This window comes from Cobetia sp. 10Alg 146 (genome assembly GCF_029846385.1).
GTDB lineage: Bacteria > Pseudomonadota > Gammaproteobacteria > Pseudomonadales > Halomonadaceae > Cobetia > Cobetia marina.
In genome coordinates this window covers 403701-461371 of record NZ_JARWKT010000001.1, presented here as the reverse complement: position 1 = coordinate 461371, position 57671 = coordinate 403701, and the positions used below count along the sequence as shown (strand labels likewise).

Below are 57671 nucleotides of genomic sequence, written 5' to 3'. Positions count from 1 at the left end.
GCGAACACGCCTTCGTAGGGGACGTCCGTCTTGTCGAGGACTCGCCAGGCCATGTCCAGGATCGGGGCGAATTCCGTCACACGGCCAATGAAACCCAGCTCGCCTTCCTCCAGGGCATCGACCGCCTGGGAGAATTCCTTGGCCTGTGACGCGCCCAGGGCCAGATAGGCGAGGGTGACGTTGTCGTGCGAGCGGGGGTTCTCCCAGTCGAACTGGGGCAGGGTCAGGAGCGGGGGGACATCCCGATCCAGGTTCAGCCAGGTGTGGCCGGTGCGGGACGCCAGCAGGGCCAGGTCGATCAGGAACGGGACCTTGTCCTGGGGCAGGTGGGGGACCTGCTCATCGACGATCAGCAGGGTGGCGGTATCGCGCACGATGCCGTTGGCGGCGCGGTGCCGGATGGCATCATTGAGCACGGACAGTTCGGCCTGGGGCACATGGCAGGTGCTCAGGGACAGCAGTTGCTCGGTATGGGAATTCGGGAACATGGTAGGGGCCTTGTTGGTAAGCGGTGCTTATACAGAAGCCATGGCGAGAAATGTCAGGCGTTCCGGTGCCGGCTCCTGGTCATGGAGCGGGGTGCGTTCAACGACGTGGCGCTGATGGAGCCCGTCCACGGTGCCCAGACAGGTGGCCCGGGTGCGTTGCCCACCGGGGAGGCGGGCTTCGACCACCCAGGGGTGAATCGGGGCGTGCGTCATGCGGATCAGCCGGGCAGCGGCCTTGAACGTGCAGCGGCGGCCACGGTTCGAGGGGCTGTCACCGGCCAGTGGGGCGCGCTCCTCGTAGGTCGGGGCGATGCCCAGACAGTCCCACTCGTCGTCGGGGATGTCGTTGAAGTGATAGTCCATGCTCGACAGGATGCGCTCGCGGCCGATCACGTCCTCGACCTTGTCCATTTCCTCGGGACCCACGAACTGGACGTAATAGTCGTGGTGGCTGGTGCGTTGGTTCACGTAACTTTCACGCGAGTACATGGCGGTTCTCCTTGAGGCTACGCAGTAACGGTAAGCAGTGCTTATTTTGGTGTCAAGCCGAGGAAAAAGCACCCCCTGTTTGGTAAGCTAGACAAAATAGGAATTAGGAAACGAGCATGGAAGCATTAATCATTACTGCCATTTTGGGTATCGCGATTCTCTGGCATTTTTATAATAAGAATGCAATGCAACAAGAGGCCAATGATGAGTATGTCAAGAGACTGATGAAGGTATCAACGAAGGAAGGGTATGATATTTGGGATGATCGTCTCGAAGGTCATGTTGAAGATGACGAAAAGAGGAGGCGTAAAGCTAATACGAAAATGTTGGAAGATGCAGAAAATAATCGTTATTTAGAGAGTGTTAAGTCTAGCTGTAAAGTTGATGATATTGATGTTTGGGACGTTAGACTCGAAGGATTGGTTGGAATAGAGGAAAAAAACCGTCGTCAGTCGAATGCGAAAATGTTAGAAGATGCAAAAAATAATTCTTTTGTAAGGAAAGCTATACCTGAATTTAAAGTTGGTGATGTAGAGGTTTGGGATAATAGGCTCGAAGGTTCGGTAAGTATAGAGGAAAAGAAGCGTCGCAAGGCGAATTCGAAAATGTTAAAAGATGCGGAGTCTCATACTTGGTTAAATGAGTTACGAGCTACTACAAAAGTTAAAGGTATGGATATTTGGGACAGTAGACTCGAAGGTTTGATAAGCGTGGAAGAAAAGCAGCGTCGTCAGGCGAACTCGAGGATGCTAGAAGAGGCTAATAATAATCATTTGTTAGAGAAGCTTAAGTCTGAGTGCAAAAGTGGCGATATAGATATTTGGGACCATAGACTCGAAGGCCTGCTAGATATAGAAGAAAAGAAGACTCGGCAGCAAAATACGAAAATACTCGAAGCAGCTGAGATCCGTGATCGCTTAGAGAGTTTAGAAACAGAAGCCGTGTTCATGGATAAAGAGTATGAAAGTTATCACCAGGCTGCTATCGCTCTTGATGTAAAAATATCAGATTATGAAGCTCTGAGGCATTGTGAGATAGATGAAGACGGTGTGAAATTAAATAATAGATTTTTGCGCGAAGTTACGGGAATATTATTGCTTGAAGAATCATCATTTTGTCAAAACCATGAATTGACGATTAAGGTTATTAAGTTCTTTAAGGGCTATCCTGAGCAGCTCAAAGATTTCGTCAATGCAATTGATTTGGCTTTAACTAACAAGAAAATTACTAAGTTCGGCAATATGGGGAATTATTTATTGTCAGGGGGAGGCTCTTCACCTAAAGAAAACTTAATAGTCTACTTTTTCGATCAAGTTGTGGTAGATATGGGAGAGTTTAGGGAGTCTTATTACAAGATTGATTGTAAAAATAATTACAGCGCCTTGTATTTGCCTAGAAATTATGATGATGCTTTGGCATATTTTGTTTCTCAGTGTATTGTTATTGGTATTGGAGAGAAATGTGCTTTAAAATACTTTCGTAAAAAAATCAAAAGGTTTGTCTCTAGTCGAAAGAACAGTAAGGAAATTGATGGAACGCTTTGGGATATTATTAATGATGAATATCTTGATATTGAACTTAAAACTATTAGGCAAATAATAATTTACATTGCGAAAAGCAACGACCCTTGCTTGAGATTCTCCCGTTACAATGATGACTCTAAGGTTATGGTTAGAAACTTTCAAGATGACCTGTTTTTAAATTTTTCATTGGAAGGTGGTGAGAGATATCTCAGTCGCGTTGTTAGAAAGGCGCGAAAAAAAATCGAGGAAGAAATCCTCGATCTTGATATTGAGGTAGAGCCAGAAGCCGAATCTGAGCCGCTAGATAATGCTAAATTGTTTACAGGCACCGGGTTAGAATACGAGGCATATATGCATGCACGTATTGAACGAGAAACACCGTTCGATGTGGAGCTGACAAAGTCTTCGGGTGACCATGGTGCAGATCTTGTTATACGTAAACTTGGGTACTCAGCAGTCGTCCAGCTAAAGCTTTATTCCACTCCTGTTGGAAATAAAGCAGTACAAGAAGCATATACAGCTAAGCAGCATTACCATGTTGGTCATGCATTTGTTGTGACGAATTCTTCATACACCCGTGCTGCTTATGAGGTAGCTGAGACGACTGGAGTTATGCTGTTCCAAGATGAAGAATTTATCAAATATCTAAAGTCAGATTTTTTCTATTAAGTTGAGGCCCGCTATGTGGAAATTTACTCTCGGAGTTATATGCGGGTTGTTATTGGGTTATTTGGGCGATTTGAAGTTTTTTTCGGAGGCAAAGTTAACGGATTGGTTGTTAGTAGCGGTAGGTTTCACAACCGTGTGTGTGTATTTTATGCATGAAAAGGGGCTAAAGCGAGACCGGATATGGAATACCAATAAAGATAGTTTGATGAAGCTGCGGAAAACTTTGGCAGATACTATCTATGCGCTTGAGTATCTTGTTGAAGAGTATAGGTATGGTGAGTTGGCTATGGACTTTAATGAGGACTTTCCTTGCTATCCAGATTTGAAAATTTTTCGGCAACTACAGGAACAGATCGAAGAAATTTTAGTAGTAAATTCTACTATGCTAGACTCTTTGTTCGTCAATAGGCTGCTAGCTACAAAAGAGAGCCTTAAAATCATTCGCAATGATGTGAATGTAACCGGTGCGCTTGATAATGAAGAAGGTTATGAAAGTGAGCTGGAACTACTAAGGTCAGTGGAGCCAAAATTAAATCAGTTAATTATTGAAATGTCTGGTGTCGAAAGATCGTTGTTTCAAAGTCTGGTGTCGAGAGATCGTGGATGATAGCCCACAGGAAGATGGCCTAGCAGCACGACATTCTCGACAGTCATGACAAAGGCCCCCCGCCAATGGCGAGGGGCCGAGGGCCGTTACAGGTTGGCGATGACGCTGGCGCGACGGCGGCGCGTCTGCTGAGTCAGCGACTCGCTGCCAGCGGCGTTGAAGCCACGGTTCTGCGCATCCTGATCACGCGCCAGCTTGGTCAGCCATGCGGCGTGTGCGCGCTGATACTCGTGGTTGAGGGCCGACGGCGCTTTCGTCAGCTTCTCGTAGCGCCCCTGCTCGGTGCGGCGGGTGCTGAAGGCGATCTCGTCGCCGCAGATCGCGCGGAAGACGTCTGCCAGCTCGCTGACCATCTCCAGGGCGGCGACCTCGTCGTCACGCAGGGAATTGAGCAGCTCGAACTGCTTCTCGGACAGACGACGCGGCTCGACGCCAGCGGTGTCGGGCTCGGGGCGGATGTCGAGATCGACCGGCGACTTCACGAAACCGGCCTCGTCCAGCTCCAGCGGCTCGCCGCAGGCGTGCATGGCATCGTCGCCGAACTCGATGCGGTCAGCGAAGTGGGCCGCGCGGGCCGACTCGCTGACGAGCGTCTGAATCAGGCGCTCGAGCACGTTCTGGCGCGGGTAGGTCCCCAGCTGGGAGAAGAATGCATCGAGAGTGTCGGTGGTGGCAGCGGCGGTGGTCTGGGTGGTCATGGCAGTGTCCTCGGATTGGGCAGAAGTGGTGGCGGCGGCGACAGGGGCATCCTCCCAAGGGGCGGTGTCCTCGTAGTCGGCCATCTGGTCACTCATCTGGTCGCGCAGATCGTTCTGGTTGTATCGGCTCATGGGTAAGGCTCCGGTTGGGTGTCACGACATGTGACACGGGCCTCACGCACTGGCCCTGACGAAGTCAGGGCCTCGACTGCCACGACAAAGGGCCCCCGCAGGGGCCCTCGGTTCACTTCAGCAGGAACGCTGTCCGCTGCCGGATGTACTCTGTCCGACCCACGCGGGCGAAGTCGGGACGGTCGCGGCTGTCGTCCCAGTCCTCCAGCGCCTGTTCCTCTGCCTGCAACAGCAGTTCCAGCGGGTCCTGCGGCTCCGGCAGGCTGTGCAGGTAATCCGATCCATGATCGATGGCGTGTGGCATGTCGTGTTCTCCTCAGATGGGTTCACGACTGCCACGCAATGGCCCCGCCGAAGGCGGGGCCTGGGGTTCACGCTGACAGCGGGGGGTAATAGAACGGGCGCGCGCCGGCCGTGTCCGGGATGGCCACGCTACGCCCCGCCTGATCATAGATGTCAGGCGTGGCATGGCCGTTCTCGATCAGGCCCAAGGCGAAGTTGATGGCCGCTTGCCGGGTGATGAAGCGCTGATCGTGCATGTCGCCATTGAAGTCACAGAACAGGACGGTGTGGGTGATGATCATGGTCGTGATCCTCTGGATGGGTTCACGACCGGCACGCAATGGCCCCGCCGAAGGCGGGGCCTGGGGGACACGGAAAAAGGCCCCTGCCAGAGGGCAAGGGCCTGGGAGCTAGATCAGGATGTCGAGCAGGTTGTGCAGGTGCTCGACATCTGGGCAATGGTGTTGGCGCTGTTTCTGAGTGTAGTCGCCGAAGTTCTCGTAGACCACGAAGGTTTCGCCTACGTCCTCCTTCTTGATGCGACGGACCGAGACAGTCTGCTTCTCGCCATGGATCAGGTAGTAGGGCCAGTTGTGGGTACTGGCATACGGGCCCTGGGCGGCATAGGGCAGCAGGGCGGTGTCGAGGCGTGACAGGCACTGGCGTTGGCCAATATTCGCAGTGCTTATATCAAACATGGCGGTCATTGTTGGGGAACTCCATTTCTTATGTGTGTTGCGATGCTGCTAATGCAGATATTACGTTAAACCAACGGGGCCTCAAGGGAAGCCCCGTTAGACGATGGTGGGGGTTACTGGCGCCAGGCCGGTGGGTAATAGCGCCAACGCAGCTGCAATCCGACGCGTTCAAGACGCTCGTAGCCGACCAGCTTCTTGGCGATCAACAGCATGATCGACAGCAGGCAGCCGGCGAACACGGCAGCGGCCATGCCGGTGATGGTGCCGGAGAACATGCCGACCAACATCGTGGTCGAGATGAAGTCCACGGCCGCGTCATAGCCCAGCACGCGGCGGATGTTGAGCTTGATCATCAGCACGAACAGGGCTGAGGCAGCGGCGATCGAGATCATCAGGAAAGGTCCCATGGTCAGCCTCCTCAGAATTGGGCCAGGGCGCGGCGCTGGACGGCGTTCTCGCGCGGGGTGATGTCACGGGCCTGCTCGAAGCGGCGCTCCTCCTCGGCCTTCTGGCGGGCTTTCTCGTCGGCACGCTTGCGGAAGAAGGTCAGGGTGACGCGGGTGAGGTAGGCGAACAGATAGGCATTGCCGACGGACGCCAGGGCGATGACCAGCAGCGTCAGGGGGTGGGCCACGGTCAGGCAGGCAGCGATCAGGCCAGCGAGGGCGATCAGGCGCAGGGCGAAGGCCAGCAGGCTGCGGCCGGTGAGGATGTCGAGGATCAGGTTGATCATGGTCAAGGCTCCGGTTGAGTCACGGGATGTGACATGGGCCTCACGCACTGGCCCTGACGGAGTCAGGGCCTTCACGTTTGTTACTCGACATTTTTCCGCTGTCCCGGATTGAAAAAAACTGGGACAGCTGAGGGCCATTTGGCGCGAGGCCAGCAGTGGCGCGGGCTACAGGGCGATGGCGGGTTTTGCTGTCCCAGTTGTGGGTTCAATGTGCGAAAACTGGGACAGAGGCCACGGGCCGCTCAACCATGCGGGTTCCAGACCTTTCTGTCCCAGTTGTCCCAGTTTTACTTAAACTATTTAAGTTAGTGATTGCATAAAAAGGGCAATAATAGGCCCTCTATAGCGTATAAAAAGCACTGTATAGAGGTGCGGAAATAGGGAGAAATTGGACCAACTGGGCCACGATTTTGTAAGCCATTGAAACGCCTGCCGAAAACGCTGTCCCGGATTGAGGGCCAGTTTTTGCGTTGACTGGCCATCCGGGACAGAAGGTCCTTTTAACGCTGACCTGCTCAGTTGCTCCATGTCCGTCAATAGGCAATCCGCTATCGATGTTCTCGATCCCATTACTTCGCTCTATTCCTGCTACCTTTGTCGGAGTCTGTTAGCCGCGACAGGTAAGAAAAAACTAATATGCTCGGATTTTCGTGCGTCGCATTCAGGGCATTCACGGAGCTTACCGATGAAGGAATGGGCACGGATCAGCACCCTTTGCCCTGGTCCTCGGTCCTGAGTCGTGTCCCAGCGGTCACGTTGCGGGGATCAGCGGCCGATTGGCCACGGTCCTTGGTCCTTGGTCGCGGGGCGGCTGCCCCGGTTTTCGCAAAAACTGGGACAGGCTGTAGGGTGCATGGTTGACGGTCTTGTTGGGGTGTCCCGGTTGTTGGGCCACGGTTGGGCACGCGATTGCGGGGGCTCGCGGGCGCTGAATCAAACGCTCGTTTCGGTGCTGTCCATGCACGAAGCACGCTTCTCGAATCGGGAACGCTTTTCAGGGGAGTGAGGGCCGCGGCCGTAGGCCGCTGACCTCGCTCCCGGGTCCGCTGTCCTCGGTCCTCGGACGGGGGGTGGGGGGCCTCGAAAGTAGGTTCATCGGCGAGGGGCCGGGGTGGGGGGTCGCGGAACTCGGAAAAGGGGGAAGGGTCCCCCGTTGACGGGCAACGGGGGGGCCCATGGACCCGGTACTTACAATATTTTTGCTAAGTGCTCCATTGGCAAATAACCACGAACCAATTTTTTTAGTTTTTCATCAAGATGTCTTCTAATAATTTTTTGTTCGGATGGGTTGTGGTGGATGATATAGAACCCTGCTAGCTGACTTAAATCTAAGTCTCCCTTTATTCTCCATTCGCGTTCATGAGTCCAATCTATACCATGATCGTAAGAGAGCTGTACGAGTCTCCACTTTTCCTGTTCTGGTATCCATTGAGATTCATTGTCCGGTAGGTATATTACCGGTCTTGCACCTGCTTTAAATCCCGATTTTTTACTAAAAGCAATTCCATAGCATTCATAGCGAGACTTGCTATCTTCAGTTGGCAAGTATTCAATCAAGGATGAAAGAGGGCTTTCGGTAAAGCAAGATGCCTCAACTTTGCCTTTCACATATCCTAAATTACCACTACCTTTAATCTTTTTAGTTCCAAGTATTTCACATAGAACTTGCAAGCCTGTTTTAGGATTCTTACCAGTCCGAGCACGAGTTAGATGAAATAGAGATCCGCTTATATCAGATCTGGTTTTGATTTGCGGCATGATCTCGATCCTCCCAAGTTTCTAATATAAATAAAGCCAAGCTGTGCGCAGAGTTAACGACTAACCTTGCATGTCTTGGCAGTACCTTATATCTCTTAGGGCTTTCGCCATGTGCTACGCTAGCATGTGTCCTGAAAGAACCAGTATTACTGACAATACTATTAATGCCTTGAAGTATTCCTTTTAAATCTTTGTCTTGAGTAATACTTTGATCTAAACCCAGATCATTTTTAACTACCTTCCACAATCCCTGTATATCCTGTTTAGCTGGGATATCTAGTTTTTTGTCATGTATATACTGTTTGAACAAGGACTCAAGAATGTTGCATGCAGCTGAAACAGCTTGCCTAGGTTCCGTGCTGGCTGTTTTTATAGCACGGTAGAATTCCTCTTCTATTGCTGGAACACTTTTAATCTTTAAGTGTTCTTCTAGTGTAGCGGAAGATGGTGAAATTCCGTTCGTTATAGTGCCGTCTTTATGGTAACATAGTCCCCATTTGTCTAACGTTTCTTTCAGATGGCGTTTAAGTTTTTCATCATTGCTAGGTTTGACCTCTTCATCATCCCACGGGCACCCTACTTCTTCTTCTTTGTGGTCCATTATTGGCTTTATGAATATTCCAAGTTTTGATAATGGATCTAGCTCTTTAAAATTGGCTTCTTCAAGCGTTTGCTTAACCATTTGAGCTTTTGGTTCGATTGGATTTATTTCTATTCCTGCATACATAAACATGCTTTCAAGTTTGTTTCTGGATTTAAGGGGAGTTAATTCATCCATTAAGATTGATATTATTGGGGAGGGGATTGAGCGCTTTTGATTTTTGGGCATGATATATAACCTCGACTTTGATAGATGGCTAGTATGTTATTCAAATGACAATAAAGAATCACTAATGTATCATATACGATAATGCACGTTCACACCTAGACTCGTCATAGGCTCAATGTACTAGGACTTTTGCCATGAAACGCTTGCTCCTCACCGCCGCCACGGCCCTGTGCCTCGCACCCACGGCCCACGCCCAGCAACCTGTGGACTCGGACACCGCCTATGATTATTTCCTGGAATACAAAGCCTGTATCGACTTCGCGTCCCTGAGCATGAAACCGAAGCTGAAACGCTTCCGGGATCGTACTCACGATTACGCTGACATGACTCAGCACCTGATGAAGCGCGCAGACTACTACGAGCGCTATCTGACCGTGGCGCAACACCGCGCCTGGAGTAAAAAGATCAGTCCCCTCGATTTCTCCGAAAAGATGGAGCAGGAACAGCTCGAACGAGCCTTGGAGGACACGACCGAGGGCACTGACACCTTGGCCCTCGCCTTACGCGGGAACCCGCAAGCTACCACCGAAATGCGCAAGGCAATGACTCAACGGGCCTATGAGTGTCATTACCTGGCCTATGAGGTCGAACACCCCGAGTAAAAAATCTGCCTGCTTCACAAGCGTTAATCTTTTGGCCCATACTATAAGCATTGCTTATTACCGTAGGGCCACCCTCCATGGACATTGATCAGATTCGCCATACGGCAGGCGTCCTCGGCCTGGCGTCCCTTGACCCCCAGGAAGCGACCTTCGTGCAACACCTCCTGCGTGGGGTCCCCCTCATGCCGGCGGCCAAGGCCAGCGGCATCAAACCCGCGAAAATCCCCGAAGTGCAGGCACGCCCCCACGTCGCCGGCACCTTGTCCTACCTGCGCGACCTCTACATGGCGTCTCACGTCGAGGTGAACCGCGACATGCTCAACATGATGCTGATGGAGTCCCACGCCAAGGCGGCCACGGCCACCGAGGAAATCATGGCCATCCGCGAGCTGGGCAAGATGAACGGCTGCTACGAGCCCGAGAAGCGCGAAGTCAGCATCAATGCCGAGGTCACCTACGAGAAGGTCTGCGAGATGGACACCGACGAGCTGGTGCGTCTGGCCGGCTCCGATGACCTGGAGCCCGACGCCGAGGACGCCGAGTTCGAGGAGGTCCAATGAATTGCACCGGCTGCGCGATGGACCTGCCCAAGTACATGATGGACGAGAAGGGCCGCTGTCCGAGCTGCACCACGACCTACGACCTGATCAAACGCAGCATCGAACGGGGGGAGCCTGCCAATGGCCCGAAACAGCTTGTCGATGAAGCCTGGAAGGAAGTCACTGCCGAACGGGAAGCGAAACGGCCGGCGGAAGCGGCAGCCACGGCAGAAGCCATTGGCCGTCTCCGCGAGCACCATGAGATGGAATCGGCCCGAAAGGAGCGAGTGAAGGCCGCTGCCCCCGCCCTGGAAGCCCGGTATGAGGAAGTGGTCGAGGAAACCCGTGCCAAGGAGCAGGAAGCCACCGAAGCCCGCCTGCTGGCCCGCCAGGAGCTGGCCCGCCGAGCCCTGGCCCGCAAGCACCTGTTGCCTTATGTCCGCTACCAGAATCCGGCGTACCAGGCCGGATGGGTCCATAAGGATATCTGCCGCCGGCTGGAGCGGTTTTCGCGTCAGGTGGCCGAGCAGAAGTCCCCACGCCTGATGCTGTTCATGCCACCGCGTCACGGGAAGTCGTTGCTGGCCTCACAGAACTTCCCTGCCTGGCACCTGGGCAACTACCCCAAGCACGACATCATCACCGCGTCCTACTCCGCGTCGCTGGCCACGGACTTCTCCAAGAAGATTCGCGCCCAGCTCCAGGACAAGCGCTACGGGCAGATTTTCCCCAAGCAGGGGCTCGATGCCGAGAACCGCAACGCGGAAGGCTGGATGACCCGTGGCGGGGGCATGTTCGTGCCGGCCGGTGTCGGCGGCCCCATCACGGGCCGGGGTGCCCATATCCTGACCATCGATGACCCGGTGAAGAACCGCGAGGAGGCCGAGTCGGCCACCACCCGGACCTCGATCAAGGACTGGTACACCTCGACCGCCTACACCCGCCTGGCGCCCGGTGGCGGCATCCTGATCATCCTGACCCGCTGGCACGATGACGACCTCGCCGGCTGGTTGCTGGAGCAGGAGGCCAACGGGCAGGGCGACAGCTGGGAGGTCATCCGCTATCCGGCCATCGCCACCGAGGATGAAGCCTTCCGCAAGGAGGGGGAGCCCCTGCACCCTGACCGTTACCCGATCGAGGCCCTGACGCGCATCAAGAACGCCGTGGGTGTCCGTGACTGGCAGGCGCTCTACCAGCAGGACCCGGTGGCCGAGGACGGTGACTACTTCAAGCTGCCCGATTTCCGCTACTACACGCCCACCGAGCGGCCCGACCTCGACGACCTCACGGTCTACGCGGCCTGGGACTTCGCCATCGGCACCAAGGAACATAACGACTACACCGTCGGCATCGTGGTGGGCATCGATCGGGCGCTCAACGTGTGGGTACTGGACATGTACCGGGGGCACTGGGGCTCGCTTGAGATCGTCGATCAGATGTTCGCCTGCTATGACCGCTGGCGACCGGCCATCATGGGCGCGGAGCGTGGGCAGATCGAACTGGCCCTGGGGCCGCTGATCAACGAGCAGAAGCGTCAGCGCCGCAAGATGGGCATGCGCATCGAGCCCCTGAAGCCGGGCAAGCGCGACAAGCAGGTGCGTGCCAGTCCGGTGCGCGGCCTGATCGAGATGCACCGGGTCTTCTTCCCGCGCTCCGCGCCCTGGCTCGATGACCTGGTGACCGAGCTGTTGCGCTTCCCCAACGGCAAGCACGATGACCAGGTGGATGCGCTGGCGTGGATCGGGCAGATGATCGAGCAGTTCAACCCGCGCCCGGTGATCACGCCCAAACCGAAGAAGTCCTGGCGCGACAAGCTCGAACAGTATGTGGTCAGCGGCACCAAGGGCAGTGCCATGTCGTCTTGATACGATAATAAGCACTGCTTATACTCAACCAAGCCTATTCCGCACCACTACTGAGCCGACGCCTTATGTCCATGGACGATTCCCAGATTACCCGCACGCAATGGCACCGTTACGTCCGCGCCCGAGATGCGGGGCATAAGGAGTACGTCGAGGAGGCGCGGAAATTCGACGCCTTCTACTACGGCGAGCAGTGGTCCGAGGCCGATCGCCGCGTGCTCGAGGAGGCCGGTCGCCCGGCGCTGACCATCAATCACATCCTGCCGGCGGTCAACACGGTGCTGGGCGAGCAGGCGGCCAACCGGGCCGATATCCGCTTCAAGCCGCGCCGCAAGGCCGACGCCGACCGCGCGATGATGCTCCAGAAGCTGGTGCAGTACATCCTCGACGACCAGAAATACGACTGGAAGGAATCCGAGGTCTTTGCTGACGGCCTGATCAACGATCGCGGCTACTTCGACGTGCGCATCGACTTCGACCACAACGCCTTCGGGGAAGTGAAGCTCGATGTCGAGGACCCGGCCGATATCATCCCGGACCCCGACGCCAAGTCCTACGACCCCGAGGACTGGAAGGAGTTCTTCAAGACCCGCTGGACCTCGATCGACGACATCGAGGTCGAGTACGGGAAGGAGAAGGCCGACGCCATCCGCGCACACGCCGAGCTGGCCGACCACGACGACACCCTCGATTGCTATCGCTTCCAGACCACGTTCGGGGATACCCGCAGCGTGGTAGGGCAGCACGGCAATGAGGACCGCACCATCCGGTCGGTGCGTATCGTCGAACGCCAGTGGCGTAGACCACACAAGGCGAAGGTATTCGTCGGCGCGCGCGGGGATATCCGCCCGGTGCCCGATGCGTGGACGGATGACCGCGCGGCCGCGTTCGCCCGCGACAATCAGTTGCAGATCATCGACAAGACGATCATGAAGATTCGTTGGACGGTGACAGCGGGCAATCAGGTGCTGCACGACGACTGGTCCCCGTATACGCGGTTCACCATCGTGCCGTTCTTCCCGTATTACCGTCGCGGCCGGCCATTCGGCATGGTGCGCAACCTGATCAGCCCCCAGGAGCAGCACAACAAGCTGTCCTCCCAGGAGCTGCATATCGTCAACACCACGGCCAACTCGGGCTGGATGATCGAGGAGGGGTCACTGGCCGATGGCATGTCGGTCAACGACCTGGAGCGTGAGGGCGCGAAAACCGGCCTGGTGCTGCGCTACAACCCCGGCACCACCGCACCGAGCAAGATTCAGCCCAACCAGATTCCCACCGGCATCGACCGCCTGTCGATGAAGTCCCAGGCATCCATCCGCGACATCTCGGGCATCCACGACGCCATGCAGGGCAACGCCAGCGCCGAGATGTCCGGTCGCGCGTTGCAGTCGCAGATTTCCCGGGGCCAGGTCCAGGTACAGAAGCCGCTCGACAACCTCGCTCGCACCCGCCACATGATCGCCCAGGTGATCCTTTCGCTGGTGCAGGAGTATTACACCGAGGAACGGGTCCTGTTCATCTCCAACGATCTGGACCCGAATGCCGAGGACGAGGAGCTGGTGATCAACCAGAAGACCGCCGAGGGCATCCATAACGACATCACCCTGGGGGAGTACGGCATCGTGGTCACCCAGCAGCCGGCCACCGACACCTTCCGGGATAGCCAGTTCAACGAGGCCATGCAGCTGGCCTCTGCCGGCGTGCCGATTCCGCCGCACGTCCTGGTCGAATACAGCCACCTGGCCAAGCGCACCGAGATCGCCGACATGCTCAAGCGTCAGCAGGGCATGGCCGAGCCGACCGAGCAGGAAATGCAGATGGCGCAGTTCCAGCAGCAGGCGCAAATCCAGGACATCAAGCTCGAGCTTGGCAAGAAGCAGGCCGCGCTCCAGAAGCTCATGGCCGAAACCGGCCACATCGAGGCGAAGACCGCGTCCGAGGCCGATCCTGCCGCCATCCAGAACCAGATTCGCATCATGGAGCTGCAAGCCGACGTGCAGAAGCACCTGCAGCAGCTCGAGGCCCGTATCCAGCTGTCCGAGCAGTCCCACAAGGCCCAGCAGAAGCGCCAGGAGCAGACCAGCCTGACGCAGATGCGCGGTCAGAACCTCCAGCAGGAAACCCAGATTTCCACCGCCTGGATCAACGCCAACCGCAAGGATGGCGAACAACGCCCCGCGAGGAACGACGATGTCCAGACCGACGAGTAATACCCAGGAACCGGATTACAACCTCGATGCCATGTTCGCCGGGGGTGACCCCCTCGACGATGACGATTTCGGTGACGCCCCGCTCGATCGCGGTGATGACGCCGAGCCGGCGCCGGCCCCGGAGCCCGCGCCGGCCCCTGAACCTGCCCCGGAACCTGCCCCGGAACCTGCGCCCAAGCCGGAGCCCCAGCAGCAAGCCGAGCCGGAGCCCCAGCAGCAGGCCGAGCCGGAGCCCCAAGTAGACGACAACGGCCTGCGCGTGCCGAAGTACCGCCTGGATCAGGAAGTGGCCAAGCGCCACCGCCTGGAGTCCGAGAAGACCGAGCTTGAACGCCGCCTGCAGGAAATCCAGCGCCAGCAGCAGCCGCAGCCCGATCAGCCGCCGCAGCAGCAGGCACAGCAGGAACAGGAGCCGCAGCAGCCGCCGCAGGGCCCGGATTTCGAGGCCCTGGATGCTCAGTACCACGAAGCGATCCTCGATGGCGACGCGGAGAAGGCCCGCCAGCTGCGCGCCGAGATTCGCCAGGCCGAGCGCGATCAGTGGCTCAACGAGGCCCGCGAGTCCTCCCGCCAGGAAGCGCAGCAGACCACTCAGCAGCAGCGCGTCCACCAGGAGCTTCAGGCCGAGGCCGAGAAGGTGATCCAGGACTACCCGGTCATGGACCAGACCAAGGAAGGCCACGACCTAGATGTCCTGCGCGAGACGACCGCACTGCGCGACTTCTACATGCAGCAGGGCTATGAGCCCCGCCACGCACTGCGCGAAGCCGCTGATACCGTGGCGCTGCGCTACGGCATCCAGAAGGCCGGCCAGCCAGCCCCGGCACCGGCACAGGAACCGGCAGCCCAGGCTCAGGCCGAGCCCCAGCCGAACAGCGACCTGGAGCGCAAGAGCGAGATGGCCAACCGCCAGCCACCGAAAACGCCCGGTACCCGCAACGATGGGCAGTCGGACGTCAACACACTGCCGGAATCCGAGTTCGACAAGCTGTCGGACGAGGACCTGGCCCGTGCCCGTGGGGACTACCTGTAATGGACAAGCAAACGAAGGTCACCGTCGAGCGCATCGATGCGCTGCGCGATCAGCTTGAGCCGCATTACTTCGTGCTCAATACCACCACCTACTGCGTGCTGATGCTGCCCAATGGCTTCACCGTGGCGGAAGGCATGAGTGCCTGCGTGGACCCGGCCAATTTCAACGCCGAGCTGGGCGAGGTCTACGCGCTTCAGAACGCCATGACCAAGGCCGTCAACGAGCTGTGGCGCATGGAGGGGTACCGTCTGGCACAAGAGCTGAACCCGGTATGATGGCCGCGCTCCCGGATGACCTCAAACGCTTCTCGGTCCTGGGCCACCCCCCTGGGGAGGCCCGGATCGAGTTCATCGAGATCGACAAGGACGACGCTCGCCATTTCTCCTACCTGGGGCCCTACGGCATCCTCCGGTTTCTCAAACTCACCTTGCTCCCGCGCATGGCAGCGGAAGACCAGGCCGAGTTTGCGATCGAGGCGCTGACCAGCGAGGGCTGGATCGAGGTCATCCCGGGGTGTGGCGCCCCGCACGAGACGATTAGCCTGCGGCTACACCCGGCAGGTATCGCGCATTTCGTCGAGATGGCCGAGATGATGGGCGCACAGCCCATGGCAGAAGTCCTCAAGGCGGATTACCTGGACAAATTGGTTTGCCCATTAGATAAGCACTGCTTATAATCACAGTATCAACCGCGAGATCGTCCCTCGCGTGGCCCACCCGCCGCAAACGGATGTGTTTCGTACAGACCACGACACGGTCTGGGAACCGGCTTAACGACAGCCGTCCGGCTTCCCTACCAAGGCTGTCGATCAGCTTCCAAAGGAGGTGCCCCAATGGCACTGACGAACTTTGCCGCGCTGACCGACGAGCAGAAGACAGTCTGGTCACGCGATCTGTGGCGGGTAGCCCGCAATAACTCCTTCCTGATGCGCTTTGCAGGCAAGGGTGCCAACTCGATGATCACTCGCATCACCGAGCTGACCAAGTCCGAGAAGGGCACCCGCGCGGTCTTCCAGCTGCTCGCCGACCTTGAAGGTGACGGTGTGACCGGGGACAACATGCTCGAAGGCAACGAAGAAGCAATGCGTGCCTTCGATCAGGTCATCGGCCTGGATCAACTGCGTCACGCCAACCGCCTGGCCGGCCGTCTCGCCGACCAGAAGACGGTCATCAACTTCCGCGAGAACTCCCGCGACGTCCTGGCCTACTGGCTCGGCGATCGTATGGATCAGCTCGGCTTCCAGACGCTGGCAGGCTGGGACTACGCGCTGCGCCCGAACGGTGCTGCCCGTCCGGTCAAGTCCACCGGCCAGAACCTGGCTGACCTGGAATTCGCGGATCACGTCACCGCGCCGACTCAGGGTCGCCACCTGCGCGTCTCCAACGGCGGTGCTGACATCACCGAGGACGGTGATACCAGCGCGATCGCAGCCGGCGACCGCCTGTCCTATGCCTCTCTCGTGCTGGCGCAGGCGTATGCCCGCGACAACATGATTCGCGGCATCAAGACCGGCAACAACGACGAGATTTTCCACGTCTTTGTCAGCCCGACCACCATGGCGCAGCTCAAGCTCGACCCGGACTTCATCGCCAACGTCCGCCATGCGGGTGTGCGCGGTGACAAGAACACCCTGTTCGCGGGCGCCAACAGCGTGATGGTCGATGGCATGGTCATCCACCAGTTCCGCCACTCGCCGAACACCAAGGGCATGGCTGCTTCCTCCAAGTGGGGTTCCGCCGGCAACGTCGATGGCAACCGCGTCCTGATCTGCGGTGCCCAGGCCATGGGGATGGCGGATATCGGCGCACCGTACTGGGTGGAAGAAGGCTTCGACTACGAGAACCAGCACGGTATCTCGATCGGCAAGATGTTCGGCCTGAAGAAGCCGGTCTTCCACTCCGACGTGACTGGCCGCAAGGAAGACTTCGGCACCCTGGTGCTGGACGTCGCCAACTCGTAAACGGTTTACCACGGGGCATTGGGGGTCTTTCGGGGCCCCCCTTTTTCAACGAGGACATCCCATGCCTACGAATCTCGTATCCGATATCGACCGGCACGTCTCCACGAAGCAGGGCCATTCGCTCAACTTCAAGGCCGAGGAACCGCGACCCGTCCCAGACATCGCGGTTCAAGCGTGTTTGACCGCTGGCTGCCGCGAAGCGGGTCAGGCGAAGCCGGCGACACCCAAGGCCGATGCCAAGACCGACACCAAGGCCGATGCCAAGAAGGGCGGCAAGGGCCCGACGGTCGGTGAAATCGCCGCTGCCATGCGCAAGATCATCGATGAAGACAACGCCGACAAGTTGACCTCCGACGGCGCTGTCCGCGTGGATGCCATCGAAGCCGAGCTTGGTCAGGACATCCCGGCGCATCTGCGCGATGCCGCTGCCAAGCAGATCGAAAAAGGCGAGGTGTAAGCCATGCCCATCACCGCCCGCGATGTCATCACCCGCGTTCGTGACACCACCCTGGATAACACCGAGGGCGGTGTCCGGTGGCTGGATGACGAGCTGATCCGCTATATCAACGATGCCTCTCAGGCCATCGTCCAGCTCAAGCCCAGCGCCCACCCGGTCAACACCACGATGCTGATGTCCCCCGGGACGCTCCAGCAGGCCCCGCAGGGGGCGATCGTGGTGATCGACGTGGTGCGCAACGTCAACGGGTCCTCGATCCGACGCATCGACCGTGATGTCCTCGACATCGGCCACCCGGACTGGCACCTCATGAACCAGCAGCCGAGTGTCCGCCACTACATGCTCGAGGCGCACGATCCGACGCGCTTCTACGTGTACCCGCCTTCCGACGGCAGTGGATCGATCAACCTGATCTATTCGGCCGAGCCGCCGATGGTCAACAGCCTCGATTCCACACTGCCGCTGGCTGCCACCTACCTGAATGCCTACACGGATTACGTGCTGTACCGCGCCTATTCCAAGGACGCGGAATTCGCCGCCAACCGTGAGCAGGCAGGCTGGTACTACCAGGCATTCACCCAGGGCCTGGGCGTGCGTATGCAGACCGAGCGTAATGCCCAAGGGGAAGACCCGACACCTGGAGCACCATAATGGACATCGCAGCCCTCACACAGGATACCGCCATCCATGTGGTGGGCTGCCCTGAGCCGACCATCTGGGTCGAACTGCGCAGGGCCGCACGCCAATTCTGTCAGGACACAGGCATCTGGAAGGTTCCCTTCCAGGTGTTTGCCGTTCCGGGGTTAGACCGTTACCCCATCGAGCCGGAAGGGTCGGCCACGGTGTCCTCCCTGGAGTGGATCGGCCTGGACGGCAAACGGCTCGAGGGCCGGGACAGCGAGGTCATGATGCGCAATCAGGACCCGAATGCCGAGCGCGGTCGCCCGACGCATTACTACTGGAGCCGTGCGGATGACATGGTCCTGGCTCCGGTGCCCGATTCTCAGTACCGCCTCGAGGGCGTCATGACGCTGATCCCTCGCCGGTCGGCCATGGATATCCCGGACTGGCTGGGCGAGCGGTGGGGCGAGGCCCTGGTGGCGTTGGCCGCTGCCTGGCTGCTCACCATCCCCGGCCAGCGCTGGACCGATGCCAACTTCGCCCGCGCCCAGATGGCCCGCTACCAGCAGTATGTGGCCCAGGCCAAGCGCCAGGCCGAAGGGCTGGATCAGCCTGCCACCCGCGTCGTGCGCTACGGGGGCTACTGATGCTGAATACCGTGACCTCAGTTCGTGAGCTTCGCACCCTGTACCCGTTCCTCGAGGAGGGGGTTGAGGCCATCCGGGCCAAAAGCCCCCAGGTGACCGAGATCGCGGCCGATGTCTATGCCGCAATCGCCTCGAACATGGCCGACATGGTGGTCCTCACCGACGGCGATCGCCCGTGGGGCTGGTCGGTCTACCACATCGAGACGGAAGCCACCGGGGACCGCGTGCTGCGGTCGTGGATGTCCTACATCCGGGTCGGGGCTCCCGCCGCCATGCTGCGCGACCTGTTGGATGGCATGGATGCGATTGCGGTCAATGCCCGCGCGGACAGGATCAGTTTCACCACGACGCGCCCGGCATGGGGCCGCAAGCTGGCCCCGGACGGTTACAAGGTCATGTCATTGGTATTCGAAAAGGAGGTGGACCATGGGTAAAGGCAGCTCGCCCAAGAAGCCGGAAGCCACGGCGGAAGAAAAGGAACTCGCCAAGCAGGGTGTCGAGAAGTGGAACCGCTACGCGACCATGTATGCGCCATTGGAAGACGACATGCTGGCCAACGTGGACCGTTCCACGACCAACCTGCGGCAGGGGCGGGGTAACGCCGACCTCATGCGCGAGGCGTCGAATGATTTCCAGCAGTCGTTCGGCAACGCCAACGTGGCCACCAGCCTGTCCAACCTCAACGCCATCAACTCGGCGCTCAAGGCGGCCGGCGCTTCCAACGCCTCACAGTCCGTGCTGGGGGATCGGCAGCAGCGGGACGGCAATACTCTCGCCGCGATCAACACGGGGCTGGGGATCGCGGGTCAGCAGCAGCAGAGCCTCACCCAGCTGGGCCAGCAGAACAACGCCGCGATGCTCGACACCTACCGGCGCGAGTCGGAAGCGGATATCGCCAAGAGCAATGCCCAGTTCGGCGCCCTCAACTCGCTGGCCACCATGGGCATGGGGAAATACCAGCAGTACACGAACAACAAGGCGCTCCGGCAGAGTCTGTTTGAGACGACCAACCCCAACGGCTTCACTGACCAGCTCGCAATTCCGGGCGGGTACAACCGCCAGTAAGGAGGCGCCATGAGCACTGTCCCGACAATCTCGCAGAGCGTGAGCCCCAACGACAACGCGGCCAAGGTCCTCAAGGCCCAGTGGGAGCGCTATCGCAACGCCTACACCCCGGTCGAGAACCAGCTGGCCGGGTCGATTGGCGAGGACTTGACGCGACCGGCCATGGCCCAGACGCAGGCGGCTAACGAGCGCAGCAACGCGGCCAATGCTCGCATGAAATCCCGCTACGGCCTGGCCGATATCAGCGGTGCTCCGGTGGCGGCCAACCAACAGCGCGCCAGTGCCCTGGCGACGTCCGATGCCTACAACACGGCCAATCTGGCGCAGATCGATCGCAACCAGAACATCCGCACCTCGCTGACGGATGTCGGACAACAGCTGGTCGGTCAGGCCACCGGGGGGCTGGTCAATTCCGCCGGCATGGCGTCGTCACGCAACCAGGCATACGAGGCGCAGAAGGCCAGCGCCGATCAGGCGCAGGATGCACAGCAGACGCAGATGCTCGCCACGGCTGCCATGGCCGCCATGATGTTTATGTGAGGAACGAAACATGGATTTGACCGCGATCGAGGCATTGGTGCGTGGTGGCCTGAAGGGCTACAACCTGGGCCAGCAGAATCAGATCGACCCGTACAAGGAAGCCCAGCTCGACATCGCCTCCCGGCAGTGGCAGGAGGGCGCACCCAAGCGCCAGGCGGACCTCGAGTACATGCAGAACGCAGCGGAAACGCAGCGGATGCAGCTCGACGAGAAGAAGCGCCAGCTGGCCACCGAACAATTCTACCGCTTCGATCAGCTCCAGACCGAGGCGGGTGGCGTCCTGCCCGCGCTCAAGACCGAGCCCGGTCGCCGGATGTTCCTGGATGCCTACAACAACAACCCCGTGCGCGAACGCATGGGGCTCCAACAGGTCGATGACCTGGACTACGTGGACGAGTCCAATTTCGCCGAATTCGGCATGGATGAACCTACCTTCCGCCAGCTCCAACAGGAGCACGGCAGCACCGGCATGCTGATCCCGCTGGCCCGCGACGCGGATGGCAACCTTACCCCGCTGCCGGATGCGGATGGTGATGGGGTGGAGGTCTATGGCGCCGAGTGGGCCCGCGACAATCTGCGCACGTTGTTCGACAGCTCCGGTAGCCTCGCCACTCAGTTCCAGAATCTGCAGGGCCCGACGCCGGGCATGGGCGCGTCTACCACGGTCACCCGCAACGGTGGCGCCAACCCGCTGGCCGTACCTCCACAGGCTGGTCGTCAGCCGCAGGGTGAGCCGCAGGGCCAACCGTCCATCGGCCGTCTCGGGATTCCAGCCGAGCCGGAAGCGCCCGCGAAACCCGTGCCGCCGATCTGGGAACGCTGGGGCGGTGATGAGTCCGAGGAGGAATCCACGGGCGGATTCCGTCGCAATGGCCTCGATATCGAGTACACCGGGGATGACAACGTCATTCAGAATGCCTACAACTCGGTCACCGATACTGTGGGCAAGGCGCGAGACAAGCTGGCGTCCTTCGCCGAGAAGGGGGTCGAGCAGATCGTCGGCACCGAGAACCTGAATGCCGGCAACGAACGCCTGGCCAACCTCGGCGCCGAGATCGATCGCACCTGGAACCGCATGATCGGGGCTGAAAGCAACGGCGAGCAGTTCGATAGTCAGGGCAAACCGCTGCGCTCCCCGAAGGGGGCGACAGGCATCGCCCAGGTGATGCCGGCCACCGCCAAGGAAGTCGCCGAAAAGAACGGCATTCCCTGGGACCGCGAGCGTTACGAAAACGACGCGGACTACAACATGCGGCTGGGGCGCGCCTACTACGACGAGCAGGTCGAAACGTATGGCGACCCGATCATGGCGGCAGCGGCCTATAACGCCGGCCCCGGAATGGTGAACGACTGGGTCAATGGCACCAACCACACCGGCCGCAACCGCTCCAAGCTCAAGCTCGGTGACCCGCGCAGCGCCGACGTCGATGTTGCGGAGTGGATCAACAAGATTCCGTTCAAGGAAACCCGCAACTACGTGGCCAAGACCACGGATGCCGGGCTTCGGGCCACGGCCAAGGGCGACCCGATTGCCCGCCGCGTGGTGGACGGCAAGGGCATCGGCCCCGGACAGGCCAAGCGAGTCATCACCCGCACCGCCACGATGGATGCCCTGGCAGATTCCTCCTCGGACCAGGAAATGACCGCTGCGATGAGCGGGATGGTGAACTCCCTGACCCCGAATGGTGCCTCGGCGACCTACTCGGTCAACTCCGGCACAGGGCGCCCGACGCATGCCCAGATCGCTCAGGCGGTACGCCTGCGCGCCGCTGGCTGGTTGGATGATGCCCAGTTCAAGCGCTATGTGGACACCGGGGTCGTTTCGGCCGATGCGGTCCAGCTGATTGGTGCCGCCATGCAGCAGTCCACGGCACTGGCGTCTAACGATATCGCCCAGCAGCAGCAGACAGCACGCACCTTGATCACCGAGCAGGGTAAGACACTCCGTGAGGGCATCAAGGCCAAGGGCGATGCGCGGGATGATTTCCAGAACGTCGCCGATACCATCGACACCATCACCAATACAGCCACCGACCGTTATCAGGCGATGGGACTGGATGAAGAGACGCTGGAGCGCGTGCTGCCCCGGATGCGTACCGATATCCGCGATGCGTATGACCTGTTCCCGAGTGGCCTGCAGGGCACCGACTGGAACAACCAGGCCGTGGCCAACGGCTACGTGCGTCTGCAACAGCTCAGTCAGCAGTTGCAGACCAACAATGACTGGATTCCTGACTCACTGGAGCGTGCGTTCAAGGATAACGAGCACCTGGAGAAAGACCCGGCAGCCCTGTTCCTGGCGGCACAGAACCCGGAAATCTTCAAGACGGTCGAAGGTGCAGAACAATACGACGACGCCCGGAAACGCTACAAAGAAGCCATGAACGGGCAAAACCTTTATCAGTTCGCGGATGACCCGAGGGCCCGCACCGAGGTGCTGTTGCAGGTAGACAAACGCCTGCGAGCCGAAGGCAGCGATTTCAGTGATAAGGTCCGCCGCGACTATATCCTTGGGGATGAGATCGGCAAGCTCAAAGCTGCGCTAGGCCAGGGCGGCGCAGGTCGTTAAGATAAGCACAGCTTATAAACAGAGAGGCGCCCAATGGCCTATGAAAACCTGATCCGCGACGAGCTGGCCCGCCGCAATGCACAACCCCAATACTCGCTCGAGACTCAGCGCCCGGACGCCCAGTTCGGGGGCACTCAGAACGCGCCCTTGTCTTTCGGCCGCAGTTTCTCGGGAGGTGTGCAGGAGTTCAAGGGCGGGATCAAGTTTGCCGGCGCGATGCTCCAGGACATGTTCGGCGAGGCAGATCAGGCGCTGATCGATTCGGCCCTGCGCGACATGCGAGAGGGGCAGGACATCGCGGCAGGGGCTCCGACGTTCCATGACGTGCTGGATTCCGGCACGCCCGGCGTACTGCGCGATTGGGCGGTCACGACCTTGGGCCGTCTCGGCCCGGATATCATCGAGGGGATGGCATCCGCCACGATCGGCGCAGCCCTTGGCGCGGCTGCCGCAGGTCCGGTGGGCGCTGCCGGCGGTGCAGCGGAAGGTCTGGCCATGCGCACCACCATGAAGACCATGCTGACCAAGGAGCTGCGCGACTCCCTGGAGCGCGTGGCCAAAGGCCGTGGCACCGGACTCGATCAGAACATCCTCGACAACACGCTGCGCGCCACCATGGCACAGCGCGGCGCGCTGTACGCGGCCACCGCCGGGGGCTACCCGCGTTCGGCCGGCGAAGCCTACCGCGAGTCCCATGAAGCAGGTGATCCATCCCCCTGGGGTGCAGCCGCCATCGGCGGCGGCATGGCAGCCCTCGATGCCGTCGCGGCCAATCAGGCGTTTGAAGTGGTCGGCGGGCTGTTCAAGCAGTCCGGCCGCTTGGGGACTGATCTTGCCCGGCAAGCCCCTTCATTGCTGGCGCAGACCGGCCGCAAGGTCGGGAAAGCCACCGTGGCGGAAGGCGGTACCGAGGCAGCGCAGGAGGAGCTGTTGATTCAGTTCCGTGACTACCTGCAACCAGGCTATGCCAGCACCGAGGAAGCCCGTCACCGTCGTATCGAGTCCGCCGCTGCAGGCGCCCTTGCGGGTGCCGCGCGTGGTGCCGCGATCGATGCCCCGATCGGCATGCTCCAGGGCGCTGGCCGCAATGTGGTGGAAGGACGCTCACCGCTGGATGACGGCACCACACCACCCGCTGATGGCACCCCGGGAGCCCCGACACCGGATGCCGGCCCGTCGCTGCGTGAGCGCGCCGACGCTTTCGCCTCCCGCTTCGACCCCGTCGTGGACGACCGTGGTTATGTGGTCAACACCCGCCGCCCGCAGCCGGAGCCCCAGGCGCAGCCCCAGGCACAGCCGCAGGCAGCCCCGGATGATGCCGGTGTCGTCATGCCGGAAGGCCAGGCCGATGTGGATGCCCAGTTCCGAGCGGCCATGGACCCGAATAACCCCAAGCGGGGCGTCGAGGTCAACAGTGCGTCACCGGCCCCGACCGGACTGGCTGATGCCGCAGACGTGTACTCCGCACGTACACGCAACGGCACCTTCTATACCCGCGATGCCGAGCTGGCCCAGCGGGTCGAGCAAGAGGGTGGCAGCGACGCCATGATGGCCGAGGCCCTGGGCTATGGCCGGTCCAAGCAGGACATCGCCCCTGACCGCGCGATGGCCGCTGCCGTGCGTGACGAGAACAACGCTGTCATCCATTCCGAAGTCATCGACCGCGATGACCAACCGGCCGCTGCCGAGCGCCTGAAGAACTACGGGGGCCGCGTCGAGTTCACGAGCCTCGAGCAGCACCTGGCGGATCGGGAAGCGCGGGCCAACGCCAAGCCGGCGGCGAAGCCTGCCCGCACGCACGACAAGCATGGCAATCCGTTGCTGATCTCGGATGAAGAAGCCGCTGAAATCCAGGCCGCAGACCGGGAAGGCAGACCCGCCCCGGCTCGCAAGTTCGACCTGCGCAATGGGCCCGCTCGCCAGCAGGCGCAACCGGCCCCGCGTCAGGACTTCACCCCGGAGCCTGCCCAGCCGCAGGCGCAACCGGCACCGCGTCAGGACTTCACCCCGGAGCCCGCCCAGCCGCAGGTTCAGCCGGCACCGCGTCAGGACTTCACCCCGGAGCCCGAGCAACAGGCCGCTCAACCAGCCCCGCGCCAGGACTTCACCCCGGAGCCCGCCCAGCCGCAGGCCCAGCCGGCTCCAGGGCGCAAGTTCGACCTGCGCAATGGCCCCGCTCGCCAGCAGGCCCAACCGGCACCGCGTCAGGACTTCACGCCCGAGCCGGCGCAATCGCAGGCCCAGCCGGCCCCGCGTCAGGACTTCACCCCAGCGCCAGAACAACCGGCTGCGCAACCGGCCCCGGCTCGCAAGTTCGACCTGCGCAACGGGCCCGCCCGCCAGCAGGCGCAACCGGCACCGCGTCAGGACTTTACCCCGGAGCCCGCCCAGCCGCAGGCCCAGCCGGCCCCGCGTCAGGACTTCGACCCGGCGGTTGGTTCCGAGCCCCGCGACATGAAGCTCACCGGCCGCGAGCGTCCCGCCAGCCGCGAGGACTTCGAGGACCCGGACCTGGCACAGGATGCCTCGGACGCCCGACTCGATCAGGCGATCAACGACATCTTCCTCGATCGCCAGGGAGTGGACCGCGATGCGGATGGCCGCGCGCTGGTGTACGACGTCTTCACCCCGGAGCCCCAGGGCACCCGCCCGGTTACCGCGATGGCCGAAGGGGCCATGATCGACGAGGTCAACCCAGGGGCAGGCCGCAGCGCCGGTATCCAGACCCGGCCGCAACAGCTCGACCCGACTGCCCTGACGCGCCGCGACAAGGGCTATGACATGCGTGCCCGCAGTGCGCCAGTCCAGAACCTCGGCTGGCGCCCCGTGACCGAGAACATGGCCACCACCCTGATCACTACGCCGCAAGGGGACCAGCACCTGGTGCCGACCGCGATGGTGAAGCAGGCTCAGGAACTTCAGCAGCGCTTCCCCAACGATGAATTTACGTTCGCCAACAAGCGCGAGAACGGTGCGGAGCACTACGCCCTGGTCCGCCGCCGCGATCCGACCGAGGCCGAGCGGGATTCCGCGTTCCATGCCCAGGATGGCACGGTGCAGGGCACCACCGAACGGGTGATGAATGCCCTCGATCGTGGCCGCTGGACCGGGCGTGAGGAGCCGCGCAACGACAATGCCAAGCGCTACACACTGCGCATGACCGGCCCGAATGGACAGTCGATCTGGGTCAACCCCAAGGTACTGGCTGCCGCCGGCATGGACGTCTCGCAAGGGCTCGGGGGCAACACCACGGCACAGCGCTCACGCACTGGCCTGGCCACCGCACTGGCCGTGCTGGATGACAGCGGTTACCGCATCGCGGCCTGGGCACCGAACACCGAGGCATCGCCAGCCCTGCAGCAGGCGACCAGCTTCGTGCAGTTCAAGAATATCTATGGCCTGCCATTCTCGGTCATGGGGCCACGTATTGCGGAAATCCGGCTGCGTGATTCGGACGCGATCACCGAGCAGCAGCGCGTGCTGTTGCTGTCGCACCTGTCCGCGATTCCGACGCGCCGCAACAAGGAAGGCAACCTGGCCTGGACTCAGGACACGCTCAAGCGATTCCGTCGCTCCCGCAAGATGCTGCACGACCAGGGCATCACCATGCCGTCTGAGTATGAGCAGAACGAAGCGGGGGACATCCTGTTGGCTCCGGGCCTGCACGGCGCCATCGAGATCGTGACCGATACCGACATCGCCTGGCCGTCGGATCAGGCGCGAGCCCTGTGGGAGGACATGAACGCCGATCAGCGTACCGCCCTGATCCATGAGTACGGTGACGCGGTCAGCCTGGTGCAGCTCGACACCGTGATCGATGGTCCGATCGACCATGTCCCCAACGATGTGATCGCCGCGCTCAACGAGCAGGCCAAGCACGAATGGTTCCTGACCGAGCAGGAAGGCGGGGTGGATACCCGCGAGCGCAAGATCGAAAGCCGGGGCTCCACCGCGACGCCGCGAGAAACGCGCCGTCTCAAGGAAACCAGCCACGACACCTTCGTGGACGAGAGCCTGCCGACCTGGGTCGCGGATGTGACCCACCTGGCCCGTCGGGTGACCAACCTGCGCCAGCGCGTACTGGTGGCCACCGACACCACCTCGATGGAAGACCTCAACGAGGCCATGAGCGAGAACGGGCACCTCCACATGGAGCGCACCCCGGCGATCCGGCAGAGCCTCGAGGATACGCTGGCAGGCAAGCGTAGCGCCGCCGGCACGACCATTCATGTCGGGGATACCTCGGTCATCTTCCTGCGCAGCCTCACCGACGCCAACGGCCGTCCCCGCACGGACGCCATGGCGATGGTGATGACGCATGAGCTGGGCCATGTGGCCTACCGCGATCACCTCAACACGCTGATCAAGGACAAGCGCCGGTTCAACACCCTGTACCGCGCCTATGAGAAGGACCGCCGGGAAGGACTGGTGCATCAATACGAGGACCCGAAAACCGGCTTCGAGGAGTGGGTCGCCGACCGTTATTCCAGCTGGATGCACCGCCGCGTGCGCAGCAACCAGGCCATGGTGGCCAAGGCCGGCGCATTCGCCGAGCTTCGCACCAAGCTGCGCGGCCTGTTCGACGGCGTGAAGCGCCAGATGACGGCACTGGTGAAGAAGGGCGAGATGGCGCTGCCGACGCGGATGAAGGGCAACAAGACCGCCGACAGCTTCTTCGACACCCTGGCACAGACTTCCGAGCTGCAGGAGCGGGTCATGCGTCTGGAGCGGGAGACGACGACCGGCCGGAACCGCTTCAATGCAGACGCGCACGCCGAGCTGCGGGAGGCCCGCCGCGAGCTTCATTCCCTCCGCAAGCAGGCATGGGATGGTGCCGGTGTCGAGGCGAGCCGTGAACAGTTCGAGCAGGCCGTCGAGACAGCACAGAAGGCACGCGCTCGCCGTGATGCCCAGCAGGCTGCGCGGGATGCCCAGAAGACGGCACGCGAGCGCAATGCCCAGGCCCGCGAAGCCATGCTGCGTGCCGACCAACAGCAGGACTGGCTGGCAGGACTGGTCGATGACGGCCAGCGCCCGCCGCGAACCGATGGCATCCCCCAAGGCGACCTGGACGGCTTGCAGATCGTGCGTCAGATGGCACAACGCGCCCGTGAACGCGGACAGCAGGCCCGCCGCATGCCGGTGGTCCCCAACCAGCCAGGGCTCCCGGTCGCTGATCCGCTGACCGAGAGCGTGGCCGACATCGTGGCGGATAACGCGGGCAGCAGCTGGTTCACCCGCAGCCAGCAGTGGGTCAATGACCGCTCGCCGCGTTTCCTCAAGACCGGGGCCCGTGCCCTGCGTGACATCGTCTACACCGATGACAGTCGCCTGCGCCAGATGGGACCGCGCGGTGCCCGGATCGCTGGTATGTTCTGGAGTGCCCCAGGCACTCGCCGCGACGCCACCACCGCCGGCTACATGAACCGCCGCGAATCGGAAACCGCCGATTGGTTGCGCAAGTTTGACCAGGCCATCCCGGACAACGAGCGCCGCGCCGAGCAGGTCATGACCCTGGTGCAGCGTGAAGTCCCCCGCGATCAGCTGCCACAGGACGCCTTGCCGCTGTTCGACTTGATGACCGAGCTGGGTCAGCACCTGGAAACCCATGTGAACGGCTTCAACAGCAAGAGCGTCTACGGGACGCGCGTCTATAACGTCTCCGAGATGATGGCGCGGCCCGAGGAGTTCAAAGCGTTGATCATGAAGGCCGACAGCAGCATCGACACGGCGTCGGCTGACAGCATCTTCATGGCCATCACCCAGCAGGGCGGCCAGGTCGAATTGCAGACAGCGGATCAGGCCGGCGCCGGGCCAGGGCTCAATGCCAAGGCCGCGCGCGTCCTGACCAACGTCAGCAACGCCGACCTTCAGGCGGGCAAGTTCCTGGAGACACCGAAGTCCTCCTTCGTGATGCACATCCGCTCGGCCATCCACCGTGCCGAGTTCGAGCGTGCCTTCGGGGCGGAGCGCGATGGCAAGGCCGTCGTCGAGGACCTGGAATACCGTCGCTCACAGGGGCAACCGATCGACGAGGATTACCTGGCCAAGCTCAAGCACCGCGTCGAAACCAGCCAGGACCCGGTCATGGTCTACGACCCGGCGGCCAAGGTGAAAAACGAGATCGACCAGCTGGAAGGACAGGACCAGGTACTGGCCCGCGAGATCGTCGAGAACTACATGGGGCGCAGCAACCGCCTGTTCGGCAAGCAGCTGCCGCCCAAGGTCGGCCGTGGACTGTCCGCCGTCGGGGCCTACGTCTACATGACCACCCTCGGTCTGGCGTCCATCTCGCAGGTGACTGATCTGGCGACTACCGCGATGCGCATGCACAGCACGTCGGCATTCAAGGACCTGTACCAAACGCTGACCCAGTTCACCCGCGAGGAGCGCGCCGAGCTGGCCCGCCGTGTTGGCACCGTGCAGTCGCAGATGACCATGGATGCGCTGCACAACAGCTACGGTAACGACTTCATGACACCGGAAGTCCGCTGGGCTACGGACGTGTTCTTCAAGATCACGGGCCTCCAGGCCATCACGGATCATAACCGGGCGCTTGCCACCCAGATGGGGCTGGGCTTCATCACCCGTGCCACACGCAAGGCCAATGAAGGGGACGCCACGGCGATCCGCCAGCTGCAGGACCTGGGGCTGACGCCGCAGGATGTCAGCGCGTTCTACAGCGAGGGGCAGAATTTCGACACGCCGGCCGGCGAGAAATTGCGCCAGGGACTGTATGCCTTCGTGGACGAGTCCATTTTGCGTCCGAATGCGGCCATGCGCCCCGGCTGGGCCTCCAATCCGTGGTTCTCGCTGTTCTGGCAGCTCAAGTCCTTCGCCTGGGGTGGCAAGAAAATCTTCATCGACGGTGTGGCCAGGGAATATACCCAGCGGCGTCGGGAAGGGCAGAGCATCCTGGCTTCGACGGCCAGTGCCCAGGTCGGGATTGCCATGGGGCTCCCGCTGGCCTTCGCCGCCGTCATGCTGCGCGACATGGCCAAGGAAGGGTTGAACAGTACCTTCGACGACGACGAATACGATTGGCGCGCCTTCGACACCGACTGGGCGTCCGGTGGCGGTATCACCGAGCTGGTCGATAGGGCAGGGCTTCTCGGGCCCTTGTCCCTGGCCGTGGGTGCATACAGCGGCATGGATTACGGGCGCCCCGTCGGCGTCTCGCTTGCAGGGCCGGCGGCCGAACGGGCCTACAGCCTTGTCCAGGGGGAGTATGGTCGAGTCGGCCGGGATTCCATCCCGTTGCTTGGCCTGGTCCTATAACACCGGCTACAATATAAGCACTGCTTATTGCAGCCAACTTTTACGAGGAATGACTAATGGCAGCTTTTTCCGACTACCTGGAATCCGGCATCTTGAATGCCACTCTGCGCGGGCAATCGCTGTCCACGCCGTCTTCCATCTATATCGCCCTGTTCACCTCCGACCCGACCGATGAAGCGAGCGGCAACGAGCTGACCGATTCCGCGTACCTGCGTCAGGATGCGGCCAAGGGCGAGACGATCAGCAACGGCTGGACCGCACCGACCGTGTCGGGCGACGGCATGATGTCCTCCAACGCCAAGGTCATCCAGTTCCCGCCGATCGCCGATGGCTCCGTCACCATCAGCCACTACGGCATCTTCGACGCCCAGACCGGCGGTAACCTGCTGTACCACGGTGCTTTCACTGTCTCCAAGACCCTCGAGGTCAATGACGTGCTGTCCGTCGATATCGGCGGCGTGCAAATCATTCTCCGCTAAGGGGTAACTGCCCATGTTCGCGCCGCTGAATGGTGCGCCGCTCAACGGCGGCGCGACAGGACTCTGGGCAGAAGGGACTGCCTCCGCCGAGGCGCAGTCAACGGCAGACAATTCCCGTCGCACTCGGGCCAAGGCCAAGTCGGCCGCGACGGCGTTCATGGCAGCCGATGGCTTGCGCCCCGTGTTCGCGGAAATCGACCTTTACGCCGATGCGGATACCACAGCGGATATCCGTGTTACGAAAACCGCTGACTCCACGGTGGTCAGCGTTTCTGAGCAGACAGCTGCTGCCGTCCGGCAGGTGGTCCCGGATGCCATCCTCGACGCTGTCAGTGATACCGAGGGCGAGTATTGGCGCCACGCTTATATGGGCGGCGAGGCCATCAGCGAATCGGATGTGGTCGCGGCAGAACCCTCGAGCCGGGAAGTCGCACTGGTTTACATGGGGGGCAGTATCGAGGCCCGGAGCTTCGCCCCCGATGTCCCACCTGACCGCACCGCCTGGGCCAAACTGGTCCGTGCCCGTACCCAGACCATCAGCTGGCTGGATGAATCCGACGTCGATGTCCTGCGGGTCCGTCAGCGGTATGCCGTGGGGACAGCGGTCGCCAGGTCGTCTACCCGTGCCGTACCCAACACGATCCTGGGTTACAGCCAGGTCTATGTGCAGTCCGAGTCGGTCACCGATCCCGACAAACTCTGGCTGGTGCGCGGCGTGGAAGGGCAGAGTACCGGCGAGGTGGACGCCACGACGCGGACCTCTCGCATTACGGTTATCGAGGGCAACCCGATCGGGGAAGCCTTCACGCATATCGCGCCGACCATCACCCGCGACGGCGTGGCCTACTCCTACGCCACGGGTCAGAGCGAGGCCGAGGCCGAGCAGTGGTTCAACGCGCTCAACTACACCTGGGCCCCGGCGGGGGTGTCTCCCGCGCAGAGCGACGCGATCCTGACGCCCTACATGGATCGGGATGGACGCGGCGATGTAGTGGCCACCGCCGGCACCGCGATCGTGACCCGTATCAATCCCTGGGTCTTTGCCAAAGGGCGCGCGACCGTGACGGCGCAGACCGAGGCCGAGCCAATCCATTACCGCTCGATCTATGGCGAATCCGTCATGGAGCCGACGGCCGAGACACAGGCCGAGCCGATCCATTACCGCTCGATCTATGCCGATGCCGTACTCGATGCCACGGCGGACTCCGAGGCCGAGCCGACGCACTACCGCTCGATCTATGCCGAGGCGGACCTGGTCGCCATCGCAGACCCGGTGGTGAAGGCCAATCGCCTGCGTTGGGTCGGGATGGATGGCAGCACGACCGCCCGATCGGATCAGCTGGCCGAGGCCATCCGCTACCGCTGGGTCGGTATGCGGGCCAAGGGGGTGGCAGTCAGCGCTCCGGTGGCCGAGGCCGTGCGCTTGCGCTGGGTCGGCATGGAGGCCCTGGCGATTTCGGTCAGCGACCAGCTGGCCGAGAACGGGGTCACCTATCGTGCCAGTGCCAACGACGCCTATGCCAATGTGATCTCGATCGCGGATAACCGCCGTTGGACCTCGGGCCAGGGCACCAGCCACAGCTACGCGCGCGGTGGTACCACTCAGGTCACCATCTTCCACGTCTGGTATGCCAAGTCGCTCATGCGGCCCACGGCGGACCAACGGGCCGTGGCTTTCCGCATCACCTCAGCACCCCCAGGCCAATGCACTGCGCGGGCCAGTGTCGGGCGCGGGTCCTTCATCATCAATCCCGGCGCCGCTGCCCCTGATCGCCGCACCATCGTGGTCCCGGCAACTGATCGCAGCATGACGGTCGCGGCGACCAACAGGGAGTACCAAGTCGCATGAAGACATTCCGCAAGCAGCCCAGGGACCACCTGGATTACGACATCGTCATGTCCGAGTGGCTATCGCCCGGCGACGAGGTCGAGAACCTGGAAATCGTGGACCCGCCCAGTGGCATCGAGGTGACACAGACCTCGGTGTCTCCTGACCGGGTCAAGTTATGGATTACCGGCGGTGAAGACGGGCAGAGCTACAAGTTCACGGTCCTGATTTACACCGAATCGCGCACCAAGGAAGTGGATTTCCTGATCGTCGTCACGGAGCTTTGATATGGCCCAGCTATTCCTGAACAACTGCTATGGCGTCCTGGACACCCCAGCCGCTGCCAGCGACACCACGCTGGTGCTGACGCAGATGCATGGATTCCCTGACACGATGGGTGAGGGTGACTGGTTCACGCTGACCGTGTTTGCCGATTCCTCGCGCTACGGGGTCAACATCGAGGTCGTGAAGGTCACGGCGATCGATGACACCCTGCTGACCGTCGAGCGTGGCTACGAGGGCGATGCCGTGGCCCACGGGGCAGGGGAGCGAGTCGAGGCCCGGCTGACCGCTGATGCCATGCAGCGTCTACGCGACCTGGCGTCCTTGCCGTCCTGGGAGGTTGGCGACGTGCGTACCGTGGCAGTGAACACCAAACTGCCAGATGACTGGGCCCCGCTGGATGGGCGTACTATCGCCCGTGAGAGCGCAGCTGGCCTGGCAAGCACACAGTTCGGCGCCGTTTTTGAGGCAGTGACTGCTCCAGCTTCCCAGGGGCTCAAGGACGCCATCGAAGCTGTGCGCCCCCGCCCGACCCTGACGGCCGGCGGCAAGGTCTACACGACCTTCTTTGGTGGTATCAAAATCTTCGACGCCACCAACGATTACGCTGTGCTGTTGGATCAGGCCCCTCTGGGGACACCGACGTTCTATGCGGGCTTCTTCCTGGATGATGCGGGCGTCGTTTATCACGCGCCTGCTGCGGCGGGTATCGCCCTCCAGCGATCTGAGGACGGCGTATCATTTACCGATGGCATCTTGCCCCCGGAAGGCTATTCATGGTTCGGCTCTCTACATGCAACGAAAGATAACGGCCGCCACATCATCGGGGCTATTGATAGCGAAAATTCCTGTTTCCTTACGGAAGTCACAGCGCTGTCATCTTCCGGCACTGTTATCAACATGGTTCAGATGGGTATGGAGGGGATCATCTATGGCTTCTTGAGACCGCCCTGTGCCGGCCGTTATATCGAAGAAGTGGCGATCGATTACAACTCAGGAAACGTCACGGTTACTGGGTATGACATCTTCAACCAACAGCCTGTCTATACGATCGGAGGCGGCAATTACCAGCTTGGTTTTTCTACTAGTCTCGCGGCGGACGCCCATAAAAATGATGGCGCTTGGCGCTTGGATATACAAGCAAATGGCGGGACGTACACATTCCAGCGACTGGACCTGAGTAGTGGGAGTCCGGGCGCCTTGACAAAGTTGGCGAGTTTCGACACCAAGGGTGAGGTCACTTATTCAGGACCCGTTCTTGGTTCTCACTTCGCACTTTTCAAAGATGAAACCGGAGCAGCGCTGCTGCTTAATGTTTATACCGGCGAGGAATCCTACATCCTTCCTGAAGGCACTCTGATCGGATATGAGGATGCCGCCCCCATCCCAGACAACGGCAACGTGTTGTTGTATTCACCAGAAGCAGGTGAGTCCCTCGACATACTTAATTCGTTCAAACCAATTACACCAGGCGATGTTGTTACCGCAAATGTTGTGCAACTCAACGATGCCATAGTCCAGTTAGTACAAAAAGAAGCTATCGGTGAGAATGCAGATCAAGCCCCGATCGGCTTGGCGATAGAGGAGGGAGGTTATTGGGCGTGGACCAAAGATCGTGTCAATAACACCGATGGTTATTCGGTTGTCACCTCCGCTGATGGCCAGACTTGGGCCCGCGCTTTCTCATCTTCCAAAGGCTTCATTGCGAAGCCACACGGGTACTCGCCAGGTGCAGGCGTGTATGAGAACGGGAAACTGATGTATCTGGGGCCGAGACGCGACAGAGATGGTTCCATCATTGCTGGAGAGGTCGGCGCGCTCTATATCGCCACCGACGACGGGCTGGTAAGTCCTGGGTATATCTATTCGTCTGACCCAGTGGTTGATGATGTTACTTACGTGATACCGCCTTCCGAGGGGACGCCGCCAACCGTGTTTCATACAACGGGGGAGATATCCGGTGCCCTCTTGAACTCGGCTACCAAGTTGACTCGAACCAGCGGTTCCTACAATGGCTACTACCAGGACACTTCCCCGATACTTTCCGGGCGCACGCCATTCCCTTGGCCAGACGGGTGGGATGCTATGGATATCATCCATGCGTCATGCAGGGCGATGTACAGCACGTCTGGGAGTAAGGTTGCCCTCCGCATCGCAGTCACAACCCTCCATGGTTTCATCGTGGTTACCATGTACGACGATGGCGCTTATGCGATCGAGTTGAAGTTGTCGAAAGCTGAGTTTCTATCGCGATATATGCGGGACGGGTTCGAGTCAGTGTCTATAAATAGCCGCTTTACTGGGGTCCAAATACTCGCTGCCGGGACAAAATTATTCGTCGGGTATGGAGATCGTGCAGCCTTGATGACCCTGGACGGCAAAATATTGGAAGACCACCATGACCTGGACTCCAATGCTATGGCTCCACGGCAAGCGATCGGTAACTATTTTCTTCTGTATGTAGGGAGCAGTCGTTTCCGTTTGCTAGATGATCAGGGAGAACTTGGTAAAGCGCAATTCAAGTTCTCTGGGTCTACCTCGGCAAGGAAACCCGAGGTTATTGAAGCCGGTGGAGGCAAGTTCATCTTGGATTGGGGTTCACCGTCAATCATAAGGGACGGGGGGCCGCACGTAGGTGAACTGACTGAGACAACGATCAGCCTATTTGATCCCGCTACCCAGTTCTACCTCCCGGATGTCCCCACCGGGTCCGACCACACGCTGAACTACGTGAAAATCCGCTAACCCACATCGCCCCCGCCAAGCGGGGGCCCTGGAGTCTGCAATGCCTGCGATCGTCCTGAAAATCCTCACCAGTATGGCCACCACGCTGCTTACCGAGCGGTTCCTGCTCAACCTGCTGATCGTCCTGGCGGAACGCCTGGCAAAAAGCACCAGCAACACGCTGGATGACCAGATCGTCCGCGAGCTGAAACGCGCCGTTGAAGGCAGCAAGCCCACTCTGTATAGCGAAGTGAAAAAGTAGCCCCGCATAATAAGCAATGCTTATAATGGCTACTCCGGCGCAGTGCAATTCATGGGCGTCAAGCGATAGGAGGGATGGCAATTGTCGGATGAATTGAAGCGCATTGCCGCCGAAAATACCGCCCAATGGGTTGTACCAGCGCTGATCATATTCGGGGCCGTTCTGGTCAAATGGCTCTATTCAAAAACAAGACGGTCATGGTTCGACTGGCTACGGTATCTGACCGTATCAGTCTTCGTAGGCGGGGTAATGAATTTGTACTTGGCGGACATTCCCGACCAGGACATGGGTCCAGGGGCAAAAGGCGCGATTCTCGCATTGGTGGTGCTGGTCGCTGATCACATCCTGACGGGAATCTTCAAGGTGGGCGCGGAATTCGCCCGTGATCCGCACGAGTTCATGGTGAATTGGTCCACCACATTGCGGGACATCTGGAGGGGAAGGAAATGATCACTGCTGTCTCCTGGCTCAACGTCATTGCATCCGTCGTCGTGATATTCGGCGCGGTTCTCACTGCCCGAATCGTGCCGAAAGGCCGACGAACGGACCTGCTGATCATGGAAGCCATGATCGCCGTGACCTACCTGATCCTGATCAATTCGCGGGGGATTTATGCCTTCGCGTTCACGACCAGCTCCGTGGCATGGCACCTGTTCGATAGTGCTGTGCTGTTCTACATCGTCTTCCAACAACGGCGGGCCTGGTATATCCGCCGGAGGCTCCCGCGATGATGACATTTGGTGTGGCATTCGAGCGCGTCATTGGCCATGAGGGTGGGCTATCCCTGTACCGCCGTGACCCAGGCAACTGGACAGGCGGCAGCGTCGGGGTCGGGGTGCTGCGTGGCACCCGCTTCGGTATCAGTGCGGCCCGCTATCCGAGAGAGGACATCCAGAATCTGACCCTCGATCGGGCCAAGCAGCTTTACCACCGCGACTTCTGGGATCGCGCCCAGGCGGACCAGTTCCCGCCGGCCGTGGCCTATCAGACCTTCGACGCCGCCGTGAACCACGGGCCCGGTACCGCGATCCGGTTCCTGCAGCGCGCACTCGATGTCGCGGATGATGGCCGTGTCGGAGCTGTCACCCTGGGCGCCCTGGAGCGTGCCGACATCGACGACGTGCTCAAGCGGTTCAATGCCGAGCGCATCCGCTTCTACGTGAAGCTGTCCTCCTTTACTGACTTCGGGCGCGGCTGGATGGAACGGGTGGCCACCAACCTGGAATACGCGGCGGATGACTACAACGCCCCCTGGCATGTGCAAGTGGAGGCCGCATGAGAATCCTGACCTTCGAGGGCATGGCGCCCCAGGTGGACCCATCGCGCCTGGCCGAGGGTCTGTCCGAACGCGCGGTGAATGCCGGGTTCCAGCGCGGTGCTCTGACGGCACTGCCCGTGAACTTCGCCAGCACCAACTACAGCAAGCTCAAGGGCAACCGCACGGGCGGGCTCAAGACGGCCGAGTCGATGTTCTACTCGCACATGGCCGATGCCTGGTTCGTCTTCACCGATCAGGTGCGTCGCGGCATCGACTCCCTGATCGCCCCGCAGGACGAATGGCGGCGCATCTATTTCGCGGACTCGACAGGGCCGCGCTACACCATCGGCGACAACTACTCTGACAACTCGGTGAACATCACGCCGACGTCCTACCGACTGGGAGTGCCTGCCCCGGACGGTGCCCCCCTGGCGCGGCTCGCATCCGAGTCCATCCCGGAGGGGATGGAGGAAGAAGACCTCAACCGCCAGCGGGTGGTGTATGTCTTCACCCTGGTCGATGACCTGGGGCAGGAAGGGCCGCCCTCGATCGCGTCCGGCGGGGTCGAGGTGCCGATCGAGTTCGACTTCAGCGTCACGGTCGATTTTCCCCTGGGCAACAGCGACACCGGCCAGCGCCGGTTCACGGGCGCGGCCCGCAAGCGCGTTTACCGCTCCACGTCCGGTTCCAGCGGCACCTACTTCCAGTACGTGGGCGAGGTGGCCTATACCCAGGCCAGCTTCACCGACACGGTGCCTTACGGGGAAGAAGCCGAGGTGCTGCCCACCGACAGCTGGCACCCGGCACCGGACGAGATCAAGGAGATCGACGCGGTCGGCTCCAACTTCCTCGCCGGCTTCTACGGCAACATGCTGTGCTACTCCGAGGTCAAGCTGCCGCACGCCTGGCCCTATGAGTACCGTTTCCCGCTCAAGACCCAGATCACGGCCATCCAGTCCACGGCCAACGGTCTGTTCGTCGGGACCACCGGCAAACCGTACTGGTGCTATGGCGCGGACCCGCAGGCCGCCGTCCCGCAGGAAATGGACTACGACTACCCATGCCTTTCACGCGACAGCGTTGTCGATGTGGGCGGTTTCGTCGTGTACGCCAGCCACGACGGCCTGGTCGCGGTCGATGGCCAGCAAGCCCAGCTGCTGACCGGCGGCATCTTCACCGCTCAGGACTGGAAGGACCTGGACCCGGCGACCCTCAAGGCGTTCGCCTTCGAAGGCCGCTACCTGTTCTATGTCCCGCTGACCGACACGCTCTACGCCATCACGCCCAGTGACCCGCGCTCGCTGACCCTGGTGTCATCCGGCTCCGCCGAGCTGTTCAGCAAGATGACGTGCGCCGCGCGGGACAGCCGCCACGATCGCACCATCCTGGTCGCCGACGGCTTCGGCATCCCCAACCTGACCGAGGTCATGAGCACCGCCGCCGGCAACGTGTCCTGGACCAGTCGTGTCGTGCGTGATCGCCCACGGGCCTTTGGCCTGGGGCAGGTGATGGCCTCGGAATACCCCGTGACGCTCACCATCCGGGGCGATGACCGCGAGCTGACCCTGGCGGTGCAGAGCGAGGACCCGTTCCGGCTGCCGGCCTGGGGCCGCAAGCGCGAGTGGCAGCTGACCCTCGAGATGGATTCCAAGGGGGACAGCCGCCGGGCCATCTATTCCGCCGTCCTGGCGGGGTCCACACAGGAGCTGGTCTATGGCGCGTAAACGCATCACGGCGCTGCCGGACATCCCGCGCGACGCCACGCCGACACTCCGCCGTTGGATGGAGGCCATGAAGGAGGCCACGGAAGTGCGCCTGGGCCGGCGCGGTGATCCGGGCGAGGCTGCCGTCACCTTCAACGACCTGGTGGACAGCGGTCTGGTGCAGGGGCTGGGGCGAATCAATCCGCTGACCGGCCTGCCGACGGTGCTGCCGGTCGGTGACGGTGGCGACCTGGCCACGCCGCCGCGACCCACGGGCGTCTACGCCCTGGGGGTGTTCGACGGCATCCACCTGTTGTGGGATTTTCCGGGCTCCCGCTACCAGATTCGTGTGGTCGAGATTCGCCGGGGCCAGACCAACGACTTCAACGAGTCCGATGTCCTGGGCTCCGGGGCCGGGGCCAGCTACTTCGATGTCATCCCGGGCGAGGAGGCGCAGACTTTCTGGTACTGGCTGCGCTTCGTGAACGCCTTCGGCACCGTGGGCCCGTGGTCTGAAGCCGTGTCGGCCACCAAGATCGCGGACATCGGCTACCTGATCGAGCGCCTGACCGAGGAAATCGACGCCTCCTATCTGGCCGAGGAGCTGCGCAAGGAAATCGAGCTGATTTCGAACTTCGAGCCGGGGTCCGTGAACAGCCGCTTGAAGACCGAGACGGATGCTCGGGTCCAGGCGATCCTCGAGGAGCACCAGGATCGGGTCAAGGCCCTGCAGGCGGAAGCCAAGGCCCGCCAGCAGGCGGTCAGTGCCGAGGCCAAGGCCCGCGCCGATGCCCTGGTGGATGAAGCCAAGGCCCGGACGGCGGCGATCGAGGCCAACCGCGAGGCATGGACGTCAGAAACCGAGTCACTGGCCCGTGAAACCGAGTCCCTTCGCTCCACGGCACAGGGCCTGGGGAGTGAGATCGACAGCGTCCGCCAGGCCAGCGTGAAAGGGGACGAGGCCCTGGCCCGGACCCAGGAAACGCTGACCGCTGCCAGCAACAAGGCATTCGCGGACCTGGCCACCGAGCGCCAGGCGCGGATCAACGGCCTGAATGCCCTGACCACCAGCTTCGAGAGCCAGATCGCCCAGGTGGCCGAGGACTATGAAGCGGCCATCCTCGAGGAGCGCACGACCCGTATCCAGCAGGGCGAGTCACTGGCCCGTGACCTGGGGCAACTGTCCGCGCGGGTCGATAGCAACGTGGCCGACATCACACGGGAAGAACAGACCCGCGCCAGTGCGATCAGCGCCTTGAGCAGTGCCGTCGAGAGCATCACGGCCCGCCTCGATGCCACACCCGTATGGGTCAGCAGCTTTGAAGACGGGGCGGACTACGATCGCTGGAATGCCCCCGGCGGGGCCACGATTTCGGCCTACACCGCTGATGACTTCGGCGGCGAGCAGTCTGCCGTGATCGGCTACAGCGGCAGCAATCCGTCTTCGGGCGGCGCGACGGGCGGGGTCAACGCCCAGATCACCGAGAGCATGGCGCAGAACTTCTCCGAGAAGCGCATCCGCGTGACGGGCTATGCCAAGCGTTTCCCCACCGCCAGCCAGGCATCGAGCGAGTTCGCCGTGGCCTACTCGACCGCCGAGGTGGGCAACAGCGGCTGGCAACGGTTCCCGGTCGAGGACGACTGGACCCTGTTCGAATTCCTGTGGGACGTGCCGGCGGCCAACAACGGCGGGGCTGACTACCTCGGTATCTGGGGCGACACCAGCAACAGCGGCAAGAAGGTGCTGATCGACCTGATCAGCATCCAGCCGGCCGCCACCGAGGAAGACCTGCCGGCCATCACCGCCGCGATCAACGAGGAGGCCAGCGCTCGGGTGGCCGGTGACCAGGCCAATACCCAGCAGATCAACACGGCCAAGTCGCAGCTCAATTCGGCCATCGCCGAGGCCAATTCGGTGCGCGAGACGGAAGTGAAGCGCGTCGATGACCGGGTGACCAGCGTCAGCCGCAAGGTGGACACGACCCGCAATGCGCTGGAAGGCAGCATCGCCACCACCAACTCCCGCCTGGTGTCCGAGGTCAAGGAGCTGGAGAACGGCATCAACGCGGCCAGCGGCAAGATCGACAACGTGGAATCGCGTCTGGGGGACACGATCAGCGACGTCCAGTCGGAGCTGAACAGCGAGGCGAAGCGCCTGGATGGCCGGATCAACACCACCAGTAAGAAGATCGATACGACACGCTCCCAGCTGGAAGGGAAGTTGAGCACCGCACAGACCGAGCTGACCAGCGAGATCGAGAAGGTCGATAACCGTGTCACCTCGACCAGCCGCAGTGTTACCAACGTGCGCAACGAGCTGAAGGGCGATGTCTCGGGCGTGCGCAACTCGCTCAACAGCGAAGTGAAGGAGCTGGAAGACTCGATCAAGAGCACCAACACAGCATTGACCAAGGCGCAGTCCCAGATTGGCAAGGACGTCGCGGCCGTGGAAACCAAGCTCGGGACCGAGGTCGGCAAGATCAACGGCGAGCTGACGACGCTGAATTCCTACTGGTATGCCAAGGTGCAGACCAACGGGCTGATCGGCGGCTTCGTGGTGGGCAACAACGGCGACAGCATCGACGCCATTTTCGATGTGGACCGCTTCGCCGTGGGTCGGACCAGCAAGGATGCCCGCAAGCCGTTCATCATTGCCGGCGGTGACACCTACATCAACAGCGCCCTGATTGCCGAGGCATCGATCCAGGAAGGGCAGCTGGGGCCGATCACCATCGGCAAGCTGACCAAGGGCGACGGCACCCCGATCACGACCGTGGGCGGGTTGATCCGCGCCGACGCCATCGAGGTCAACAACCTGGACGTGCGCAGCGCGGCGCGCTTCTCCGGTGACGTGTTCTCGGACAACTTCCAGTCAGGGAAGACCGGGTGGGCCATCCTGCAGAGCGGCTATGTCGAGTTCAACGACGCCATGATCCGGGGCAACCTGGAAGTGCAGTCGATCACGGTCAACGGCCAGTCGCCCTTCGGGGCACTTCGCCTGAATGACAACGACGAGCGCCGCAGCGCCAGCCTGACTGGGGGTGGTAACAGCTATGGGCACCGGGATGCGGATTACCGCGAGATTTCCGCCAGCCATGTGGCCACACAGAAACTGTCCAAGATGCCATCCGGTTCCCGCTTGAGCCTGACATCCTATCCACGGGTCGCGGCCTCAATGAGTGGTCGCTACGGCAGCGGTAGTCTTCAGGACCGTACCGGCGATGGTGGCGATTATTGGGTCGCGCGCACGGGGGCGATCAAATGGTTCGTTCGTGTGCGAATCCGCACCTGGATCGACGGCAAGTTGGTGCTCGACAAGAGCCACACGCAGTCGGACGAAAGCAAAGGGTCGCGGGGTGAAGGGCGGCCACAGCCGACCGCAAGCCATGACTATTACCACCCGAAAGCGCGGGGTGGTTACAACATAGAATACAAGTACGATGCCTATCGTTCGACTTCGACCATCAAGACCCAGACAGACGTTTCGGTGAAGGGGTGGGTCTATAACGGCGGGCTCGGGATTTCCTTCGATTCCGATGGCGGCAATATCACGACAGGCGACGTCTTCAGACTGGGGTAATGCTATGGATGACATGATCCGCGACACCATCGACGAGATCAGTGAGCAGGGTGAAAATCTCGAGACGCTGATCGCCGTCGGACGCACAAAAGAAGGGAAGGTCAGTCTGGTGACGCTGGATGGTGACCGCGAAAGACTGATCGTTTTATTGGAGCGGGCGAAAAATATGCTGGTGCGGAGTATGGACCCATGAGCGTTCGCCTGGTGCCGATTCCAGAGGATGTTATTGCGATCCTTGAGTCGCTACGCTGGCCCGTCGAAACCTGGGAGCGGTTCAACACCTTCGAGGATTTCGATATGTTCGGCCGCCCACCGGCCAGGGACCTGGAACAGGTGGCCACGGGCACGCAGGTAATGCTGGATCGCCATGATGCGTCCTACCAGCCTTTGCTCGAGGCCCTGGGCGCAAAGCGCATGACCAACGCCATCGTGTATCCCGCCGGCAGCATCATGGGTTGGCACACCAACTCGGACAACCCTGGTGTCCGCCGCTACTACACCTGGAGTGAGGAGGGCGGTGCCGTCTTCCGCTATATTGATCCTGTGACAGGTGAGCGCCACGACTCCATCGACCCGCCCGGTTGGGTCTGCCGAGAGTTCACCGTGACTCAGGACCCGCTGTTCTGGCACACTGTCTGGACTCCGGTTGAGCGATGGGCTTTCGGGGTCATGATGGAGAGCCCGCACCGTTGAGACATTTCTGGGTGTACCACCAGCGTACCACCCAAAAGAAAAAAGCCTCCAACTCATTGAGTTCGGAGGCTTTTTTCTTCACATGATCCCATCCACCAACCCGGGGTCTGATAGATGATCAGGTCCGCCCACAGCTGTTTCTCCACCTCCACCTTGGCGTCAAAGCCATCCACGATGACGGTTTCACGCACCTCATGGCCCAGCTCGGCCAGCTCACCGCGTGCCAGCTCATGCAGGGTCGCATTGAGCTCGCCATTGGAATGGGCAAAGGCCTTGCCACCGTTGATCAATAGAATCTTCATGCCACGTACTCCAGAACTGTTGGCTTTTCAGCAATGGAGCGCAGCATGAGCGTTCGCAAGTCATTGATAAAGCGGCGCTGATGTAAAACACCTTTGCTGTAGGTGCAACAATCCGGATGCATCGTCTTATGCCATGAGAATCGACGACTCGTGGATCTCTGATGGCCGATACTGATCTGGAGAAGAACTAGCTCTTTTTTCTAATTAGAAGTGGCTGCTCGAGAGCACTGTTTGCAGTCCCTGAGCAGCGTACGAAAGTAACTTGTCATCAAGAGAGTGTGTACGCTCTCGAGACAATATTTTAGATTGGCGCTCATGCGACGTATCGTCTCGAACAGCCGAGCGAAATCTTCGCTTCCATCCTGCTCCTGGCCGCCGAATAAGTGGCCACGGCCAATGGCAAGGACCTGCTGGTCGATGGTGGCTACATCGTGATCTGATGATCGGCAAGCTCCAATGAGATTGCATTAGATGTGAAAAAGGCACTGTCGATGACAGGCTGTTTTCCGTGGCTCAGGAAATATGCATTGTAACCCATAGGATAGATCCTATAGTTAGTGTGCTTCTATCATCCTTAAGTTATATATGAAACTTTTTGTATTTTTCAATTCTTCATGATAATTTTCATATGCCTGTCAAAATATAAGAAAATAAACCAAAGGGAATATATCGTGAAGCTATTGAAATACGCGAGTACAGCTGTTTTTTTATCGGTAATGACAGGGTGTGCGTCTGTCAATATGACACCTATAGAAGATTCTACAGAAGCCAAGAAATTTGAGATGCCAAACGAAGGTATGGCAGGTATCTATATTTATCGGCGAGACTCAATGTTCGGTGCTGCCATCAAGAAAGATATTTGGATCGATGGTGATTGTGTCGGAGAAACAGCTCCTGGCATCTTCTTCTATGAGCAAGTGAAAGGTGGCGAAAACTATAAAATATCAACTGAGTCTGAGTTTTCTCCCAACGCCTTGAGCTTGGCCGTTCAACCTGGTGCAAATTACTATATAGAGCAGTACATGAAAGTTGGTATATTTGTCGGTGGTGCTAATTTACGCTTGGTAGATGCTGATAAAGGTATGCTGGAAGTGAGTAGTCTGGATATGGCTGTCAAAGGTAACTGCAGCTAGACCATTTTTGTTATACAGGTAGTATTACGTTAGTAAATTTAGTCTGTAGAGCACTTGGGTTTGTATATGTTGTGCGTATAAATGGCGTTAAATCAGGTGGATAATTTTGATTATAGGGCCAATCTCCAAAGAATATGAGAATGGTTACCAAAACGGCACTGTCGATGACAGTGCCGTTTTTTTATGCGTTGCCTTTCTCATGACCGTTTCATTGCGAGAGCTTGGGATAGACAAGTTCAGGAAGCATCTCCTCCAACAACATGGCCGCATGCATCACCTTCATGTCCTGGAATTTTCCTCCGACAATGTGCAGGCCGACAGGCAGTCCCTGGTCATCCAGCCCACAGGGGAGTGATGCCGCGGGTTGTTGAGTGAGGTTGAAGGGGTAGCTGAAGGGGGTCCATTCCATCCAGTCGTGATATCTCCCCTCGGGCGGTACGTTGTGGCCGGCAGTGAAAGGTGAGATGGGCAGTGTAGGAGTGATCAGCAGGTCCCATTGCTCGTGGAAGGATTGCATGTGTGCGCAAAGCGCAGTTCGCTCTCGTCTTGCCGCCAGATATTGCGACAAGGAAATGTTGCTCCCGCGCGCTGCAATGTCCAGCAAGCCCGGGTCCATCTGATCTCGCTGGCTGTCGGTCATCTTCTCGACCACCTGGGTGGCACCCGCGAACCACAGGGTATTGAAGGTCTCCAGCGGGCAGGAGAAGCCCGGATCTATCTCGATGACCTCCGCGCCCAGTCGGGACAGCTGAGCGACGGCGTTATCCACTCGCTTGCGTATGTCTGGCGCGACTTCCACGTAACCCAGGGTCGGGCTGTAGGCAATCTTCCAGCCTTGCAGCGAGACTGGCGCTCGGGTGTCCATTCTGAGGCTGTCCGGATCGCCAAGCAGACCATCACGGCTATCGGGCTGCGCCATGCTCTCGAGCATCAGGAGGCTATCGGAGGCCGTGCGCGTCATTGGTCCCAGGTGTGAGAGGGTCGACATGGCACTGGTCGGCCACTGGGGAATCCAGCCAAACGTGGGTTTCAGGCCGAAGGTGCCGGTAAAGCTGCAGGGAATGCGGATCGAGCCACCTGCATCACTCCCCTGATGGAGCATGCCCAGGTTGAGCGCGGCCGCTGCTCCAGCTCCACCCGAGGATCCACCTGAGGTCAGCGCGGTATTCCAGGGATTGCGTGTCACGCCGTGCAGCGGGTTGTCCGTCACTCCCTTCCAGCCGTACTCCGGTGAGGCTGTCTTGCCGAGAAACACGGCGCCTGCCTTGCGAAGACTCGCAGCCACCGGGGCATCGACATCACTGCCTCCGTCCGGGGATGTGGTGGCGGAGCCGTACCGGGTCGGCATGCCGCGCGACAGCGTGAGGTCCTTCAAGGTGGTCGGCACGCCATCCAGTGGCCCGCAGGGTGTGCCCTTCATCCAGCGAGCTTCGGCGTCTTTCGCCGCCTTCATTGCCCCATCATGGGCGATGTGCACGAAGGCATTGATCTTGGGGTTGAGCGTGTCGATACGTTCCAGGCAGTCCCGGGTCAGCTCGACGGGAGAGAGCTCGCCTCGTCGAAACAGTGCCAGGGCATCAATCGCTGTCAATTCAGATAATTGCGTGGGAGTAGAGACTGGGTTCATGGCCGATCCTGTCCATTGGGAAGCAATCAATCGAGTGGCTGAATGCGCTCGGAAACGAAAAGGGCCTGCGTGATGCAGGCCCTTTGTTCTGGTCAGCGGGCTTCGATCACCCGAGATGGACCAGCCTCGGCGTCTTCCAGCTGCTCCGGGTGATACTCGGCGGTGTAATCCCGACGCGCCTGGGCGAAGCGTTCCACCACCTCGGCATCCTTGCGCTGCAGGGCGAGGCTGAGGATCACGAAGGCTGACGCATTGAGAATCAGGCCCCATATGCCGGCATGCAGGCCAAGCGGGTTGCTGACACTGGCGCCGTAGGACAGCCACAGGACGGTCACGATGCCCAGGCTCAGGCCCCAGAAGGCCGCTTGCGGGTGCGCCTTGCGCCAGGTGATGGCGCCCAGTGTCGGCACGATCAGCTGAGCGGTGCCCGCCAGTGCCGCGATGCCGATGGTGACCAGCAGCCCCGGAACGGTCAGGGCCAGGATGTAGGCCGCGAGAGAGAAGCCCACCAGGGACAGGCGCCCGATATGGACGATGCGTTCCTGATTCGCCTGCGGGTTCACGTAGCGCTTGTAGATATCCATGGTCACCACGGTCGATACCGCGTGGATCTGGGAGTTGGCCGTGGACATCGCCGCGGCGGCCCCAGCCGCCATGATCAGCGAGGCCAGCAGGTAGGGCGCATAGTTCATCAGCATGACGGGCAGTATCTGGTCAGCATTCTCCAGGCCAGGCTCCAGCAGTACCCCGGTATAGCCCGTCAGTACCGACCCGAAGTAGGCGAAGGCGGCGAGCCCCAGCAGGAAGGGCATCAAGCCGAACAGCTTGCCGCTTTTCACCGAATACATGCGCAGCCAGATCTGGGGACCCATGAAGGCGCCGATGGCCACGATCACGAACAGCGAGAACCACATGGAGTAGCCCATGTTGCCATTCGGCCCCGGCAGGGTCAGATGCGCGGGCGAGTCGCTGGCAAGCTGCGCGAACATGCTGGTCGGGCCACCTGCCTGGCCGGCGATGTAATAGCCCGCATACATCATCCCGAAGAACAGCAGCGCCCCGTAGATCACATCCGTCCAGGCGATGGCGCGGATCCCGCCGACCCACACATAGACGATGATGATGAAGTAGAACAGCAGCGCGGCCAGCCAGAAGGGCACGACGCCACCCGAGGCAACCTCGATCAGATACGCACCGCCGGTCAGCTGGATCTGCAGATACGGCACGGTGAAGATCAGCGTGATGACGGCGACGAGGATTCTCAGCGCTTCACTGTTGTAGAAGTCGCCCATCAGGTCTGACGGCGTCAGGTAGTCGAAGCGCTTGCCGAGATACCAGACACGCTTGCCCACCCAGTAGTACATGAAGCCGAAGAGCAGGTTCCACGCCAGCGCCGTGAGATAGATGGGGCCACTGGTATAGAAGGTGGCGTTGGAGCCAAGGAAGGCAAAGGCGCTCCACCAGGTGGCCGCCACCGTGAAGAACACGGCAATGCTGCCCATGGCCCGCCCTTGCACGAAGAAATCTTCACTTGTCGTCTGGGACTTTCGCGCGGACACGAGCCCGACGATCAAGGGGATGATCATGAAGGCCGCGATGATCAAGATACTTCCCGTCATGATGAGCTCCTCAGCGCTTGCCGCCGGTGGAAGGGGCCTTGGCGCTACCCCAGTTGGTCAGGTAGGCATACAGGAACACAGCGGTCAGGAAGCCCCACCACACCAGGTTCCAGACGAGGAAGAACGGGATTCCCATCACCATGGGCTCGATCTTGTTGGCCATCAGGATCATCGGGCTCTCGAGCATGAAAAACCCGAACAGCATGCTGCCGTAGATGGCGACCTTGCGGGTCGTGAAGCGCTTCATCATTGCATACCCCTTTATTGTGGTTGGTGGGGGGTGTTGTGACCTGTCGTGGACAACGACAGGGGGCGGAACATGGCAATGCATCAATTATTGTATTTATGCGTATAAATTAACCAATAGGTGACAATCCCCGGACCGTCAAGAAAGTGGCGGCGATTGCACCGGATGTTTCAGGAAGTGAAGAAGATCCGCCGGCCTCCCTCAGCGGCTGGCGACAGCAGGAGAGCGCAAGCCTTCCGCTTTTCGTCTCACCCGCGACGCAGGCCCCCAAAATCTGGATAATGGCGGCCATCGCGTAGCCGTCAGACTGGCGTGCTGACGCCCATACTCTTCACAGCGGTGCATCGTTCATGGAAATCAAGGTCAACTTTCTCGACAACCTGAGGCTCGAGGCGAAATTCGACGACTTCACGGTCATCACCGATCAGCCCATCCGCTACAAGGGCGATGGGTCGGCGCCGAGCCCGTTCGACTACTTCCTGGCGTCCTCGGCGCTGTGCGCGGCCTACTTCGTGAAGGTGTACTGCGTGGCGCGCAACATCCCGACCGAGAACATCCGTCTGTCGCAGAACAACATCGTTGACCCGGAAAACCGCTACAACCAGATCTTCAAGATCCAGGTGGAGCTGCCGGAAGAGCTGTCCGACAAGGACCGCCAGGGCATCCTGCGCTCCATCGAGCGTTGCACGGTGAAGAAGGTCGTCCAGACCGGCCCGGGCTTCGAGATCGAGACGGTCGACAACCTTGACGAGGACGCCCAGGCCCTGCTGATGGCGGAGCCGCCGGAAGGACAGAGCACCTGGATCGAGGGCAAGGACCTGCCGCTGGAGCAGACCATCGCCAACATGACGGGCCTTCTGAATGATCTCGGCATGAAGATCGAGATCGCCTCCTGGCGCAACATCGTGCCCCACGTCTGGTCACTGCACATTCGTGATGCCGCCTCGCCGATGTGCTTCACCAACGGCAAGGGCTCGACCAAGGAGAGCGCGCTGTGCTCGGCGCTGGGCGAGTTCATCGAGCGTCTGAGCTGCAACTTCTTCTACAACGACCAGTTCTTCGGCGAAGCCATCGCTGACAGCGATTTCGTGCATTACCCGAACGAGAAGTGGTTCCAGCCGGGCCCGAACGACGAGATCCCGGAAGGCGTGCTGGACGATTACTGCCTCGAAATCTTCAATCCGGACGGCGAGCTGGGTGGCTCCAATCTGATCGATACCAATTCCGGGCGTGCGGACCGTGGCATCGTGTCTCTGCCGTTCACCCGTCGCTCGGATGGCGAGACGATCTACTTCCCGTCCAACCTGATCGAGAACCTGTACCTCAGCAACGGCATGAGCGCCGGCAACACCTTGCCGGAAGCCCAGGTGCAGTGCCTGTCCGAGATCTTCGAGCGTGCCGTGAAGCGCGAGATTCTCGAGCAGGAACTGACCCTGCCGGACGTGCCGCAGGAGGTGCTGGCCAAGTACCCGGAAATCGTCGAGGGCATCGAGGCACTGGAAGCCCAGGGCTTCCCGATTCTGGTCAAGGACGCCTCGCTGGGCGGCCAGTTCCCGGTGGCCTGCGTGACCTTGATGAACCCGAAGACCGGCGGTGTCTTCGCCTCCTTCGGCGCGCATCCGAGCTTTGAGGTTGCCATCGAGCGCAGCCTGACCGAGCTGATGCAGGGCCGCAGCTTCGAGGGTCTCAACGACTTCATGCCGCCGACCTTCAACTCGCTGGCCGTCTCCGAGCCGAACAACTTCGTCGAGCACTTCATCGACTCATCAGGCCTCGTCTCCTGGCGTTTCTTCAGCTCGAAGACCGATATCGAGTTCGTCGAGTGGGACTTCTCCGGCAGCAATGAAGAAGAAGTCGCCAACCTGTTCGGTATCCTCGATGAGATCGGCAAGGAATCGTACATGGCGGTGCACGAGGACCTCGGCGCGCCGGTGTGTCGTATCCTGGTGCCGGGCTATTCCGAGGTCTATCCGGTCGAGGACCTGGTGTGGGACAACACCAACATGGCGCTGGATTACCGCGAGGACATCCTCAATCTGCATCGTCTCGATGACGATCAGCTGGCGGACCTGGGCGAGCGTCTCGAAGAGAGCCAGCTTGATGAGCACATGGACATCAAGACGCTGATCGGCATCGAGTTCGACGAGAACACCATCTGGGGTCAGCTGACGATTCTCGAGCTGAAACTGATGATCAATCTCGCGCTGGGGCAGCACGAGGATGCGCTGGATCGTGTCGAGATGTTCCTACAGTACAACGACAACACCGTCGTGCGCGGCCTCTACTACCAGGCCATGAAGGCGGTGCTGGAGATCACCCTCGACGATGAGCTGGAGCTTGAGGACTACCTCTACAACTTCCGCCGCATGTTCGGTGAAGACACCATCGCCGCCGTGGTCGGCTCCGTGCAGGGTGAGGTGCGCTTCCATGGTCTGGAGCCCACCAACATGCAGCTGGAAGGGTTGGATCGCCACCTGCGTCTGATCGAAAGCTACCAGAAGCTGCACGCCCATCGTGCTGCCTTGGCGGCCGAGCAGGCCTGATGCTCGCCTGCTGAATCCTGTGGCATGACCTGTGGCATGAAAAGAACGGCCCCTCACTGGATGGTGAGGGGCCGTTTTCGTTTCCGGGGGCTTGCGTATGCGTACCAGTGGCTCAGGACAGCACCTTCTGACCCTCTGCCAGACGCTGACAACACGCGATGATCTGCTCCCTGATCCAGCGGTGCGCCGGGTCCTTCTGATAGCGGCGATGCCAGCTCAGATGGAAGGGGAAGGAGGCGAAGGCCACGGGTGGCGGCACGAGCGTGACGGCGAACTGACGACAGAAATGCTGGCACAGCCCGGTGGGCAGGCTCGCGATCAACGGCGAGCGTTCCAGCAGGGAAGGCACGGCCATGAAGTAGGTGACGGCCAGCGCTACCTCGCGCTTCAGCCCCTGACCCTCAAGCTGCTTGAAGATGCCGCTTTTCAGGCGGGCATGCGGTTGAACCAGCACATGGGCGTGGTGCTCGAAATCCGCCTTGGTCATGCGGCCCTCGCCATCCAGCCGCTCCAGCAGGGGATGGCCATTGCCCACCAGGCAGTCGATGCCTTCGGTGATCACCTCACGCACCACCAGATTCTCGGGCGGGTCGACCTGGCGCCCGAAGGCGAGATCCGTCGTGCCGCTCATCACGCCGGCTTCGCTCATGTCCTGCGAGAGACGGCGCACCTGGAGGGTGATGCCCGGCGCCTGCTCACGCAGGATCGTCGCCAGTTGCGGCAGGATCAGCACCTCGAAGTAGTCGTTGGCGGCGATCTCGAAGTGACGGCTCTCGGTGGTGTGGTCGAAGTGCCGCTCGCTGTTGATCAGGCCGTCGAGGTCGGTCAGCGCCGCCTCGATGGTCGGGAACAGATGGTCGGCCTTCTCGGTGGGGCGCATGCGCTGGCGGTCGCGAATGAACAGCGGGTCATTGAACAGTTCGCGCAGTTTCGACAGCGCCGCGCTCACCGAGGGCTGACTCAGGTGCAGACGCTCGCCGGCGCGCGTGACGTTCTGCTCGAGATACAGCGCATGGAAGGTGCGCAGGAGGTTGAGGTCGTAATTGAGCTTCATGATGACTACCAGAGCAGGCGGAGTGTCTCGGCTGCACTCGGACGAGTGAGCACTATTTGTCTGGATGATAGCAGCTATCCGGACTATCGATTATCACGATGGGAGGCTCAGGCGGTAGGGTGGTCTCAGGACACGGCGAGAGATCAATGCGACCCACAGGAGCGATCCATGAGTGATGTGAAGCAGATGCAAGCCGAAGGGGAAAAGATCATTCTGATCACCGGTGCCTCCAGCGGTATCGGTGAAGCCACCGCACGCACTCTGGTGAAGGCCGGGCACAAGGTCGTCGTGACCGCCCGCCGCAAGGAGCGCCTCGATGCGCTTGTCGAGGAGCTGGGCAGCGACAAGGTGCTGGCGATCGCCGCGGATGCGACGGACTACGATCAGCTCGCCAAGGTCGTCGAACAGGCCGTCGCCCATCATGGCCATCTGGATGTGGCGTTCGCCAATGCCGGTACCGGCGTCAGCCAGGCTGGCACCGAGAACGGCGATCCCGAGGAGTGGAAGCGAGTCGTCGACATCAACATCAATGCGCTGCTGTGGACCGCCCACGCGACCCTGCCGCATCTGAGAGAGCGCAAGGGCCACTTCATCCTTACCAGTTCCGTGGCCGGGCGCGCCAATCATGCGGGCTCCATCTACAGCGCCAGCAAGTGGTTCGCCTACGGTTTCGGCCAGAATCTGGCGATGGAAATGGCCGAGTGCCAAGGCCGCTGCACCACCATCACGCCAGGCATGGTCAACACTGCCTTCTTCGATGAGCCCAAGCCGGACAAGCTGGACCCGCAGGATGTGGCGGATGCCGTGCTCTACGCCATCAGTGCCTCACCGCGTGCCAATATCCGCGAAGTGCACCTGGTGCCGACCTGGTGAGCCGGTTCGCTCGACAGCGGGCTTCCGCCTTCGCTGAGCACGCTTTCGCAGGACAGCTATTTGTATGAGCGATAGTGGCTATCTGGACTATCGATTATGACGATGGTGACGTGAGCCGTAAGCTTGATTCCACACAGGGCGAGCATCACGTGCCGAGCATCACAGGGCGAGCATCACGTGGTGACCATCACCTCGCCGACAAATTTCGTGAAGTGACCGTTGCGGGCTATCCCGCGCGTAAAGGAGAGCATCATGAGCAAGGTTCTGGTGGTAGTGACATCCCACGATACGCTGGGTGACACGGGCAAGAAGACAGGCTTCTGGCTGGAAGAGCTGGCGGCTCCCTACTACGTGCTGAAGGATGCCGGTGTCGAGGTGACACTCGCGTCTCCCAAGGGCGGTCAGCCGCCGCTGGACCCGGCAAGCCAGGGCGAGGACTTCCAGACGGATGCCACTCGCCGCTTCGACAAGGACACTGCCGCTCAGCAGGACCTCGCCACCACCGCCGTACTGGCAGACATTAAGGTCGAGGACTTCGACGCCATCTTCTACCCGGGTGGCCACGGTCCGCTGTGGGATCTGACCAACGACGCCGATTCCATCCGTCTGATCGAGCAGTTCCACGCGGCCGGCAAGCCGGTCAGCTCTGTCTGCCACGCCCCGGCCGTGCTGCTGAATGCCCGCAAGCCGGATGGCACTCCCTTCGTGGATGGCGTGCATGTCACCGGTTTCACCAACGGCGAAGAAGAGGGTGTCGGCCTCACTGACGTCGTGCCGTTCCTGGTGGAGAAGAGGCGCTGCAGCAGAAGGGTGGCATCTATGAGAAGAAGGACGACTTCACCTCCTACGCCATCCAGGATGGGCTGATCATTACTGGTCAGAACCCGATGTCCTCTGAAGGCGTCGCGGAACTGCTGCTCAAGAGCCTCGAGCAATAAGCGCCCTGAGCGACAAGCACTTCGGGACACAAGCACTTCGAAACACAAGTACTTCGAGAGACAGGCACCTTGAGCAACAGGTGCTTCATGATTCGGGCGCTGCCTGATCTGACGAGTGCATGAAAAAAGCCGCTACCGGTCATCCGGTAGCGGCTTTTGCGTGTCTGGCATCCAGCTTCGACGAGAGGTTGCCAGCGAGTGCGGATCACCCGCGCTCCACCCACGCCTTCCAGCCGCCGTACTCGCTGATGTCCGTCATCGGCACGCCGCTGTCAGCGGAGACCGAGCAGATGAAGCCCGCGACCCAGCGGCCGTCCTCGAGTTCGATCTGACCCAGTCCCAGCGGGAAGGGGATGCCGGCGAGGAAGCTGCCGACACTGGCGATGGGCAGTGACCAGACTTCCAGCGCGATGCTGGTACCGTCCTCTGGCGCGCGCAGCATGGCCGGTTTGGCGGGTGTGGCGTCATCCAGTTGATACAGGCGGTAGCGGGGGGCGCTGTGAGTACGGGCGACCAGGCGGGCATCGCGCTGGGTGAGCTGGTGATTGAGCGGCATGCCAGTGAGATGCGCACCGCAGACCGCGATCTCGAGTCGGCCATTCTTCGCCATCGGCAAATCGCTGTCGGCGAGACGTGCCTGAGGACGGGCAACGGCACTGGCCCCCAGCGGCAGCGAGAACTCCTTCTCGAGCAGCCGCGCGATGCTCAGCAGTTGCAGGTCTTCGAAGGCGGGCGCGAACAGCGTCACACCGCCGGGCAGGCCCTGGCTGTTGAAGCCGACCGGTACGGCCAGTGCGCTCAGATCCAGCAGGTTCATGAAGTTGGTCCAGGTACCCAGCTCCGAATTGACCGCGATCGGCGCCTCGGCCAGCTCCGCCTTGGTCGGCAGGCGTGGCGTGGTCGGGGCCAGCATCACGTCCACCTGCGCGAGCAGGGCATCGGCCTGACGGCGATATTCGGCTAGTTGATAGCGGGCATCGAAGGCATCCACGGCCAGGGGCGTGGCACCGCCAAGGGTGATCTCGCGCGTCACCGGATGCAGTGCCTCGGGATTGCGCTCGATCAGCTCGCGCACCGCGTGATAGCGCTCCGCCACCCACGGGCCTTCATACAGCAGGCGCGCGGCGGCCAGCAGCGGGCTGCAATCCAGCTCGATCAGCTCGGCCCCCGATGCCTTGCACTGACGCATCGCCGCTTCCATGTAGCCGCTGTAATCGGCGTCGGTATGCCACTGGGTACGCGGCGGCACGCCGATGCGCAGGCCGGCGAGATCCGGCAGCACACCATAGGTCTGGCCATGCACGGCGAAGTCGTGCTCGCGCGCCCAGCGGTTGTCGGCATCGAACTGTGCGGTGACGGACAGTATCTTCGCGGCATCATCGCAGCCGAGTGCGAAGATCGAGATGGTATCCAGGGTGGCGCAGGCCGGCACCACACCGCCCGCGCTGAGCAGGCCGAGGGTCGGCTTCACGCCCACCAGGTTGTTGAAGCAGGCCGGCACACGCCCGGAGCCCGCCGTGTCCGTGCCCAGCGCGAAGCTGACCTGCCCCTGGGCGGTGACGACGGCGGAACCACTGCTGGAGCCGCCCGGCACATAGGCGGGGTCGAAGGCATTCGCCGGGGTGCCGTAGACCGGCAGGGCGCGCTCGCCGACCAGACCGGTGGCGAACTGATCCAGATTGGTCTTGCCCAGCGGGATGGCACCGGCCGCGATCAGCTGCTTGACCACGAAGGCGTCATCGTCTGGCGTATAGGCGAATTCCGGGCAACCGGCGGTGGTGGTCACGCCGGCGAGATCGATGTTGTCCTTGATCGCGAAGGGGATGCCGTAGAGCGGCAGTGACTCGGGCGCCACGTCGCCCAGACGCGCCAGATAGGGTTCCAGCTGATCTGCACTCAGGCGGGTGATCCAGGCGGCGTCTTGCTCGGGTTGTGCAGCCAGCAGTTCATTCACCAGCTGGCGTGGCGTCAGCTCTCCGGCCTGATAGGCCTTGCTCAGCGCCGTGATGCTCAGGTTGTGCGGGGTATGGGTCATCATCACAGCGTCTCCTCGGAGGACAGGGTCGATTGGGCGTTGTCTGTTGCGCTGGCATCAGCTGGATCAGTGGCTTCCACGGCGGTCGACAGCACGATCAGCGGCTGGCCGGGGGCGACGCCGCTGCCTTCCTTGATCGGCAGGCGAACGACACGGCCTGCGGTGTGGGTGCGAATCTCGACTTCCATCTTCATCGACTCGACCAGCGCCACCACCTGGCCGGCCTCGACGAGATCGCCCTCGGCGACCTCCAGCTTCCACAGGCTGCCGGTGACCGGCGTCTCGATGCCCAGCTCGTCATCGCTCAGGCTGTCGGCTTCCTGCACTTCGTTGATCTGATCCTCGAAGGTGAACTGGCCGCGTGCATGCCAGTCGTCGATTTCCTGCTGGAAGGCGGCCTGACGGCGTTCACGGAAGGCATCGGTCTCGGCCTGATGCTCGGCGATCTGCGCCTGATAATCGGCGAGGCGGAAGCGGGTCTTCTCGATCTTGAGGTCATAGCGTCCCTGAGGGTGATCACGACGGATCTGCTCGAGCGCCTCATGGCTGACCGGGTGGAAGCGCAGCTGGTCGAACACGCGCAGCAGCCACGGGCTGGTGAAGTGTTCGGTGCGGCGATAGCGATTCCACATCTGCAGCGTGCGGCCGACGAACTGATAGCCGCCCGGACCTTCCATGCCATAGACGCACAGATAGGCGCCGCCGATGCCCACCGAGTTCTCCGCGGTCCAGGTGCGTGCCGGGTTGTACTTGGTGGTCACCAGGCGCTGGCGCGGGTCCAGCGGGGTGGCCACCGGCGCGCCCAGATAGACATCGCCGAGTCCCATCACCAGATAGCGGGCGTTGAGTACCGTCTCGCGCACGGCGGCTTCATCGGCGAGGCCATTGATGCGGCGAATGAATTCCAGATTGCTCGGGCACCAGGGGGCGTCCGGGCGCACCGAGCGCTGGTACTTGTCGATGGCCTGCTGACACGCCGGGTCATCCCAGGACAGCGGCAGGTGTACGGTGCGCGCCTCGATCTCGATGTCCTCGACATCCTTGAGCGCGACTTCCGCCTGTTCGAGGTGCGTCATCAGTGTGGCGAGGGCAAGCTTGCGCGGATCGTAATGCAGCTGCAGCGAGCGGATGCCCGGTGTCATCTCCATCAGGCCGGGCAGCGGATGCTCCTTGAGCCACAGCATCCAGGCGTGGGCGCGGAAGCGCAGCGCGATATCCAGCTCCATCTGGCCGAATTCGATCAGCAGGAAGTCATCCCCGGCGCGGCGATAGACGATCTGCTCGCCGCCTTGCTCGGCGCTCAGGCGCTTGAGTACTGGGGAGTCGTCCGGACGCGGACGTTGCTCGGCGATGGCGCTCAGCGTGGTGCTGGTCGCCGCCAGAGGTGACTCCAGTGCGTCGAGCTTGCCACTGGCGAGGGCGGTGATCACGGCGTCCTGCTGCACCTCGATGGCGCGAGCCTCATCCAGAGTCAGCGTAACGAAACGGATGCGATCACCGGCGGCCAGCTGGCCCAGCTTCCAGCGCTCGGCACGCACCACGGTGGCCGGGCATACGAAGCCGCCCAGCGACGGGCCGTCCGGACCGAGGATGACCGGCATGTCGCCGGTGAAGTCGATGGTGCCGAAGGCGTAGGCGTTGTCGTGGATGTTGGAGGGGTGCAGGCCGGCCTCACCGCCGTCGGCACGCGCCCACTGCGGACGCGGGCCGATCAGGCGCACGCCGGTGCGGCTGGAGTTGTAGTGCACTTCCCAGCGGTGGCCGAAGAAGGTGCTGATGTCGTCTTCGGTGAAGAAGTCAGGCGCACCGTGCGGTCCGTAGAGCACGCCGATCTGCCATTCGCGGCCTTGTGTCCTGTCTTGAGCGTTCCCGCCTTGTTCATCCGCGACCAAGCCAGCGCCCTGCGGGATCAGCGCCTCGGGCAGCCGGGTCAGGGCGGGCTGGGGGCACTCGGCGAGATCAGCCAGCGGCAGGGTGTCGCCACTGCGCAGGGCACGTCCGGCATGGCCGCCGAACTGGCCCAGGGTGAAGGTCGCGCGCGAGCCCAGATACTGCGGGCAGTCGATGCCACCGGCGATCAGCAGATAGCTGCGCGCGCCGGCGGCGACCTTGCCCAGGCTCAGGGTGCTGCCAGCGGCGATCTCATGCACCTGCCACAGGGCAAGGTCGTGTGTCGCGGTCTCATCGGAGCCGGCTACA

50 protein-coding genes and 1 pseudogene (2 of these 51 cut by a window edge) are annotated in these 57671 nt (G+C 61.0%); 34 read left to right on the top strand and 17 right to left on the bottom strand.

The window, feature by feature from the left end; genetic code table 11:
• A protein-coding gene (locus QD172_RS01905) for a hypothetical protein (RefSeq protein WP_279854720.1) crosses the window boundary here: on the bottom strand, positions 1-488 show its 5' portion. Its footprint begins 139 nt before the window's first position; 488 of the gene's 627 nt are visible here — the first part of the coding sequence; it begins with the start codon at positions 486-488; the stop codon falls past the left edge of the window.
• A 27-nt stretch (positions 489-515) separates the two neighbouring features.
• Positions 516-977 carry a hypothetical protein gene (locus QD172_RS01900; RefSeq protein ID WP_279854719.1) on the bottom strand — a complete coding sequence of 154 codons (462 nt, stop codon included), beginning with the start codon at positions 975-977 and terminating at the stop codon, positions 516-518.
• 116 nt (positions 978-1093) lie between these two features.
• On the opposite strand from QD172_RS01900, the gene QD172_RS01895 reads away from it, so the two are divergent.
• Both QD172_RS01895 and QD172_RS01890 read left to right on the top strand, forming a co-directional pair.
• On the top strand, positions 1094-3169 hold the full coding sequence (locus tag QD172_RS01895; RefSeq protein WP_279854718.1) for a restriction endonuclease: 2076 nt from the start codon (positions 1094-1096) through the stop codon (positions 3167-3169).
• Between the two features lie 13 nt (positions 3170-3182).
• Entirely contained in the window at positions 3183-3776 is a 594-nt protein-coding gene (locus QD172_RS01890; RefSeq protein ID WP_279854716.1) for a hypothetical protein, read from the top strand.
• Positions 3777-3862: 86 nt separating this feature from the next.
• Here the strand turns inward: QD172_RS01890 and QD172_RS01885 are convergent, their stop codons facing one another.
• From QD172_RS01885 to QD172_RS01850, 8 genes are all read right to left on the bottom strand, one after another.
• Positions 3863-4606, bottom strand: a complete 744-nt coding sequence (locus QD172_RS01885) for a hypothetical protein (protein WP_279854715.1) — start codon at positions 4604-4606, stop codon at positions 3863-3865.
• Between the two features lie 112 nt (positions 4607-4718).
• Positions 4719-4910: a hypothetical protein gene (locus QD172_RS01880; protein WP_279839946.1), complete on the bottom strand. Its 192-nt coding sequence runs from the start codon at positions 4908-4910 to the stop codon at positions 4719-4721.
• Positions 4911-4977: 67 nt separating this feature from the next.
• The gene (locus tag QD172_RS01875) at positions 4978-5190 is read right to left on the bottom strand and encodes a hypothetical protein (RefSeq protein WP_279854714.1); all 213 of its coding nucleotides are present in this window, start codon (positions 5188-5190) and stop codon (positions 4978-4980) included.
• A 108-nt stretch (positions 5191-5298) separates the two neighbouring features.
• Positions 5299-5586: a hypothetical protein gene (locus QD172_RS01870; RefSeq protein ID WP_279854713.1), complete on the bottom strand. Its 288-nt coding sequence runs from the start codon at positions 5584-5586 to the stop codon at positions 5299-5301.
• Positions 5587-5699: 113 nt separating this feature from the next.
• The gene (locus tag QD172_RS01865) at positions 5700-5993 is read right to left on the bottom strand and encodes a hypothetical protein (RefSeq protein WP_279854712.1); all 294 of its coding nucleotides are present in this window, start codon (positions 5991-5993) and stop codon (positions 5700-5702) included.
• Between the two features lie 11 nt (positions 5994-6004).
• Complete coding sequence (locus QD172_RS01860) at positions 6005-6319, bottom strand: hypothetical protein (protein ID WP_279854711.1); 315 nt, start codon at positions 6317-6319, stop codon at positions 6005-6007.
• 1188 nt (positions 6320-7507) lie between these two features.
• Positions 7508-8077 carry a hypothetical protein gene (locus QD172_RS01855; RefSeq protein WP_279854710.1) on the bottom strand — a complete coding sequence of 190 codons (570 nt, stop codon included), beginning with the start codon at positions 8075-8077 and terminating at the stop codon, positions 7508-7510.
• The gene (locus tag QD172_RS01850; protein ID WP_279854708.1) at positions 8052-8906 is read right to left on the bottom strand and encodes an abortive infection family protein; all 855 of its coding nucleotides are present in this window, start codon (positions 8904-8906) and stop codon (positions 8052-8054) included. Before QD172_RS01850 ends, QD172_RS01855 begins: the two co-directional genes overlap by 26 nt.
• 134 nt (positions 8907-9040) lie before the next feature.
• Here QD172_RS01850 and QD172_RS01845 point away from each other — a divergent pair, with 134 nt between their 5' ends.
• From QD172_RS01845 to QD172_RS01710, 28 genes are all read left to right on the top strand, one after another.
• Positions 9041-9508, top strand: coding sequence for a hypothetical protein (locus tag QD172_RS01845; protein ID WP_279854707.1), 468 nt, complete (start codon positions 9041-9043; stop codon positions 9506-9508).
• A gap of 77 nt (positions 9509-9585) precedes the next feature.
• Complete coding sequence (locus QD172_RS01840; protein ID WP_279854706.1) at positions 9586-10068, top strand: hypothetical protein; 483 nt, start codon at positions 9586-9588, stop codon at positions 10066-10068.
• Positions 10065-11912 (top strand): phage terminase large subunit, encoded by a 1848-nt coding sequence (terL, locus tag QD172_RS01835; protein WP_279854705.1) that lies wholly within the window; start codon positions 10065-10067, stop codon positions 11910-11912. Before QD172_RS01840 ends, terL begins: the two co-directional genes overlap by 4 nt.
• Before the next feature lie 71 nt (positions 11913-11983).
• Positions 11984-14122, top strand: coding sequence for a hypothetical protein (locus tag QD172_RS01830; RefSeq protein ID WP_279854704.1), 2139 nt, complete (start codon positions 11984-11986; stop codon positions 14120-14122).
• Entirely contained in the window at positions 14103-15155 is a 1053-nt protein-coding gene (locus QD172_RS01825; protein WP_279854702.1) for a hypothetical protein, read from the top strand. The genes QD172_RS01830 and QD172_RS01825 overlap by 20 nt, the downstream gene beginning before the upstream one ends.
• Positions 15155-15430 (top strand): Gp49 family protein, encoded by a 276-nt coding sequence (locus QD172_RS01820; RefSeq protein ID WP_279854701.1) that lies wholly within the window; start codon positions 15155-15157, stop codon positions 15428-15430. The genes QD172_RS01825 and QD172_RS01820 overlap by 1 nt, the downstream gene beginning before the upstream one ends.
• Positions 15427-15831 (top strand): hypothetical protein, encoded by a 405-nt coding sequence (locus QD172_RS01815; protein ID WP_279854700.1) that lies wholly within the window; start codon positions 15427-15429, stop codon positions 15829-15831. The genes QD172_RS01820 and QD172_RS01815 overlap by 4 nt, the downstream gene beginning before the upstream one ends.
• Positions 15832-15987: 156 nt before the next feature.
• Positions 15988-17115, top strand: coding sequence for a N4-gp56 family major capsid protein (locus QD172_RS01810; RefSeq protein ID WP_279839931.1), 1128 nt, complete (start codon positions 15988-15990; stop codon positions 17113-17115).
• Positions 17116-17176: 61 nt separating this feature from the next.
• A complete protein-coding gene (locus tag QD172_RS01805; RefSeq protein ID WP_279854699.1) occupies positions 17177-17572 on the top strand; it encodes a hypothetical protein in 396 nt (131 codons plus the stop codon).
• Between the two features lie 3 nt (positions 17573-17575).
• Positions 17576-18223, top strand: coding sequence for a DUF6682 family protein (locus tag QD172_RS01800; protein ID WP_271302947.1), 648 nt, complete (start codon positions 17576-17578; stop codon positions 18221-18223).
• Entirely contained in the window at positions 18223-18840 is a 618-nt protein-coding gene (locus QD172_RS01795; RefSeq protein ID WP_279854698.1) for a hypothetical protein, read from the top strand. Before QD172_RS01800 ends, QD172_RS01795 begins: the two co-directional genes overlap by 1 nt.
• Positions 18840-19274 carry a hypothetical protein gene (locus QD172_RS01790; RefSeq protein WP_141392752.1) on the top strand — a complete coding sequence of 145 codons (435 nt, stop codon included), beginning with the start codon at positions 18840-18842 and terminating at the stop codon, positions 19272-19274. Before QD172_RS01795 ends, QD172_RS01790 begins: the two co-directional genes overlap by 1 nt.
• Positions 19267-19905: a hypothetical protein gene (locus tag QD172_RS01785; RefSeq protein WP_279854697.1), complete on the top strand. Its 639-nt coding sequence runs from the start codon at positions 19267-19269 to the stop codon at positions 19903-19905. Before QD172_RS01790 ends, QD172_RS01785 begins: the two co-directional genes overlap by 8 nt.
• Before the next feature lie 9 nt (positions 19906-19914).
• A complete protein-coding gene (locus QD172_RS01780; RefSeq protein ID WP_279854696.1) occupies positions 19915-20445 on the top strand; it encodes a hypothetical protein in 531 nt (176 codons plus the stop codon).
• 10 nt (positions 20446-20455) lie between these two features.
• On the top strand, positions 20456-23014 hold the full coding sequence (locus QD172_RS01775) for a transglycosylase SLT domain-containing protein (RefSeq protein WP_279854695.1): 2559 nt from the start codon (positions 20456-20458) through the stop codon (positions 23012-23014).
• Between the two features lie 33 nt (positions 23015-23047).
• Positions 23048-30292 (top strand): hypothetical protein, encoded by a 7245-nt coding sequence (locus QD172_RS01770; RefSeq protein WP_279854693.1) that lies wholly within the window; start codon positions 23048-23050, stop codon positions 30290-30292.
• A 56-nt stretch (positions 30293-30348) separates the two neighbouring features.
• Positions 30349-30771, top strand: coding sequence for a hypothetical protein (locus tag QD172_RS01765; protein WP_141392407.1), 423 nt, complete (start codon positions 30349-30351; stop codon positions 30769-30771).
• 13 nt (positions 30772-30784) lie between these two features.
• Positions 30785-32620: a hypothetical protein gene (locus tag QD172_RS01760; protein ID WP_279854692.1), complete on the top strand. Its 1836-nt coding sequence runs from the start codon at positions 30785-30787 to the stop codon at positions 32618-32620.
• Positions 32617-32886 (top strand): hypothetical protein, encoded by a 270-nt coding sequence (locus QD172_RS01755; RefSeq protein ID WP_271302954.1) that lies wholly within the window; start codon positions 32617-32619, stop codon positions 32884-32886. The genes QD172_RS01760 and QD172_RS01755 overlap by 4 nt, the downstream gene beginning before the upstream one ends.
• A gap of 1 nt (position 32887) precedes the next feature.
• Positions 32888-35626: a hypothetical protein gene (locus QD172_RS01750; RefSeq protein WP_279854691.1), complete on the top strand. Its 2739-nt coding sequence runs from the start codon at positions 32888-32890 to the stop codon at positions 35624-35626.
• Positions 35627-35666: 40 nt separating this feature from the next.
• On the top strand, positions 35667-35867 hold the full coding sequence (locus QD172_RS01745; protein WP_279839922.1) for a hypothetical protein: 201 nt from the start codon (positions 35667-35669) through the stop codon (positions 35865-35867).
• Positions 35868-35948: 81 nt separating this feature from the next.
• Entirely contained in the window at positions 35949-36317 is a 369-nt protein-coding gene (locus QD172_RS01740; protein WP_279854690.1) for a hypothetical protein, read from the top strand.
• Positions 36314-36598: a hypothetical protein gene (locus QD172_RS01735; protein ID WP_141392413.1), complete on the top strand. Its 285-nt coding sequence runs from the start codon at positions 36314-36316 to the stop codon at positions 36596-36598. Before QD172_RS01740 ends, QD172_RS01735 begins: the two co-directional genes overlap by 4 nt.
• Positions 36595-37146 carry a glycosyl hydrolase 108 family protein gene (locus QD172_RS01730; protein ID WP_279854688.1) on the top strand — a complete coding sequence of 184 codons (552 nt, stop codon included), beginning with the start codon at positions 36595-36597 and terminating at the stop codon, positions 37144-37146. Before QD172_RS01735 ends, QD172_RS01730 begins: the two co-directional genes overlap by 4 nt.
• The gene (locus QD172_RS01725) at positions 37143-38849 is read left to right on the top strand and encodes a hypothetical protein (protein WP_279854687.1); all 1707 of its coding nucleotides are present in this window, start codon (positions 37143-37145) and stop codon (positions 38847-38849) included. Before QD172_RS01730 ends, QD172_RS01725 begins: the two co-directional genes overlap by 4 nt.
• A complete protein-coding gene (locus QD172_RS01720) occupies positions 38839-42408 on the top strand; it encodes a hypothetical protein (RefSeq protein ID WP_279854686.1) in 3570 nt (1189 codons plus the stop codon). The genes QD172_RS01725 and QD172_RS01720 overlap by 11 nt, the downstream gene beginning before the upstream one ends.
• A 4-nt stretch (positions 42409-42412) precedes the next feature.
• On the top strand, positions 42413-42601 hold the full coding sequence (locus QD172_RS01715; RefSeq protein ID WP_141392416.1) for a hypothetical protein: 189 nt from the start codon (positions 42413-42415) through the stop codon (positions 42599-42601).
• A complete protein-coding gene (locus QD172_RS01710; protein WP_279854685.1) occupies positions 42598-43101 on the top strand; it encodes a hypothetical protein in 504 nt (167 codons plus the stop codon). The genes QD172_RS01715 and QD172_RS01710 overlap by 4 nt, the downstream gene beginning before the upstream one ends.
• A gap of 53 nt (positions 43102-43154) precedes the next feature.
• Here QD172_RS01710 and QD172_RS01705 read toward each other — a convergent pair whose 3' ends face one another.
• Entirely contained in the window at positions 43155-43403 is a 249-nt protein-coding gene (locus QD172_RS01705; protein ID WP_279854684.1) for an NAD(P)H-dependent oxidoreductase, read from the bottom strand.
• Between the two features lie 671 nt (positions 43404-44074).
• Between QD172_RS01705 and QD172_RS01700 the strand changes: the two genes are divergently transcribed.
• On the top strand, positions 44075-44536 hold the full coding sequence (locus tag QD172_RS01700; RefSeq protein WP_279854683.1) for a DUF2846 domain-containing protein: 462 nt from the start codon (positions 44075-44077) through the stop codon (positions 44534-44536).
• Between the two features lie 208 nt (positions 44537-44744).
• Here QD172_RS01700 and QD172_RS01695 read toward each other — a convergent pair whose 3' ends face one another.
• The 3 genes from QD172_RS01695 to QD172_RS01685 all read right to left on the bottom strand — a co-directional run bounded on the left by QD172_RS01695 (position 44745) and on the right by QD172_RS01685 (position 48032).
• On the bottom strand, positions 44745-46163 hold the full coding sequence (locus tag QD172_RS01695; RefSeq protein ID WP_279854682.1) for an amidase: 1419 nt from the start codon (positions 46161-46163) through the stop codon (positions 44745-44747).
• 92 nt (positions 46164-46255) lie between these two features.
• Positions 46256-47782: a sodium:solute symporter family protein gene (locus QD172_RS01690; protein WP_279854681.1), complete on the bottom strand. Its 1527-nt coding sequence runs from the start codon at positions 47780-47782 to the stop codon at positions 46256-46258.
• Between the two features lie 10 nt (positions 47783-47792).
• Positions 47793-48032, bottom strand: a complete 240-nt coding sequence (locus QD172_RS01685; RefSeq protein ID WP_077371300.1) for a hypothetical protein — start codon at positions 48030-48032, stop codon at positions 47793-47795.
• Positions 48033-48379: 347 nt separating this feature from the next.
• On the opposite strand from QD172_RS01685, the gene QD172_RS01680 reads away from it, so the two are divergent.
• Positions 48380-50572, top strand: a complete 2193-nt coding sequence (locus tag QD172_RS01680; RefSeq protein WP_176494083.1) for an OsmC domain/YcaO domain-containing protein — start codon at positions 48380-48382, stop codon at positions 50570-50572.
• 112 nt (positions 50573-50684) lie between these two features.
• Here QD172_RS01680 and QD172_RS01675 read toward each other — a convergent pair whose 3' ends face one another.
• On the bottom strand, positions 50685-51626 hold the full coding sequence (locus tag QD172_RS01675; RefSeq protein WP_077371304.1) for a LysR substrate-binding domain-containing protein: 942 nt from the start codon (positions 51624-51626) through the stop codon (positions 50685-50687).
• A gap of 168 nt (positions 51627-51794) precedes the next feature.
• Between QD172_RS01675 and QD172_RS01670 the strand changes: the two genes are divergently transcribed.
• Positions 51795-52499 carry an SDR family oxidoreductase gene (locus QD172_RS01670; RefSeq protein ID WP_279854679.1) on the top strand — a complete coding sequence of 235 codons (705 nt, stop codon included), beginning with the start codon at positions 51795-51797 and terminating at the stop codon, positions 52497-52499.
• A gap of 252 nt (positions 52500-52751) precedes the next feature.
• Positions 52752-53437: pseudogene (locus tag QD172_RS01665) on the top strand (type 1 glutamine amidotransferase domain-containing protein).
• Between the two features lie 205 nt (positions 53438-53642).
• On the opposite strand, the gene atzF reads toward QD172_RS01665, so the two are convergent.
• Positions 53643-55475, bottom strand: coding sequence for an allophanate hydrolase (gene atzF / locus QD172_RS01660; RefSeq protein WP_279854678.1), 1833 nt, complete (start codon positions 55473-55475; stop codon positions 53643-53645).
• Positions 55475-57671: the 3' portion of an urea carboxylase gene (gene uca / locus QD172_RS01655; RefSeq protein WP_279854677.1), read on the bottom strand. It continues 1640 nt past the right edge of the window; only the last 2197 of its 3837 coding nucleotides appear in the window; its start codon lies beyond the right edge, outside the window; its stop codon occupies positions 55475-55477. Before uca ends, atzF begins: the two co-directional genes overlap by 1 nt.

Excerpts from the sequence above, each read along its gene's own strand:
- QD172_RS01900 (WP_279854719.1), bottom strand. The coding sequence starts at position 977 with ATGTACTCGCGTGAAAGTTACGTGAACCAACGCACCAGCCACCACGAC.
- QD172_RS01895 (WP_279854718.1), top strand. The coding sequence starts at position 1,094 with ATGGAAGCATTAATCATTACTGCCATTTTGGGTATCGCGATTCTCTGG.
- QD172_RS01890 (WP_279854716.1), top strand. The coding sequence starts at position 3,183 with ATGTGGAAATTTACTCTCGGAGTTATATGCGGGTTGTTATTGGGTTAT.
- QD172_RS01885 (WP_279854715.1), bottom strand. The coding sequence starts at position 4,606 with ATGAGCCGATACAACCAGAACGATCTGCGCGACCAGATGAGTGACCAG.
- QD172_RS01880 (WP_279839946.1), bottom strand. The coding sequence starts at position 4,910 with ATGCCACACGCCATCGATCATGGATCGGATTACCTGCACAGCCTGCCG.
- QD172_RS01875 (WP_279854714.1), bottom strand. The coding sequence starts at position 5,190 with ATGATCATCACCCACACCGTCCTGTTCTGTGACTTCAATGGCGACATG.
- QD172_RS01870 (WP_279854713.1), bottom strand. The coding sequence starts at position 5,586 with ATGTTTGATATAAGCACTGCGAATATTGGCCAACGCCAGTGCCTGTCA.
- QD172_RS01865 (WP_279854712.1), bottom strand. The coding sequence starts at position 5,993 with ATGGGACCTTTCCTGATGATCTCGATCGCCGCTGCCTCAGCCCTGTTC.
- QD172_RS01860 (WP_279854711.1), bottom strand. The coding sequence starts at position 6,319 with ATGATCAACCTGATCCTCGACATCCTCACCGGCCGCAGCCTGCTGGCC.
- QD172_RS01855 (WP_279854710.1), bottom strand. The coding sequence starts at position 8,077 with ATGCCGCAAATCAAAACCAGATCTGATATAAGCGGATCTCTATTTCAT.
- QD172_RS01850 (WP_279854708.1), bottom strand. The coding sequence starts at position 8,906 with ATGCCCAAAAATCAAAAGCGCTCAATCCCCTCCCCAATAATATCAATC.
- QD172_RS01845 (WP_279854707.1), top strand. The coding sequence starts at position 9,041 with ATGAAACGCTTGCTCCTCACCGCCGCCACGGCCCTGTGCCTCGCACCC.
- QD172_RS01840 (WP_279854706.1), top strand. The coding sequence starts at position 9,586 with ATGGACATTGATCAGATTCGCCATACGGCAGGCGTCCTCGGCCTGGCG.
- terL (WP_279854705.1), top strand. The coding sequence starts at position 10,065 with ATGAATTGCACCGGCTGCGCGATGGACCTGCCCAAGTACATGATGGAC.
- QD172_RS01830 (WP_279854704.1), top strand. The coding sequence starts at position 11,984 with ATGGACGATTCCCAGATTACCCGCACGCAATGGCACCGTTACGTCCGC.
- QD172_RS01825 (WP_279854702.1), top strand. The coding sequence starts at position 14,103 with ATGTCCAGACCGACGAGTAATACCCAGGAACCGGATTACAACCTCGAT.
- QD172_RS01820 (WP_279854701.1), top strand. The coding sequence starts at position 15,155 with ATGGACAAGCAAACGAAGGTCACCGTCGAGCGCATCGATGCGCTGCGC.
- QD172_RS01815 (WP_279854700.1), top strand. The coding sequence starts at position 15,427 with ATGATGGCCGCGCTCCCGGATGACCTCAAACGCTTCTCGGTCCTGGGC.
- QD172_RS01810 (WP_279839931.1), top strand. The coding sequence starts at position 15,988 with ATGGCACTGACGAACTTTGCCGCGCTGACCGACGAGCAGAAGACAGTC.
- QD172_RS01805 (WP_279854699.1), top strand. The coding sequence starts at position 17,177 with ATGCCTACGAATCTCGTATCCGATATCGACCGGCACGTCTCCACGAAG.
- QD172_RS01800 (WP_271302947.1), top strand. The coding sequence starts at position 17,576 with ATGCCCATCACCGCCCGCGATGTCATCACCCGCGTTCGTGACACCACC.
- QD172_RS01795 (WP_279854698.1), top strand. The coding sequence starts at position 18,223 with ATGGACATCGCAGCCCTCACACAGGATACCGCCATCCATGTGGTGGGC.
- QD172_RS01790 (WP_141392752.1), top strand. The coding sequence starts at position 18,840 with ATGCTGAATACCGTGACCTCAGTTCGTGAGCTTCGCACCCTGTACCCG.
- QD172_RS01785 (WP_279854697.1), top strand. The coding sequence starts at position 19,267 with ATGGGTAAAGGCAGCTCGCCCAAGAAGCCGGAAGCCACGGCGGAAGAA.
- QD172_RS01780 (WP_279854696.1), top strand. The coding sequence starts at position 19,915 with ATGAGCACTGTCCCGACAATCTCGCAGAGCGTGAGCCCCAACGACAAC.
- QD172_RS01775 (WP_279854695.1), top strand. The coding sequence starts at position 20,456 with ATGGATTTGACCGCGATCGAGGCATTGGTGCGTGGTGGCCTGAAGGGC.
- QD172_RS01770 (WP_279854693.1), top strand. The coding sequence starts at position 23,048 with ATGGCCTATGAAAACCTGATCCGCGACGAGCTGGCCCGCCGCAATGCA.
- QD172_RS01765 (WP_141392407.1), top strand. The coding sequence starts at position 30,349 with ATGGCAGCTTTTTCCGACTACCTGGAATCCGGCATCTTGAATGCCACT.
- QD172_RS01760 (WP_279854692.1), top strand. The coding sequence starts at position 30,785 with ATGTTCGCGCCGCTGAATGGTGCGCCGCTCAACGGCGGCGCGACAGGA.
- QD172_RS01755 (WP_271302954.1), top strand. The coding sequence starts at position 32,617 with ATGAAGACATTCCGCAAGCAGCCCAGGGACCACCTGGATTACGACATC.
- QD172_RS01750 (WP_279854691.1), top strand. The coding sequence starts at position 32,888 with ATGGCCCAGCTATTCCTGAACAACTGCTATGGCGTCCTGGACACCCCA.
- QD172_RS01745 (WP_279839922.1), top strand. The coding sequence starts at position 35,667 with ATGCCTGCGATCGTCCTGAAAATCCTCACCAGTATGGCCACCACGCTG.
- QD172_RS01735 (WP_141392413.1), top strand. The coding sequence starts at position 36,314 with ATGATCACTGCTGTCTCCTGGCTCAACGTCATTGCATCCGTCGTCGTG.
- QD172_RS01730 (WP_279854688.1), top strand. The coding sequence starts at position 36,595 with ATGATGACATTTGGTGTGGCATTCGAGCGCGTCATTGGCCATGAGGGT.
- QD172_RS01725 (WP_279854687.1), top strand. The coding sequence starts at position 37,143 with ATGAGAATCCTGACCTTCGAGGGCATGGCGCCCCAGGTGGACCCATCG.
- QD172_RS01720 (WP_279854686.1), top strand. The coding sequence starts at position 38,839 with ATGGCGCGTAAACGCATCACGGCGCTGCCGGACATCCCGCGCGACGCC.
- QD172_RS01715 (WP_141392416.1), top strand. The coding sequence starts at position 42,413 with ATGGATGACATGATCCGCGACACCATCGACGAGATCAGTGAGCAGGGT.
- QD172_RS01710 (WP_279854685.1), top strand. The coding sequence starts at position 42,598 with ATGAGCGTTCGCCTGGTGCCGATTCCAGAGGATGTTATTGCGATCCTT.
- QD172_RS01705 (WP_279854684.1), bottom strand. The coding sequence starts at position 43,403 with ATGAAGATTCTATTGATCAACGGTGGCAAGGCCTTTGCCCATTCCAAT.
- QD172_RS01695 (WP_279854682.1), bottom strand. The coding sequence starts at position 46,163 with ATGAACCCAGTCTCTACTCCCACGCAATTATCTGAATTGACAGCGATT.
- QD172_RS01690 (WP_279854681.1), bottom strand. The coding sequence starts at position 47,782 with ATGACGGGAAGTATCTTGATCATCGCGGCCTTCATGATCATCCCCTTG.
- QD172_RS01685 (WP_077371300.1), bottom strand. The coding sequence starts at position 48,032 with ATGATGAAGCGCTTCACGACCCGCAAGGTCGCCATCTACGGCAGCATG.
- QD172_RS01680 (WP_176494083.1), top strand. The coding sequence starts at position 48,380 with ATGGAAATCAAGGTCAACTTTCTCGACAACCTGAGGCTCGAGGCGAAA.
- QD172_RS01675 (WP_077371304.1), bottom strand. The coding sequence starts at position 51,626 with ATGAAGCTCAATTACGACCTCAACCTCCTGCGCACCTTCCATGCGCTG.
- QD172_RS01670 (WP_279854679.1), top strand. The coding sequence starts at position 51,795 with ATGAGTGATGTGAAGCAGATGCAAGCCGAAGGGGAAAAGATCATTCTG.
- atzF (WP_279854678.1), bottom strand. The coding sequence starts at position 55,475 with ATGATGACCCATACCCCGCACAACCTGAGCATCACGGCGCTGAGCAAG.